At 72.1% G+C, this 56,633-nt stretch carries 46 protein-coding genes and 1 pseudogene; 25 read left to right on the top strand and 22 right to left on the bottom strand.

Annotation, left to right across the window (positions count from 1 at the left end; all coding sequences use genetic code 11):
- Positions 1-186: 186 nt before the first annotated feature.
- From ACZ7L7_RS35680 to ACZ7L7_RS35660, 5 genes are all read left to right on the top strand, one after another.
- Positions 187-1,365: an acyl-CoA dehydrogenase family protein gene (locus tag ACZ7L7_RS35680; RefSeq protein ID WP_285515360.1), complete on the top strand. Its 1,179-nt coding sequence runs from the start codon at positions 187-189 to the stop codon at positions 1,363-1,365.
- 9 nt (positions 1,366-1,374) lie between these two features.
- Positions 1,375-2,217, top strand: a complete 843-nt coding sequence (locus ACZ7L7_RS35675; protein ID WP_471432336.1) for an oxygenase MpaB family protein — start codon at positions 1,375-1,377, stop codon at positions 2,215-2,217.
- A gap of 62 nt (positions 2,218-2,279) precedes the next feature.
- Positions 2,280-4,517 carry a serine/threonine-protein kinase gene (locus ACZ7L7_RS35670; protein ID WP_471592276.1) on the top strand — a complete coding sequence of 746 codons (2,238 nt, stop codon included), beginning with the start codon at positions 2,280-2,282 and terminating at the stop codon, positions 4,515-4,517.
- Between the two features lie 73 nt (positions 4,518-4,590).
- The gene (locus tag ACZ7L7_RS35665; RefSeq protein ID WP_285515357.1) at positions 4,591-6,168 is read left to right on the top strand and encodes a phytoene desaturase family protein; all 1,578 of its coding nucleotides are present in this window, start codon (positions 4,591-4,593) and stop codon (positions 6,166-6,168) included.
- A 69-nt stretch (positions 6,169-6,237) separates the two neighbouring features.
- On the top strand, positions 6,238-6,453 hold the full coding sequence (locus ACZ7L7_RS35660; protein ID WP_285515356.1) for a hypothetical protein: 216 nt from the start codon (positions 6,238-6,240) through the stop codon (positions 6,451-6,453).
- A gap of 257 nt (positions 6,454-6,710) precedes the next feature.
- On the opposite strand, the gene ACZ7L7_RS35655 is transcribed toward ACZ7L7_RS35660, so the two are convergent.
- Complete coding sequence (locus ACZ7L7_RS35655) at positions 6,711-8,480, bottom strand: serine hydrolase domain-containing protein (RefSeq protein ID WP_472077929.1); 1,770 nt, start codon at positions 8,478-8,480, stop codon at positions 6,711-6,713.
- Between the two features lie 171 nt (positions 8,481-8,651).
- Between ACZ7L7_RS35655 and ACZ7L7_RS35650 the strand changes: the two genes are divergently transcribed.
- Complete coding sequence (locus ACZ7L7_RS35650) at positions 8,652-9,761, top strand: nitronate monooxygenase (RefSeq protein WP_472077928.1); 1,110 nt, start codon at positions 8,652-8,654, stop codon at positions 9,759-9,761.
- On the top strand, positions 9,758-11,311 hold the full coding sequence (locus tag ACZ7L7_RS35645; protein WP_472077927.1) for an acyl-CoA synthetase: 1,554 nt from the start codon (positions 9,758-9,760) through the stop codon (positions 11,309-11,311). Before ACZ7L7_RS35650 ends, ACZ7L7_RS35645 begins: the two co-directional genes overlap by 4 nt.
- A gap of 6 nt (positions 11,312-11,317) precedes the next feature.
- Here the strand turns inward: ACZ7L7_RS35645 and ACZ7L7_RS35640 are convergent, their stop codons facing one another.
- Positions 11,318-13,729 carry a penicillin acylase family protein gene (locus ACZ7L7_RS35640; protein ID WP_472077926.1) on the bottom strand — a complete coding sequence of 804 codons (2,412 nt, stop codon included), beginning with the start codon at positions 13,727-13,729 and terminating at the stop codon, positions 11,318-11,320.
- 122 nt (positions 13,730-13,851) lie between these two features.
- Here ACZ7L7_RS35640 and ACZ7L7_RS35635 point away from each other — a divergent pair, with 122 nt between their 5' ends.
- Both ACZ7L7_RS35635 and ACZ7L7_RS35630 read left to right on the top strand, forming a co-directional pair.
- Positions 13,852-15,402, top strand: coding sequence for an acyl-CoA synthetase (locus ACZ7L7_RS35635; RefSeq protein WP_453602985.1), 1,551 nt, complete (start codon positions 13,852-13,854; stop codon positions 15,400-15,402).
- 10 nt (positions 15,403-15,412) lie between these two features.
- A complete protein-coding gene (locus tag ACZ7L7_RS35630) occupies positions 15,413-16,255 on the top strand; it encodes an alpha/beta fold hydrolase (protein WP_285515350.1) in 843 nt (280 codons plus the stop codon).
- A gap of 54 nt (positions 16,256-16,309) precedes the next feature.
- On the opposite strand, the gene ACZ7L7_RS35625 is transcribed toward ACZ7L7_RS35630, so the two are convergent.
- The 4 genes from ACZ7L7_RS35625 to ACZ7L7_RS35610 all read right to left on the bottom strand — a co-directional run bounded on the left by ACZ7L7_RS35625 (position 16,310) and on the right by ACZ7L7_RS35610 (position 19,818).
- Positions 16,310-18,043 carry an alkaline phosphatase family protein gene (locus tag ACZ7L7_RS35625; RefSeq protein ID WP_472077925.1) on the bottom strand — a complete coding sequence of 578 codons (1,734 nt, stop codon included), beginning with the start codon at positions 18,041-18,043 and terminating at the stop codon, positions 16,310-16,312.
- A 134-nt stretch (positions 18,044-18,177) separates the two neighbouring features.
- On the bottom strand, positions 18,178-18,591 hold the full coding sequence (locus tag ACZ7L7_RS35620) for a DUF7144 family membrane protein (protein WP_285515349.1): 414 nt from the start codon (positions 18,589-18,591) through the stop codon (positions 18,178-18,180).
- 32 nt (positions 18,592-18,623) lie between these two features.
- Complete coding sequence (locus ACZ7L7_RS35615) at positions 18,624-19,091, bottom strand: SHOCT domain-containing protein (RefSeq protein WP_285515348.1); 468 nt, start codon at positions 19,089-19,091, stop codon at positions 18,624-18,626.
- A gap of 103 nt (positions 19,092-19,194) precedes the next feature.
- Positions 19,195-19,818, bottom strand: a complete 624-nt coding sequence (locus ACZ7L7_RS35610) for an HdeD family acid-resistance protein (protein ID WP_285515347.1) — start codon at positions 19,816-19,818, stop codon at positions 19,195-19,197.
- A 194-nt stretch (positions 19,819-20,012) separates the two neighbouring features.
- Here ACZ7L7_RS35610 and ACZ7L7_RS35605 point away from each other — a divergent pair, with 194 nt between their 5' ends.
- Positions 20,013-21,419: a DUF2252 domain-containing protein gene (locus ACZ7L7_RS35605; protein WP_285515346.1), complete on the top strand. Its 1,407-nt coding sequence runs from the start codon at positions 20,013-20,015 to the stop codon at positions 21,417-21,419.
- A 13-nt stretch (positions 21,420-21,432) separates the two neighbouring features.
- Here the strand turns inward: ACZ7L7_RS35605 and ACZ7L7_RS35600 are convergent, their stop codons facing one another.
- The 5 genes from ACZ7L7_RS35600 to ACZ7L7_RS35580 form a co-directional block, all read right to left on the bottom strand.
- On the bottom strand, positions 21,433-21,630 hold the full coding sequence (locus ACZ7L7_RS35600; protein ID WP_093720780.1) for a hypothetical protein: 198 nt from the start codon (positions 21,628-21,630) through the stop codon (positions 21,433-21,435).
- A gap of 146 nt (positions 21,631-21,776) precedes the next feature.
- Positions 21,777-22,298: a hypothetical protein gene (locus ACZ7L7_RS35595; RefSeq protein WP_285515345.1), complete on the bottom strand. Its 522-nt coding sequence runs from the start codon at positions 22,296-22,298 to the stop codon at positions 21,777-21,779.
- Positions 22,295-23,887 carry an MFS transporter gene (locus ACZ7L7_RS35590; protein ID WP_453602979.1) on the bottom strand — a complete coding sequence of 531 codons (1,593 nt, stop codon included), beginning with the start codon at positions 23,885-23,887 and terminating at the stop codon, positions 22,295-22,297. Before ACZ7L7_RS35590 ends, ACZ7L7_RS35595 begins: the two co-directional genes overlap by 4 nt.
- A gap of 15 nt (positions 23,888-23,902) precedes the next feature.
- Positions 23,903-26,548, bottom strand: coding sequence for a winged helix-turn-helix domain-containing protein (locus tag ACZ7L7_RS35585; protein WP_472077924.1), 2,646 nt, complete (start codon positions 26,546-26,548; stop codon positions 23,903-23,905).
- 99 nt (positions 26,549-26,647) lie between these two features.
- Positions 26,648-28,249 carry an acyl-CoA synthetase gene (locus ACZ7L7_RS35580; RefSeq protein ID WP_471592284.1) on the bottom strand — a complete coding sequence of 534 codons (1,602 nt, stop codon included), beginning with the start codon at positions 28,247-28,249 and terminating at the stop codon, positions 26,648-26,650.
- 165 nt (positions 28,250-28,414) lie between these two features.
- Here ACZ7L7_RS35580 and ACZ7L7_RS35575 point away from each other — a divergent pair, with 165 nt between their 5' ends.
- From ACZ7L7_RS35575 to ACZ7L7_RS35545, 7 genes are all read left to right on the top strand, one after another.
- A complete protein-coding gene (locus ACZ7L7_RS35575) occupies positions 28,415-29,215 on the top strand; it encodes a crotonase/enoyl-CoA hydratase family protein (RefSeq protein ID WP_472077923.1) in 801 nt (266 codons plus the stop codon).
- Positions 29,216-29,226: 11 nt separating this feature from the next.
- A complete protein-coding gene (locus tag ACZ7L7_RS35570; RefSeq protein ID WP_472077922.1) occupies positions 29,227-30,168 on the top strand; it encodes a Zn-ribbon domain-containing OB-fold protein in 942 nt (313 codons plus the stop codon).
- A complete protein-coding gene (locus tag ACZ7L7_RS35565) occupies positions 30,165-31,208 on the top strand; it encodes a thiolase domain-containing protein (RefSeq protein ID WP_472077921.1) in 1,044 nt (347 codons plus the stop codon). Before ACZ7L7_RS35570 ends, ACZ7L7_RS35565 begins: the two co-directional genes overlap by 4 nt.
- Entirely contained in the window at positions 31,205-32,371 is a 1,167-nt protein-coding gene (locus tag ACZ7L7_RS35560; protein WP_285515338.1) for a thiolase domain-containing protein, read from the top strand. Before ACZ7L7_RS35565 ends, ACZ7L7_RS35560 begins: the two co-directional genes overlap by 4 nt.
- Before the next feature lie 94 nt (positions 32,372-32,465).
- Positions 32,466-32,708: a DUF397 domain-containing protein gene (locus tag ACZ7L7_RS35555; RefSeq protein ID WP_093720772.1), complete on the top strand. Its 243-nt coding sequence runs from the start codon at positions 32,466-32,468 to the stop codon at positions 32,706-32,708.
- Between the two features lie 161 nt (positions 32,709-32,869).
- On the top strand, positions 32,870-33,775 hold the full coding sequence (locus tag ACZ7L7_RS35550) for a universal stress protein (protein ID WP_471432313.1): 906 nt from the start codon (positions 32,870-32,872) through the stop codon (positions 33,773-33,775).
- 226 nt (positions 33,776-34,001) lie between these two features.
- Positions 34,002-34,499: a hypothetical protein gene (locus tag ACZ7L7_RS35545; RefSeq protein WP_285429525.1), complete on the top strand. Its 498-nt coding sequence runs from the start codon at positions 34,002-34,004 to the stop codon at positions 34,497-34,499.
- A 7-nt stretch (positions 34,500-34,506) separates the two neighbouring features.
- Here ACZ7L7_RS35545 and ACZ7L7_RS35540 read toward each other — a convergent pair whose 3' ends face one another.
- The gene (locus ACZ7L7_RS35540; protein WP_472077920.1) at positions 34,507-36,495 is read right to left on the bottom strand and encodes an N-acetylmuramoyl-L-alanine amidase; all 1,989 of its coding nucleotides are present in this window, start codon (positions 36,493-36,495) and stop codon (positions 34,507-34,509) included.
- Between the two features lie 172 nt (positions 36,496-36,667).
- A complete protein-coding gene (locus ACZ7L7_RS35535) occupies positions 36,668-37,807 on the bottom strand; it encodes an aminoglycoside phosphotransferase family protein (RefSeq protein WP_285515335.1) in 1,140 nt (379 codons plus the stop codon).
- Here ACZ7L7_RS35535 and ACZ7L7_RS35530 point away from each other — a divergent pair.
- Positions 37,806-38,003: a hypothetical protein gene (locus ACZ7L7_RS35530; RefSeq protein WP_285515334.1), complete on the top strand. Its 198-nt coding sequence runs from the start codon at positions 37,806-37,808 to the stop codon at positions 38,001-38,003. The two genes, ACZ7L7_RS35535 and ACZ7L7_RS35530, sit on opposite strands and share 2 nt — an antisense overlap.
- A gap of 58 nt (positions 38,004-38,061) precedes the next feature.
- A complete protein-coding gene (locus ACZ7L7_RS35525) occupies positions 38,062-39,552 on the top strand; it encodes a DNA-binding protein NsdB (protein WP_285515333.1) in 1,491 nt (496 codons plus the stop codon).
- Between the two features lie 57 nt (positions 39,553-39,609).
- Here ACZ7L7_RS35525 and ACZ7L7_RS35520 read toward each other — a convergent pair whose 3' ends face one another.
- Positions 39,610-41,037 carry a PP2C family protein-serine/threonine phosphatase gene (locus ACZ7L7_RS35520; protein WP_285515332.1) on the bottom strand — a complete coding sequence of 476 codons (1,428 nt, stop codon included), beginning with the start codon at positions 41,035-41,037 and terminating at the stop codon, positions 39,610-39,612.
- A 456-nt stretch (positions 41,038-41,493) separates the two neighbouring features.
- On the opposite strand from ACZ7L7_RS35520, the gene ACZ7L7_RS35515 reads away from it, so the two are divergent.
- Positions 41,494-41,907, top strand: a complete 414-nt coding sequence (locus tag ACZ7L7_RS35515) for an SsgA family sporulation/cell division regulator (RefSeq protein ID WP_285515331.1) — start codon at positions 41,494-41,496, stop codon at positions 41,905-41,907.
- A gap of 22 nt (positions 41,908-41,929) precedes the next feature.
- On the opposite strand, the gene ACZ7L7_RS35510 is transcribed toward ACZ7L7_RS35515, so the two are convergent.
- Complete coding sequence (locus tag ACZ7L7_RS35510) at positions 41,930-43,024, bottom strand: baeRF3 domain-containing protein (RefSeq protein WP_285515330.1); 1,095 nt, start codon at positions 43,022-43,024, stop codon at positions 41,930-41,932.
- A 151-nt stretch (positions 43,025-43,175) separates the two neighbouring features.
- Between ACZ7L7_RS35510 and ACZ7L7_RS35505 the strand changes: the two genes are divergently transcribed.
- Both ACZ7L7_RS35505 and ACZ7L7_RS35500 read left to right on the top strand, forming a co-directional pair.
- Entirely contained in the window at positions 43,176-44,603 is a 1,428-nt protein-coding gene (locus ACZ7L7_RS35505) for a basic amino acid/polyamine antiporter (RefSeq protein WP_285515329.1), read from the top strand.
- 19 nt (positions 44,604-44,622) lie between these two features.
- Positions 44,623-45,879, top strand: coding sequence for an arginine deiminase (locus tag ACZ7L7_RS35500; RefSeq protein WP_285515328.1), 1,257 nt, complete (start codon positions 44,623-44,625; stop codon positions 45,877-45,879).
- 10 nt (positions 45,880-45,889) lie between these two features.
- Here ACZ7L7_RS35500 and ACZ7L7_RS35495 read toward each other — a convergent pair whose 3' ends face one another.
- Positions 45,890-46,312, bottom strand: a complete 423-nt coding sequence (locus ACZ7L7_RS35495; protein ID WP_285515327.1) for a PaaI family thioesterase — start codon at positions 46,310-46,312, stop codon at positions 45,890-45,892.
- A 65-nt stretch (positions 46,313-46,377) separates the two neighbouring features.
- On the opposite strand from ACZ7L7_RS35495, the gene ACZ7L7_RS35490 reads away from it, so the two are divergent.
- Positions 46,378-46,803 carry a MarR family winged helix-turn-helix transcriptional regulator gene (locus ACZ7L7_RS35490; RefSeq protein WP_472077919.1) on the top strand — a complete coding sequence of 142 codons (426 nt, stop codon included), beginning with the start codon at positions 46,378-46,380 and terminating at the stop codon, positions 46,801-46,803.
- A gap of 6 nt (positions 46,804-46,809) precedes the next feature.
- Here ACZ7L7_RS35490 and ACZ7L7_RS35485 read toward each other — a convergent pair whose 3' ends face one another.
- A complete protein-coding gene (locus ACZ7L7_RS35485; RefSeq protein WP_472077918.1) occupies positions 46,810-48,384 on the bottom strand; it encodes an alpha/beta hydrolase in 1,575 nt (524 codons plus the stop codon).
- Between the two features lie 268 nt (positions 48,385-48,652).
- On the opposite strand from ACZ7L7_RS35485, the gene ACZ7L7_RS35480 reads away from it, so the two are divergent.
- A complete protein-coding gene (locus ACZ7L7_RS35480) occupies positions 48,653-49,318 on the top strand; it encodes a chaplin (protein ID WP_472077917.1) in 666 nt (221 codons plus the stop codon).
- A gap of 89 nt (positions 49,319-49,407) precedes the next feature.
- On the opposite strand, the gene ACZ7L7_RS35475 is transcribed toward ACZ7L7_RS35480, so the two are convergent.
- The 3 genes from ACZ7L7_RS35475 to ACZ7L7_RS35465 form a co-directional block, all read right to left on the bottom strand.
- Positions 49,408-50,136 (bottom strand): class I SAM-dependent methyltransferase, encoded by a 729-nt coding sequence (locus tag ACZ7L7_RS35475; protein WP_285515323.1) that lies wholly within the window; start codon positions 50,134-50,136, stop codon positions 49,408-49,410.
- Entirely contained in the window at positions 50,133-54,485 is a 4,353-nt protein-coding gene (locus ACZ7L7_RS35470; RefSeq protein ID WP_285515322.1) for an aminotransferase class I/II-fold pyridoxal phosphate-dependent enzyme, read from the bottom strand. Before ACZ7L7_RS35470 ends, ACZ7L7_RS35475 begins: the two co-directional genes overlap by 4 nt.
- A gap of 78 nt (positions 54,486-54,563) precedes the next feature.
- Positions 54,564-55,046, bottom strand: coding sequence for a nucleoside deaminase (locus ACZ7L7_RS35465; RefSeq protein WP_472077916.1), 483 nt, complete (start codon positions 55,044-55,046; stop codon positions 54,564-54,566).
- Between the two features lie 88 nt (positions 55,047-55,134).
- Here ACZ7L7_RS35465 and ACZ7L7_RS35460 point away from each other — a divergent pair, with 88 nt between their 5' ends.
- Complete coding sequence (locus ACZ7L7_RS35460; protein ID WP_285515320.1) at positions 55,135-55,851, top strand: phosphotransferase; 717 nt, start codon at positions 55,135-55,137, stop codon at positions 55,849-55,851.
- Positions 55,852-55,942: 91 nt separating this feature from the next.
- On the opposite strand, the gene ACZ7L7_RS35455 is transcribed toward ACZ7L7_RS35460, so the two are convergent.
- Together ACZ7L7_RS35455 and ACZ7L7_RS35450 are read right to left on the bottom strand one after the other, a co-directional pair.
- A complete protein-coding gene (locus ACZ7L7_RS35455; RefSeq protein WP_285515319.1) occupies positions 55,943-56,383 on the bottom strand; it encodes an SPW repeat protein in 441 nt (146 codons plus the stop codon).
- A 133-nt stretch (positions 56,384-56,516) separates the two neighbouring features.
- Positions 56,517-56,633, bottom strand: a pseudogene (locus ACZ7L7_RS35450) (ABC transporter permease); the annotation flags it as partial.

Raw genomic sequence — 56,633 nt, 5'->3', positions numbered from 1 at the left:
CGCATCCTCATCAAGTCACTCCACACACCGCACACCGGGCGCGACGCCACCCACAGCGACCTCGCCGAAGCCGCTTGACATCCATAGGAGCATCCTCGGGTACGGACGCCCACGGGCATTCCCTATTACTGAAACACGTTCTACCGTGTGCGCCGACAGGACCGGCCGAACGGAACTGGAGGCGCCGTGCATCTGGACCAGACGCCCGAGCAGCAGCGGCTGCGCACCGAACTGCGCGCCTACTTCGCCGAGTTGGTGCCCGACGACGCCCGCGCCCGGCACACCGAACCGGCCGCGCAGAAGCGGTTCTACCGGGAGACGATCCGGCGCCTGGGCGAGGACCGCTGGCTGGGAGTGGGCTGGGCCAAGGAGTACGGCGGGCGCGGCCTGAGCGCCATGGAACAGTTCATCTTCTTCGACGAGGCCGCCCAGGCGGGCGTGCCGCTGCCGCTGATGGCACTGAACACCGTCGGCCCGACGATCATGCAGTTCGGCACCGAGGAGCAGAAGGAGTACTTCCTGCCCCGGATCCTGTCCGGCGAGATCGACTTCGCCATCGGCTACAGCGAGCCCGACGCCGGCACCGACCTCGCCGCGCTGCGCACCCGCGCGGTGCGCGACGGCGACGAATACGTCGTCAACGGGCAGAAGATCTGGACCACCAACGGCGACACCGCCGACTGGGTCTGGCTCGCCGTGCGCACCGACCCGGCCGCCCCCGCCCACAAGGGCATCACCATGCTGCTGGTCCCGACCAGCGATCCCGGCTACTCCTGCACCCTGATCAACACCCTCGCCGGCCACGACACCACGGCCAGCTACTACGAGAACGTCCGCGTCCCCGTCTCCCGCCGCGTCGGCGCCGAGAACCAGGGCTGGCGGCTGATCACCAACCAGCTCAACCACGAGCGCGTCACCCTCGCCGCCCACGGCACCATGGCGATCCGCGCCCTGCACGACGTACAGCGCTGGGCGGCGGAGACCAAGCTCGCCGACGGCCGCCGCGTCATCGACCTGCCCTGGGTCCGCCGCCTGCTGGCCCGCACCCACGTCCGCCTCGACGCCCTGAAACTCCTCAACTGGCAGATGGTGCAGGCCGTCCAGGACGGCACCCTCACCCCGCAGGACGCCTCCGCCGTGAAGGTCTACGGATCCGAGGTCCGCCGGGACGCCTACGCCGCGCTCATGGAGATCGTCGCCGCGCCCGGCGCGCTCAAGGAGGGCTCCGCGGGCGCGGTCCTGCACGGAGAGCTGGAGCGCGGCTACCGCTCCGCCGTCATCTTCACCTTCGGCGGCGGCAACAACGAGATCCAGCGGGAAATCATCTCCTGGATCGGTCTGGGGATGCCGCGCGTCCGGCGTTAGCCTGCCCCCATGGGAGATCCCGGGCTCTTCACACCGAACTCCGTCACCTGGCAGATGCACGGCGATCCCATGATGTGGATCGCCGGCGTCCGTGCCCTCTACCTCCAGGCCCTGCACCCGCGGGCAGTGCGCGGCGTCCTGCAGAACTCCGACTTCCGCAACGACGCCTGGGGCCGCCTGCTGCGCACCGCGAACTTCGTCGGCACCATCTCCTACGGCACCACCGAGGCCGCCGAGAAGGCCGGCGCCCGCGTGCGGAAGATCCACTCCAGGCTGACCGCCACCGACCCCGACACCGGCGAGGAGTACCCCGTCGACGAACCCGCGCTGCTGCTGTGGGTGCACTGCGCCGAGATCGACTCCTACCTCAGCGTCGCGCGCCGCTCGGGGCTCCGGCTCACCGACGCCCAGGCCGACCGGTACATCCGCGAGCACCTCGTCAGCGCACGCCTGGTGGGCCTCGACCCCGACACCGTCCCCGCGAACCAGGCCGACATGGCGGCCTACTTCGAGAAGGTACGTCCCGAACTCGCCGCCGGACCCGAGGCACGCGAGGTCGACGACTTCCTGCGCCGCCCGCCCACACCCCGCCTCCTGGTCCCGGCACGCGAACTGGTGTGGCGGCGCGTGGCCGGGCTGGCGTACGCCGCACTGCCCCCGTACGCCCACGAGCTGTACGGCAGACCGGCCCCCGAACCGGCCGTCGTGGACCGGCGATTGCGGGCCGCGGGCCGTCTTCTGCGAGCCGTTCCCGACCGGCTGCGCTGGCAACTGCCGCCCAAACACATCATCCGGGCGATGGAACGGCTCGGACCCGGCTCGCGTCCCGCACGGTACAAACTCGGACGATAGCTCGCCATACTGGACGAGCCAGGGCATGGCGGGGGAGGACCACGGCGACGGGGGCGACGCGGGTGGGGGAGAGCAGGCTGATCCAGGGCCGGTACCGGCTGCTGGACCTGATCGGGCGCGGCGGCATGGGCGAGGTGTGGCGGTCCCGCGACGAATCGCTCGGCCGGCACGTCGCCGTGAAATGTCTCAAGCCGCTCAACCCGGGCCACGACCACTCCTTCACCCGGGTCCTGAGGGAACGGTTCCGCCGCGAGGCCCGCGTCGCCGCCGCGCTCCAGCACCGCGGCATCACCGTCGTGCACGACTTCGGCGAGTCCGACGGCGTCCTCTACCTGGTCATGGAACTGCTGGAGGGCCGCAACCTCAGCCGGCTGCTGGAGGAAAACCGGCACCACCCGCTGCCCGTGCCCGCGGTCCTCGACATCGCCGACCAGGTCGCCGCCGCCCTCGCCTACACCCACCAACAGGGCATCGTGCACCGCGACCTGAAGCCCGCGAACATCGTGCGGCTGACCGACGGCACCGTGAAGATCTGCGACTTCGGCATCGCCCGCCTCGGCGCCGACATCGGCTTCACCTCCCGCCTCACCGGCACCGGCATCGCCCTGGGCACCCCGCACTACATGTCCCCCGAGCAGATCGGCGGCGACGAGGTCGACCAGCGCAGCGACCTGTACTCACTGGGCTGTGTGCTCTACGAACTCGCCACCGGCGTACCGCCCTTCGACCTCGACGACGCCTGGGCGGTGCTCGTCGGCCACCGCGACACCCCGCCGCGCCCGCCCCGCGAACACCGCGCCGAACTCCCCGAGTTCCTGGAGCGGATCATCCTGCACCTGCTCGCCAAACGCCCCGAGGACCGCCCGTACGACGCCCGCGAGGTGGGCCGCCGCATCGCCCTCGGCCGCGGCACACCGACGTACGTACCGACCGTCCTCACCCCCCGCCCCGACCCGGTCCGGCCGGACCCGGCCGGACGCGAGGCCCGGCTGCCGTCCTGGACCCGGGGCATGACCACCGGCCACAAGGCCACCGGCGCCGGACTGCGCAGCACACCCCCGGACGCCGGGGCCGGACTGACCGGGGAGTGGATCCCGCGCCCGGCCGTCGGACGCCCCGAGGAGCCCGTCGCCGCGGCCCCGCCCGCCCCCGACCCGGCGGCCCTGGCGGCTCTGGCCGGCCGCCACAACGCCGGGCTGAGCCTCGGCAGGCTCGGCCGCTGGGCGGAGGCCGGAGAGGTCCACCGCGCGGTCGCCGCCGAACGCGAGCACCTACTGGGCCCCGACCACCCCGACACCCTCGCCAGCCGCTACGAGGTCGCCTTCACCCTGTCCCGCACCGGCCGCGCCGCCGACGCCCTGCGCGAGTACAAGCACGTGGCCCGCGCCCGCAGCCTCGCCCTCGGCCCCGACCACCCCGACACCCTCGCCGCCCGCCAGGAAATGGCCTACGTCCTCGGCCAGTTGGGCCGCCACTTCGACGCCCACCAGGTGTATCTGTCGGTCCTCGCCGCCCGCGAGCGCACCATGGGCCCCGATCACCCCGACACCCTGCGCTGCCGCCACAACCTGGCCTTCAACCTGAGCAGGCTCGGCCGCCTGGCGGACTCCTACCGCATGGCCTGCGAGGTCGCCGCCGCCCGCACGAGGGTGCTCGGCCCCGACCACCCGGAAACCCTCGTCACCCGCTACGAAGTGGCGTACGCGCTCGGCCAGTTGGGCCGCTGGTCGGAGGCCCTGCACACCTACCGGGAAGTCGCCGAGGCCCGCGCCCGCGCCCTCGGCCCCGAGCACGCCGACACCCTCGCCGCCCGCTACGAGGTCGGCATCAGCCTCGGCCGCCTCGGCCGCAGCACGGATGCGCTGCGGGTGTACCGCGCGCTCATCGAGGACCGCACCCGGGCACACGGCCCCACCCACCCCGAGACCCTGCGCGCCCGCCACGGACTCGGCGTCAACCTCGGCCGCCTCGGCCGCTGGGAGGAGGCCCTCGCCGAGTCCCGCGACGTCTGCGCGATCCGCGAACGCGTCCTGGGCCCCGACCACGCCGACACCCTCGTCAGCCGCCGCGAGGTGGCCGTCGCCCTCGGCTGGCTGGGCCGCTGGCCCGACGCCCTCACCGAGTACCGCAGGGTCGCCACCGCCCGCGAACGCGTCCTCGGCCCCGCCCACCCCGACACCCTCGCCAGCCGCAACGACGAGGCCCACTGCCTGGAACAACTCGGCCGCGCGGCGGAGGCGGTCGAGCTGTACCGAAGGGTCGCGGTGCTGCGGCAGCAGGGGACGACGGGCGGACGCTGAGCATGCCGTGCCGCCGGAGCCTGATCGCCGCGCAGCCCTGGCCGACCTAGATCATCCCGTGTTACCAAGAGGCATGGCTGCACACGAGGGACACCCGGGACATCGCGCGTACGACGCCGTCATCGTCGGAGGCGGCCACAACGGCCTGGTCGCCGCCGCCTATCTGGCGCGGGCCGGACGGTCGGTCCTCGTGCTGGAGCGGCTGGACCGGACCGGCGGCGCCGCGATCTCCACCCGGCCCTTCGAGGGCGTCGACGCCCGGCTGTCGCGGTACTCCTACCTGGTCAGCCTGCTGCCCAAGAAGATCGTGCGGGACCTGGGCCTGACCTTCCGGGTCCGCGCCCGCACCATCTCCTCGTACACCCCCGTCGAACGGGACGGACAGGCCACCGGGCTGCTGGTGGGCGGCGGCGAGCGACGCACCCGGGAGGCGTTCGCGAGGCTGACCGGCTCGGAGCGCGAGTACGCGGCCTGGCAGCGCTTCTACGGGCTGACCCGTCAGGTCGCCCAGCGGGTCTTCCCGACGCTCATCGAACCGCTGCCCGGCCGCGAGGAGCTGCGGCGCCGCGTCGACGACGAGGAGGCCTGGCGGCTGCTGTTCGAGGAGCCGATCGGCGTCGCCATCGAGGACCGCTTCACGGACGACACCGTACGGGGCGTCGTCCTCACCGACGCGCTCATCGGCACCTTCGCCGACGCCCACGACCCGTCCCTGAAGCAGAACCGCTGCTTCCTCTACCACGTCATCGGCGGCGGTACCGGCGACTGGGACGTGCCCGTCGGCGGCATGGGCGCCCTCACCGACGCCCTCGCCGCGGCGGCCCGCGCGGCGGGCGCCGAGATCGCCACCGGCCACGAGGCGGTCCGGATCGCCACCGACGGCACCACCGCCGAGGTCACCTACCGCACCGCCGACGGCGAGGGCATCGCCGCCGCCCGGCACGTCCTGGTCAACGCCTCCCCGCAGGAACTGGCCGCCCTGACCGGCGGCGCCGCGCCGGACCCCGCCGAGGGCGCCCAGCTCAAGGTGAACATGCTCCTCAAGCGGCTGCCCAGGCTCCGCGACAGCTCGGTCGACCCGCGCGAGGCGTTCTCCGGGACCTTCCACATCGCCGAGGGCTACCAGCAGCTCGCCACCGCCCACGCCCAGGCCGCCGCGGGCCAGCTGCCCACCGCGCCGCCCTCGGAGATCTACTGCCACTCCCTCACCGACCCGACGATCCTCGGCCCCGGCCTCGTCGAGCGCGGCTACCAGACCCTCACCCTCTTCGGCCTGCACACCCCCGCACGGCTCTTCGACCGGGACAACGACGCCGTACGCGAGGAACTCCTGAAGTCCACACTCGCCCAGCTCGACGCCCATCTGGCCGAACCCCTCGCGGACTGTCTGGCCACGGACGCCGAGGGCCGCCCGTGCATCGAGGCGAAGACCCCGCTCGACCTGGAGCGCGACCTGCGCCTGCCCGGCGGCAACATCTTCCACCGCGACCTGTCCTGGCCCCACACCCAGGAGGGCACCGGCCGCTGGGGCGTGGAGACGGAACACGCCAACGTCCTGCTGTGCGGCGCGGGCGCGGTACGTGGCGGCGGAGTCAGCGGCGTCCCCGGCCACAACGCGGCGATGGCCGTACTGGAGCGGGGCGAGGCCTGAGCGGCAGGGACGCCTACGACCGGAGCACCACCTCGTGCGCCCCGCCCGCGCCAGGGGCAGGCTGGGCGCATGGCCACCGATCGCCCCGTCACCGTCCTCCCGCCCGCCCCGGACGGCGGCCGACGCGTCCGGATCGGCGGCCGCTACGTCGGTATCGCCTACCGGCCGCTCGATGTCGTGGCCTTCGTGCAGGAGGCGGGGCTGCAGGACTGGGACGAGATGGATGTCGTGCAGTCGGCGCTGATCGACTGGCAGGGCGGCGGCCCGGACACGTGGGAGGCCTGACGCGCACAGGCACAGCCGCCCCCGGCTTCTCCAGCCGGGGGCGGCTCTCCTGCCAAGGTGTTCAGAGATCGAGGACGGCGGCGGCGAACTGTAAGGCGTCCTGGGCCGCTGGACGACACCGGCGTGCGCGCCGGCGGCGGGATTCGAACCCGCGTTACCCGCTTGAGAGGCGAAGTAGCCGCAACCTGCGCACCTGAACAACGGCAACCGTAGCCGGGGTCGCGTCCGGCGGCACCTGAATTAGGGCCGGGCGCCGGTCAGTCGGCCGACGCCGTCCACCCCGACGCCGTGATCCGGGCTGCGTCCTTCGGGCGGGCCTCGTCGAACAGGACCCGGCGCTGGGTCGTGACGCGCAGGCCGTCCACGTAGGCACCCCGGCCCACGTAGAGGCGGTCCGTGGCGTACCGCCAGCGCAGGACGACACTCCGGGCGGGTGGCAGGTCGGCCGTCACCCGGTGCCAGACCCGGCCCGACCAGCCGGTGACCGTGCCCCCGGGGCGTTCCTGCGCAGGTTCGCCGGGGCGGTCGGTAGTAAACGGCACCGGCTGCCAGGTCGTCCCGTCGTCCGCGGACGCCTCCAGGGCGAGCACGTCGGCCTGCGGCTCGGTGTCCCACCACAGCGAGCAGCGCAGCCGGGCACCGCCCGCCGAGGTGTCCAGCGCGGGCAGCGCGAGGGTGGCCGCCGTGGAGCCCGCCATGCCGGAGAACCAGGCCGTACGGCGATGGCGGGGGCGGACCGGTACGGCTCGGGCCAGCTGGTTGGCGGCGGCCACCCGGGGAGCCGAGCCGGAACGCCAACTGCGCACCGGATGCACCGAGTTGCCGAGCACCACCAGGAAGGAGTCGGTCGTCGGGTCGAGGACCAGTGAGGTGCCGGTGAACCCGGTGTGACCCGCCGTGCGCGGGGTCGCCATCGCGCCCATGTACCAGTGCTGGTAGAGCTCGAAGCCCAGACCGTGCTCGTCGCCGGGGAAGTCGGTGTTGAAGTCGGTGAACATCAGCTCCACCGAGCCCGGTTCGAGGATCCGCGTCCTGCCGTACGCGCCGCCGTTGAGCAGGGCCCGGCCGAGCACCGCGAGATCCCAGGCGCAGGAGAAGACGCCCGCGTGTCCGGCGACGCCGCCGAGACCGAAGGCGTTCTCGTCGTGCACCTCGCCCCACACCAGACCCCGGTCCAGCCCGGACCAGGGTTTGCGGGCGTCCTCGGTGGCCGCGATCCGGGGCTTCCAGGACGCGGGCGGGTTGTAGCGGGTGCGGTCCATGCCGAGCGGGCCGGTGATCTCCTCGTGGAGCAGGGCGTCCAGCGGGCGGCCGGTGACCTTCTCCAGGACCAGTTGGAGCGAGATCAGGTTGAGGTCGGAGTAGAGGTAGCGGCTGCCCGGCGGGTTCAGCGGGGCTTCGTTCCAGATGAGCTGGAGCTTCTCCTCGTGGGTGGGCGCGTTGTAGAGCGGGATCCAGGCGCGGAACCCGGAGGTGTGGGTGAGCAGTTGACGGACAGTCATGTCCTGTTTGCCCGCCGCGCCGAACTCCGGCAGATACGAGGCGACCGTCGCCTCCAGCCCCAGCGCTCCCCGCTCGATCTGCTGCACGGCGAGGATCGAGGTGAACAGCTTGGACACCGACGCCAGGTCGAACACGGTGTCCCTGGCCATCGGGATCTGCCGGTCGGCCGGGAACTCGACGCCCGTGTCGGTCCTCTCGTCGTACGCCGAGTAGCGCACCGCCATGCCGATGGGCTCGTGCAGTGCCACGGTGCCGCCCCGCCCGGCGAGCAGCACGGCGCCCGCGTACCAGGGGTGGGCGGGGGAGGGGCCGAGGAACGCCTCCGCGTCGGTGACGAGTTGCCGCAGGTGCGCCGGGAGGAGTCCGGCACGCTCCGGGGAGCCGTACCGCAGGGTGCGGCGGCCGTCGGAGGGCGCTGCCGCGGCCGGGCCCGCCGGGAAGGGGGCGACGGCCAGGGCGCCGCCGAGGGCCAGTGCTCTTCGGGTCAGTTGACGCCGGGTCAGGCCGCGTCTGTCGTCGGTCATCGAGGTTCCTCCCGCGGGTCCGTCTGAAAGTATCTTTCCGGGATCACCTTGCGCGCTGAAACTTTCCTGTCAGGCGGGAGGTGTGTCAACCACCGGGATCGGACCGAACGAATCTGACGGACCATCAAGAAACCTCTTCCGTCCTCCGCAGGAGTCCGGCATCCTGCGCCCATGCAGACGGAGCTGAGCAAGCAACTGGGAGTCGAGCACGCCGTCTTCGGCTTCACGCCGTTCCCCGCCGTCGCCGCGGCCATCAGCCGGGCGGGCGGCTTCGGGGTGCTCGGCGCGGTCCGCTACACCGCCCCCGACGACCTCAAACGCGACCTCGACTGGATCGAGGCCCATGTCGACGGCCGCCCCTACGGCCTGGACGTCGTCATGCCCGCGAAGAAGGTGGAGGGCGTCACCGAGGACGACGTGGAGGCGATGATCCCGGAGGGGCACCGCGCGTTCGTACGGGACACCCTCGCCAAGTACGGCGTGCCCGAACTCGCCGAGGGGGAGGCCTCCGGCTGGCGGATCACCGGCTGGATGGAGCAGGTCGCCCGTACTCAGCTCGACGTCGCCTTCGACTACCCGATCCGCCTCCTCGCCAACGCCCTCGGCTCACCGCCCGCCGACGTCGTGGACCGCGCCCACGACCAGGACATCCTGGTCGCCGCCCTGGCCGGCAGCGCCCGCCACGCCCGCAAGCACCAGGAGGCGGGCATCGACATCGTCGTCGCCCAGGGCTACGAGGCGGGCGGCCACACCGGCGAGATCGCCTCCATGGTGCTCACCCCGGAGGTCGTGGACGCCGTGGCCCCGCTGCCCGTCCTGGCGGCCGGCGGCATCGGCAGCGGCCGACAGGTCGCGGCGGCCCTCGCGCTCGGCGCCCAGGGCGTGTGGCTCGGCTCGATCTGGCTCACCACCACCGAGGCCGACCTGCACTCCCCGGCCCTGACCCGCAAACTCCTCGCCGCCGGATCCGGCGACACCGTCCGCTCCCGCGCCCTGACCGGCAAGCCCGCCCGCCAGTTGCGCACCGAGTGGACCGACGCCTGGGACGACCCGTCCGGCCCCGGCACCCTCCCGATGCCCCTCCAGGGCCTGCTCGTCGCCGAGGCCGTCTCCCGCATCCAGCGCTACGAGGTCGAGCCGCTGCTCGGCACCCCCGTCGGCCAGATCGTCGGCCGGATGACCAGCGAACGCAGCGTCCAGGCCGTCTTCGACGACCTCACCCGGGGCTTCGAGCAGGCCGTCGACCGCATCCACCGCATCGCCGGAAGGAGCGGCCGATGACCACCGCACCCCCCACGGGCTTCTGGGCCCAGGCGACCCGTGACCCCGGCCGCACCGTCCTGATCGCCCCCGACGGCGAGGAATGGACCGCGGGACGCCTCCACGCCGACGCCAACCGCCTCGTGCACGGCCTGCGCGCGGCCGGACTCGCCCGCGGGGACGCCTTCGCCGTGGTCCTCCCCAACGGCCCGGAGTTCTTCGCCGCCTATCTCGCCGCCAGCCAGGCCGGGTTCTACCTCGTCCCCGTCAACCACCACTTCGTCGCCCCGGAGATCGCCTGGATCGTCGCCGACTCCGGCGCCAAGGTGCTCATCGCCCACGACCGCTTCGCCGACACCGCACGCCAGGCGGCCGAGGAGGCAGGGCTCCCGGCGACCCACCGCTACTGCGTAGGCACGATCGCGGGCTTCCGCCCGTACGCCGAACTCCTCGCCGGACAGCCGCAGTCACCGCCTGCCGACCGCACCCTCGGCTGGGTCATGAACTACACCTCCGGCACCACCGGCCGCCCCCGCGGCATCCGCCGCCCGCTGCCCGGCAAGCCGCCCGAGGAGTCGTATCTCGGCGGATTCCTCGGCATCTTCGGCATCAAGCCGTACGACGACAACGTGCACCTGGTCTGCTCGCCGCTCTACCACACGGCGGTGCTCCAGTTCGCGGGCGCGTCCCTGCACATCGGCCACCGGCTGGTGCTCATGGACAAGTGGGCGCCCGAGGAGATGCTCCGCCTGATCGACTCCCACCGCTGCACCCATACCCACATGGTCCCGACCCAGTTCCACCGCCTGCTGGCCCTGCCGCAGGACGTACGGGACCGCTACGACGTCTCCAGCATGCGGCACGCCATCCACGGCGCCGCCCCCTGCCCCGACCATGTGAAACGGGCGATGATCGACTGGTGGGGCATGTGCGTGGAGGAGTACTACGCGGCCAGCGAGGGCGGCGGCGCCTTCGCCACCGCCCAGGACTGGCTCAAGAAGCCCGGCACGGTCGGCAAGGCGTGGCCCATCAGTGAGCTGGCGGTGTTCGACGACGACGGCAACCGGCTGCCACCCGGCCAACTCGGCACCGTCTACATGAAGATGGCCACCGGCGCCTTCAGCTACCACAAGGACGAGACCAAGACCCGCAGGAACCGCATCGGCGGCTTCTTCACCGTCGGCGACCTCGGCTACCTCGACGAGGACGGCTGTCTCTTCCTGCGCGACCGCAAGATCGACATGATCATCTCGGGCGGCGTCAACATCTACCCCGCCGAGATCGAGTCCGTCCTTCTCGCCCACCCCGCCGTCGCGGACGCCGCCGCCTTCGGCATCCCGCACGACGACTGGGGCGAGGAGGTCAAGGCCGTGGTGGAACCGGCCCCGGGGCACACCCCGGGCCCGGACCTGGCGGCCGACCTCCTCGCCCACTGCGCCGCACGACTCGCCGGGTTCAAGTGCCCGAAGAGCGTCGACTTCGTCACGGAGATGCCCCGCGACCCCAACGGCAAGCTCTACAAACGACGGCTGCGCGACCCGTACTGGCAGGGGCGCACCCGCCTCGTGTGAGCGAGGTCAGCGCCGCTCGCGCGCCACCACCACCTTCAGCGCCGGCGACCGGAAGATGTCCTTCTCGCAGAAGCGGGACGTCACCCACTTCTCACCGGAGAACAGCCGGGTCTGGTCGCTGTGGTGGCGCGAGGCGGGGTTGGAGGACTGGGAGTAGGTGAGCAGGGTGCGCGCCACCGGGCAGCGCGTGCCGTTCCAGCCGACGGCCTGGATGTAGCTGGAGCCCGTCGTCACCTCCGTGTAGGCGCCCTTGGCCGCGTCCCACACCGGCTCGATCTTGTTCCACACGCCCAGGCCCTCGGTGCCGCCCGGCACCGGGATACGGTCGCCGCCGCGCACCACGTACTGGTTGCGTCCGAGCGGCGCGTCCAGCGCGATGCCCGCCGCCCGCAGCTCGGCGACCGCGTCCGCGAGCGCCGTGGCGAAGCCCGGGGCGGACGTGTTGAGGGTGTTCGGCGTGGCCACCGGGTCCGCCGCCGAGAACGGCACTTGCCACAGTTGCGCCGCCGGAACCGTCGCCGTCAGCTTGCGCCAGAACCGGTCGAAGAGCAGCGCGCCCCGGCTGTCGGTGTCCATGGAGCGGTCCCAGGCGGCCAGTACCTTGCACGCGCCCGAGACATCGATCGACGCGCCGTTGCTGCCCGTCGCGGTGCCGCCCGGAAGCGCGGCACACGCCGTCGCCGCGTCCGTCGCGGCGAGGTCGGCCGCGGGGACCCGGTTGGCGAACTGCTGCGCCTCAAGGTCCCGTACGGTCAGCCGCCCGCGCTCCGCCATGGCGGACACGTCCTCGACGGCTCCGCGCGTGCGCAGCGAACGCTGCGTGCCGATCGTGCCGAAGACCCGCTCGTACCCGGTCAGCGGACGGTCCGCGTTGGCCAGCCAGGCACTGTCGTTGGAGTTCTCCGCGTACGGCGCGTCCGTCATCGTCGGCATCTTCGAGGGCCCGAAGATGCCCGGCTGCACGGCGTCGGGGTCGGAGCCGAGGGCGCAGGCGCCGCGCGAGCCGTCGAGGATCGCCAGCCCGGCGCTCGGGTAGGTGAACCGGCCCAGCGGAGTGGAGCAGGTCCGGTCCAGTTCGTCGGTGATCCGGGGGAGCACCTGGGACTGCGTGAACAGGGTGTGGCCGGTGGAGTCCGCGGCGATGGTGTTCACCCACGGCAGGCCCTGGGTGCGCTTCAGCGCGCGCAGCATGTCCGCGGTGCTGCGGGCCTTGCTGAAGTCGAGACCGGCGTCGGAGACGCGCAGGTTACGGGAGTTGGGGTCGTTGAGCGCGTAGGCCGTCGTGGCCGTCCACGGCAGCGGCAGCGCGGAGCCCAGCGAGGTGACGACCGGCCCGTACCGCGTCCACCACTGGGTGCGGGTGACCGGGGCGCCGTCCTTCACGGCCACGGTGACCGTGCGCCGCGTCATCCGCTCCGGCTTGCCGTCGACGACGTACACCGTCGGGTCGGCCGGGTCCAGCGTCAGCTGGTGCAGGTTCATGGGCACGCCGGTGGCGACGGTGTGGCTCCACGCCACATGGGAGTTGTGGCCTATGGAGATGGTGGGGCTGCCGAGCAGCGAGCCGCCCGCCGCGTTCAGCTCGCCGGGGATGGTCTGCTGCGACTGCCAGAAGCGGCGGCCGCCCTGCCAGGGGTAGTGCGGGTTGCCCAGCAGCAGACCGCGCCCGTTGGCCGTGGTGGCCCCGGAGAAGGCGACCGCGTTGGAGCCCATGTCGGCGGTGTCGGCGGCGAACAGCTCCCGCGCGGCACGGGCCGAGTCCTTCGCGTCGGGAGCCTTCGACGCCGTGCCCGCCGTAGGCGGCTGCGCGGCCGTGATGCCGTCCACGGCACGCCCCTGCCCGCCCAGCACCGACAGCGCGAACGCCCGCGTGGCCACGTCGAGTTCACTGACCGGACGCACCCAGGAGGCGCCCTTGCACGCCGGATCGGTGACCTTGTGCTGCTTCAGCCAGGCGTTGTACCCGGCCGTGAATCCACGCATCAGGTCCTTGACCTGGCGGCTCGGCCCGCGCGGGGCGGGCTCCGCCAGCAGCTTCTCCACCGTGCCCGACTCCCGCACCCCGCGGAAGTACAGATCGCTGGAGAGGTTCTTGCCCGCCGAGGACAGCGCGCTGTCGGACGGCGCGTCCGGCCCGAAGTACCGGGAGCGCTCCCCCCGCACGGTCACGAAACCGTCGGCGAGCGTGCACACCTGGTCGCTGGCCTGCGCCCAGCCGGTGCCGAAGCCGAGGTTCTTGTAGTCCTTGGCGAGGATGTGCGGAATGCCGTACTCGGTGTAGCGGATCACGGCCGACAGGCCGCCGTGCGAAGGGCGTTCACCGCGGTCCGCACGCTCGGCCGCGGAAGCCGGCAGTACGGCTGAGGCGGTGAGCAGGGCGACGGCCGCGGCGACGACCCGTCCGGGTCTGATGCGCATCGAGCCTCCCAACGTCATTGGGGGAAGGGGCGGTTGAGCGTACCAACCGGTATGTGCCAGGGGAACGTGTCGCTCGTACGGTCTCTTGACCTCCCCGGAACGGGCACCGAGGATCAACTCCCATGACGCCCGGACACGGCAGCACGGTTGACGGAGTACTGCGGCGCAGCGCCCGCCGCACCCCGGCCCGCGTCGCGGTCGAGTACCGCGACCGGACCTGGACGTACGAGGAGTTCGACGAGGCGGTCTCGCGCGCGGCGAGCGTCCTGCTCGGGCAGGGACTGCGGCCCGGTGACCGGGTCGGCGCCTACGGCCACAACTCCGACGCCTATGCGATCGGCTTCCTCGCCTGCGCCCGCGCGGGCCTGGTCCATGTGCCGGTCAACCAGAACCTCACCGGCGACGATCTGGCGTATCTCCTCGACCAGTCGGGCAGTTCCCTCGTCCTCACCGACCCGGACCTCGCGTCCCGGCTCCCGGACGGCACCCGGACCCTGCCGCTGCGCGACGCCGACGGCTCCCTGCTGGAACTGCTCGCCTCCGCCCCCGCGTACGACGGCCCGGAGCCGCGCGCCGAGGACCTGGTGCAACTGCTGTACACCTCCGGCACCACCGCCCTGCCCAAGGGCGCGATGATGACGCACCGGGCCCTGGTGCACGAGTACCTGAGCGCCATCACCGCCCTCGATCTGAGCGCCGGGGACCGGCCGGTGCACTCGCTGCCGCTGTACCACTCCGCGCAGATGCACGTCTTCCTGCTGCCCTACCTCGCGGTCGGCGCGACCAACATCGTCCTCGACGCCCCCGACGGCGACCGCCTCTTCGACCTGATCGAGGCCGGTCGTGTGGACAGCCTGTTCGCCCCGCCGACGGTGTGGATCGGCCTGGCCAACCGCCCCGACTTCGCCACCCGCGACCTGAGCGCCCTGCGCAAGGCCTACTACGGCGCCTCGATCATGCCGGTGCCCGTACTGGAGCGACTCCGCGAACGCCTGCCGGACCTGGGCTTCTACAACTGTTTCGGGCAGAGCGAGATCGGCCCGCTGGCCACCGTCCTCGCGCCGGACGAGCACAAGGGCCGCATGGACTCCTGCGGGCGGCCGGTGCTCTTCGTCGACGCCCGCGTGGTGGACGAGGACGGCAAGGACGTGCCCGACGGCACACCCGGCGAAATCGTCTACCGGTCCCCGCAGTTGTGCGAGGGCTACTGGGAGAAGCCGGAGGAGACCGCCGAGGCATTCCGCGACGGCTGGTTCCACTCCGGCGACCTCGCGGTCCGCGACGCCCACGGCTACTTCACGATCGTGGACCGGGTGAAGGACGTCATCAACTCCGGTGGCGTGCTGGTCGCCTCCCGCCAGGTCGAGGACGCCCTCTACACCCATGACGCGGTGGCCGAGGTCGCCGTGGTGGGCCTGCCCGACGAACGCTGGATCGAGGCGGTCACCGCCTTCGTCGTCCCGCGCGGCGAGGTCACCGAGGCCGAACTCATCGAGCGCGCCAAGGAGAAGCTGCCGCACTTCAAGGCACCCAAGCGGGTCGTCTTCGTGGACGCGCTGCCCCGCAACGCCAGCGGCAAGATCCTCAAGCGGGAACTGCGGGACCGGTTCGCGGAATCCCAGGCCGAGCCCGCAAGATCCCACCCGACGCCCGGCACGCCCTCAGCGACCTAGGATCGGCGCCATGCCGATCGTCACCGCTGCCGACGGAACCCGCCTCGCCTACCACGCCCAAGGGGAGGGAGACCCGCTGGTCGTCCTGCCCGGCGGGCCCATGCGCGCCTCCTCCTACCTCGGGAACCTGGGCGGACTGGACGCCGGGCAGAACCTGGTCCGGCTCGACCTGCGGGGCACCGGCGACTCCGCGACACCGGCCGACCCGGCGACGTACCGCTGCGACCGGATGGTGGCGGACGTGGAGGCGCTGAGGGTCCGTCTGGGGCTGGACCGGATGGACCTGCTCGGGCACTCCGCGGGCGGCAGCCTCGCCCTGCTGTACGCCGCCCGCCACCCGGAGCGGGTCCGCAGCCTCGTCCTGGTCACCGCCAACCCCTGGGCGCTCGGCACCACCGCGACCCCCGAGGACCGCCGCTCGGCCGCGCTGCTGCGCAAGGGCGAGCCCTGGTTCGAGGAGGCGTTCGCGGCACTGGAGTCCTGGCTCGACGGCACCGCCGACCCCGGCCCCGAGATGGCGCCCCTCTTCTACGGGCGCTGGGACGCGGCGGCCCGGGAGCACGAGGCCCGCGCGGACGAGGAGTTCAACGACGAGGCCGCCGAGGTGTACGGCTCCGAGGGCGCCTACGACCCGGACGCCACCCGCGCCGCCCTGTCCCGCCTCACCGCCCCCGTGCTCCTGCTGACCGGCGAACTCGACGGCGCCCCCAACCCGGAACTGGCCCGCCGCACGGCCGCCGTCTTCCCGCATGCCGAGGTCGCCGTCCAGCCGGGCGCGGGCCACTACCCCTGGCTGGACGACCCCGCCTGGTTCGCCGACCGCGTGAGCCGGTTCCTGGACGGGCGCCCGTGACGGTGGCAGGAGCCGGTGCCGTCACAGGCGCCCATGAGCACGGCGGCGTAGGGGCTACCGCCCCCCGTCCGGCCCGTACGCCGTCATGAACCGGTCCCGGAACGTGTTCATCGGCCACTGAGGGGCGTCCTCGGCCGGCTTGAGGCCCTCGGTCCAGCCCCAGTCCTCGACGCGCTCCAGCACCTTCGGGTCCTTGGCCACGATCGAGATCGGCACGTCCCTGCTCCGGCTGCCCTGGGTGACCGTCGGCACCGGCTGGTGGTCGCCGAGGAAGACCAGCACCGTGTCCTCGTCGCCGTAGCGCTCCATGTACTCCACGAGGCTGCGCAGCGAGTACTCGATGGCGTTCGCGTACTCGGCGCGGACCTTGTCGGAGTCCTTCCAGACCTCCTTCGGGTCCGTGCCCTCCTCCTTGATCTTGTGGAAGACGGAACCGTCGCCCAGGTCCTCCCAGTCGATCATCCGGGCGATCGGTGACCACGGGTTGTGGCTGGAGGCCAGGATGATCTCCGCCATGATCGGCTCACGGTCCTTCCTGCCGTGCTCCAGCCGCTCGAACGCCTCCAGGCTGAACTGGTCCGGCACCGGCGTCCAGCTGAAGTAGGGGCCGTGGTAGCCGAGGTGCTCGGAGTCGTAGATGCGGTCCAGCGCGAAGTACTTGCCCTCCGGCCAGGCCCGGCGCACCCCCGGCACGATGCCGACCGTGTTCCAGGCGCCGGTCTTGCGGAAGTAGCTGTTCAGGGTCGCCCGGTCGCTGGTGGTCAGACTCCGGTACCGCTGCTGGTTCTTGATCCACAGTCCGGACAGGAACGTGGAGTGGGCGAGCCAGCTGCCCGCGCCCGTCACCGGGGACGTCAGCCAGCCGCTGCGCGCGGCGAACCCGGCCTTCTCCAGCCGCTCGGTGCCCTCGGTGAGCACGGAGTCGGTCTGCTCGGCCATCGCCGGATCGTCGATCGCGACCCGGCCGTAGCTCTCGATGAAGGTGAACAGCACGTCCTTGCCGCGCAGTCCGGTCAGCAACTGGTCGGGCGGGGTCTTCGCGAAGGCGTCCACGGCGGCCTGCTTGCGGAAGATCTCCCCGTCCTTCAGCCCGGCCTGGACCTGGTCGACCCGCTTGTTGACATAGTCGGCGTTGATCTTGGAGGCGAGCGGGGCATCGGTGAACTGCACGCCCAGCGTGACGCAGGTGATCCACGCGGTGCCGAGGATCAGCGTGGTGCGGGCGGCCACCGGACGGTGACGCATCATCAGGTTCGTGACCCGCACGGTCGCCAGCGTGGTCGCCGCCACGACTACCGCCACCAGCAGCACCACCCCGATCACGGCCAGGACCTCGCTGGTCCGTCCGTACGTCTCACGCACGAACTCCGCCGCGTCGTCGAGCAGGATCCAGTCCAGGACCAGGTCGAAGGGGCGGGCCAGCACCTGGTAGAAGCCCATGTCCAGGAACTTCAGCACCGACAGCAGACCGAGCAGCACCCCGGTCACGACCGCGATGATCCGCCGGGTGCGCGCGGGCACCGACAGCAGCAGACCGGCGATCAGGACGCCCTCGGCGGGGATGCGGAAGAACGCGCCGAACGTGAGCCGTTCCACGCGGTTGGGCAGCACCAGCGCGCACAGGACAAGGACACCGGCGAGCACGGTGGTGGCCACGGTGACGCCCCGGGCCGTACGCGGGTACCGCACCCGCCATCGGAACAGCCCGGGGCGCTCGGCCACTTCCTCGGTACGGTCCTCCTCCTGGTCCTTCTCGGTGTCCGGCAGTTGGTCCGTGACTTGCGACACCCCTGGTCCCTTCCTTGCGTCCCGTCTTCATGCGTACGGTCGGCCGTCGGCCTGCGTTCAGCCTCCGGGCCTGTGCATACGCACGGTACGCGCGCCAGGGCGGGGTTACCGCCGGACACCGGGTCCGGATCGGTTCACTCGCGGGGGCGTTCCACGCACAACGCCCAGATGATCAGCGCGGAGATGGCGATCAGCACCACCGACCACACCGGGTAGTACGGCAGGGAGAGGAAGTTGCCGATGATCACGAGCGAGGCGACCGCCACGCCCGCCACCCGCGCCCACGTCGCCTCACTGAACAGGCCGAGCGAGACCAGGACGGCGGCTATGCCCAGGATCAGATGGATCCAGCCCCAGCTGGTCAGGTCGAACTCGAAGACGTAGTTCGGGGTGCGGACGAAGACGTCGTCCTCGGCGATCGCCATGATGCCGCGCGTGATGTCGAGGACACCGCCGATCATCAGCATCACACCGGCGAAGACGGTCAGACCGGTGGCCCAGCTCTGCTTCGCGGTGCCGTGCGGAGGTGCGCTGTGTGTCGCTGTCATGCCGCTGCCTCATCTCGTCTCGTGCGCCGGCCTCAGTGGCCGGCCGCCCCGGCGGACTGCGGTTCCTTGCGGGTGCCCGCGGTCCCGGAGCCGCTGAGGATCTGTGCCTTGGCCCGCTGGAACTCCTCCTCCGTGATGGCGCCGCTCTCCTTGAGCCGGGCCAGCTTGGTCAGCTCGTCGGCGCTGCTGGCGCGGCCACCGGCGGTGTCGCGGATGTAGGAGTCGAACGCCTCCTGCTGGGCGCGCGCCTGCGCGATCTCGCGATGGCCCATGTTCTTGCCGCGGGCGATGACGTACACGAGCACGCCGAGGAAGGGCAGCAGGATGACGAACAGGAGCCAGCCGGCCTTGCCCCAGCCGCTGAGCTGGTCGTCGCGGAAGATGTCCACGATGATCCGGAACAGCAGGACGAACCACATGATCCACAGGAAGAACCACAGCATCGTCCAGAACATGCTGAGGAGCGGGAAGTCGTACGCGAGGTATGTGGCTGTGCTCATGTTGTCGCCTCCGTCCGGGCGGTTGCCCGACTGTCGTTGTCCGTTCCGAGCGTGCACACGGCAAGGGGGGACCGGCCTCACCCAAAGGGGGTGACCCGCAGGTTCACGCGGTGATCCGGCGTACCGCCGACCGCCAGGCGAAGGCCACCGCGATCTCCATCAGGCCCAGCAGTACGAGCCACAGGCCCAGCAGCCGGGTCAGCGCCACCGCCGATTCGCTCGGCAGGGCCAGCACCACGATCCCCGCGACGATGCCGAGCAGCGCCGCGGCGAAGAGCACACCCCGGTGCGGCAGGTCCTTCGCGGCCACGGCCGTATAGGCGGTCAGCAGGCCCGACACCAGCCACACCACGCCGACGATCACCGACAGGGCGGCGATGGTCTGCAGGGGGTTGCGCATGCACAGCACCCCGGCCAGCACGAAGAGCACCGAGATCAGCAGCCCGGGAACCCGCTCGCCGCGCTCCTGGCCGAACACGGCCACGAACCGGAACGCGCCCGTGACCAGCAGATACAGGCCGAAGAGCACCGCGACGACCTGAAGGGTGGCGTCCGGCCACACCAGGAGCAGGATGCCCGGCACCAAGGTGGCCAGGGCGGACCCCAGCATCCAGGTCCACGACCCGCCCAGCCGGCCCAGGACGTCCTCGGGATCCTCCCGCAGCGGCCTGCCGGAGAACGGGTCGGTCCCGGACGACGGCCCGGCCGTGCCCTGCGATTCGGTCATCGCTCCTCCTCGCCCCGAGGGGAAGCGCCGCCGCCGGGAGCCGGCGGGGCGGTGCGGGGAGATCCCACCGGGCCAGCGTCCCGCCGGACCGCCCGACCCCGGATCACCCGCCAAGGGTGATCCCCTGCCGCCGGACGACGGCGAGGGTGGAGCCGCGCAGCCCCGGTGGCGGGCTACCGACGAGGAGGCGGGCGATGATCGCACGGAGTGCGTACTCCTTCGACCTGACCCCGGGCGAGCGGGCGGCCCTCGGCAGGCAGGCCCGGCGCCGGGTGCCCCGCGCCGACCAGGCGCGTTTCGAGGCCGGACCGGAGCGCTTCGACCCCGTCGACGTGATCGAGGCCCAGTCGGCGACCCGGCTGCAGGAGCTGGTGCCCATCCGCTACGGACGGATGCTGGAGTCGCCGTTCCGCTTCTACCGCGGCGCCGCCGCCATCATGGCGGCCGATCTGGGCGCCCACCCGGACACCGGGCTCACCGTCCGGCTCTGCGGGGACGCCCACCTGCTGAACTTCCGGCTGCTGGCCTCCCCGGAACGGCACCTCGTCTTCGACATCAACGACTTCGACGAAACCCTCGCCGGCCCCTTCGAATGGGACGTCAAGCGCCTGGCCGCCAGCTTCGTCATCGCCGCCCGCGCCAACGGCTTCACCACCCGCGAGCAGGACACCGCGGCACGGGAGTGCGTACGGGCCTACCGGCTGCGCATCCGGCAGCTCGCCGGGATGCGCACCCTGGACGTCTGGTACGCCCAGGACGACGCCGACCGCATGCGCGAACTCATGGCCTCGTCCATGGACAAGCGGGCCCGGCGCCGCACCGCGCAGGCCACCGCCAAGGCCCGCACCCGCACCCACCTCCAGGCGTTCGCCCGGCTCACCACCGACACGCCCGAGGGACGCCGGATCGCGGCAGACCCCCCGCTGATCACCCCGCTCGCCGACCTGACCGGACCCGACGACGCGGCCACGGAGAAGGAGCTGGCGACGGTCCTCGACCAGTACACGGCCAGCCTGTCCGCCGAGCGCCGCCACCTGCTGCGCCACTTCCGGCTGGTCGACATCGCCCGCAAGGTCGTGGGCGTCGGCAGCGTCGGCACCCGCTGCTGGATCCTGCTCCTGCTCGGCCGGGACGACGACGATCCCCTGCTGCTCCAGGCCAAGGAGGCCCAGCAGTCGGTGCTCGCCGCGCACACCGGCGGCGACGACTACGACAACCAGGGCCGCCGCGTGGTCGAGGGCCAGCGGCTCATCCAGACCACCAGCGACATCCTGCTGGGCTGGACCCGCGTGGTGGGCCTGGACGGCCGTGGCCGGGACTTCTACGTACGGCAGCTGCGGGACTGGAAGGGCATCGTGCGCCCCGAGACGATGGACCCCCGGCTGCTGAACCTGTTCGCCCAGCTGTGCGGGGCCTCCCTGGCCCGCGCGCACGCCCGCTCCGGCGACCCCGTAGCCATCGACTCCTACCTCGGCGGCAGCGACCGCTTCGACCGGGCGCTCGTCGCGTTCGCGCAGGTGTACGCGGACCGCAACGAGCGGGACTTCGAGGCACTGGGCGCGGCGGCGCGCTCCGGCCGGGTCACCGCCCGCGCGGCGTGAGGGCGGCCCTGGCCTACTCGGGCCTCCTGCGCATCTCCACGATGCGCAGTCCCAGGGACTGGCAGCGGGCCACGAGCCCGTAGATATGGGCCTCGTCGACCACCGGGCCGAACAGGATCGTCTGTCCGGCCATCACGACATGGCTCAGCTCCGGGAAGGACTTGGCGAGCGTTTCCGACATCTGGCCGTCGACACGGATCTCGTAGCGCATGGCGGTTCTCCCCGCGAAAGGGGTGCGCGGGCTGAAGACAGGGTCGTCGCGAGGGCCTTGGGCACCCCGCCCTACGATCGTGCGGCACCGGCCGCCGCGGGGCCTCACCCGGTACAGGTGAAACGGGATGCGGCGATCGCCGCGGTTCAGTGCTTCACCCACAGCTTGAAGGCGACGATCACCAGTCCCAGCAACAGGTTCACCGCCGCGCTGATGAGCACCAGACGCCAGGACGCCCCCACCCTGACCGCCGCCCGCACCGACCAGCCCACCTGGCCCACCACGGCCACGACGAGGGCCAGCCAGATGCCGCCCTGCACATCCAGGCCCAGCAGCGGACTGACCGCCACGGCGAGCGCCGGGGGCAGCGAGGCCCGCAGGATGGGCCACTCCTCGCGGCACACCGCCAGCACCGTGCGCCGGTCCAGGGCGTGCTGCCCGAGCCGCTCCCCGAACAGCTTGGCGTGCACGTGCGCCAGCCAGAACACCACGCCGGTCAGCACCAGCAGCACCACCAGCTCCACCCGCGGGAAGTTCCCGAGCGAGCCCGCGCCGAGCACCACGGAGGCCGCGAGCAGCGAGCCGTAGACACCACCGGTGAAGTCGGCGTGCGCCCGCCGCTCGGCCCGCCGCTCCCTGCGGGCCTCCCGGGCTTCCGGTGACCTCATGACCCGGTCCCGTGCTCGGCCTTGGCGCGCCCCGGCAGCCGGGCCGTCACCAGGAAGGTCGCCAGGGTGATCCCGCCCGTCGCGAGGACGGCCGCCTTGAGGCCCTTCAACTGGGCCGCCGCGTAGTCCTCGGTGACGGCGTCCACCTCGGCGGGCGGCAGCCCGGCCCGCTCGGCCCCGGCCCGCACCTGGTCGGTGGAGACGAAGGACACCCCGGCCTCCAGGGCGATCCCGGTCTGTTCCCGGGCCTCGGCCGACAGCCGGGGATCGTCCTCGACATGGGCGGTGAAGGACTGCGCGAGCGCGCCGATCAGCAGCGAGCCGATCAGCGCGGTGCCCAGCGCCGAGCCCAGGTTCTGGGCGGTGTACTGCAGACCACCGGCCTCGCTGCGCTCCTCCTCGGTGGCGCTGGACTGCACCACGTTGCCCAGTTGCGATACGAGCAGTCCCATGCCGAGGCCCAGCAGCGCCATGGCACCGGCGAACTGGGAGTCGTCGATCTTCGGGTCGATGGTGGCCAGCAGCCAGACGACGGCCGCCGCGAGGGTCAGCAGGGAGACCCTGACGAGGGTGCGCGGCGGCACCTTGCGGGCGAACCGGGAGGCGCCGAGGGAGGCGAGGAGCATCGTCACGGAGACCGGCAGCAGCCGCAGTCCCGTCTCGAACGCGTCGAAGCCCTGGACCACCTGGAGATAGAGCGGCACGGCGAAGAACAGGCCCAGCAGGATCAGGTTCTGGCTGAGCATGGTCAGCAGCCCGGCGCGCAGCGCGGGCCGCTCCAGCAGGGTCAGGTGCACCAGCGGGTCGGCGTGCCGGGCCGTCCGGCGGCGTTCCCAGGCCACGAAGGCGTACAGCACCAGGGCCGATCCGGCCACGAAGAACAGCGTCGGGGCGAACCCCAGGACCGTGAAGGGCGGGTTGCGCGGCTGCACCCAGCCCCAGGACCCGCTCTGCAGGACCCCGAGCACTCCGAGTCCGAGCCCCGCCGCGGACAGGGTGGCGCCGACGACGTCCATCCGGGGCCGTGGGCCGGTCCTGGGGACCTCCGTGATCACCCGGTGGCACACCAGCATGGCGACGACGACCACGACCTCCCCGGCGAAGACCAGCCGCCAGGTGAGATACGTCGTCACCCAGCCGCCGAGCAGCGGCCCCACCGCGATGCCCGCACCGGCCAGCCCGCCGATAACCCCGTACGCCACGGCACGGTCCGGGCCCCGGTAGGTCTCCGCGACCAGGGCGGCCATGGCAGGCAGCACCATGGCCGCGCCCAGCCCCTCGATCACCGACCAGCCGACCGCCAGGACCCCGACCGTCGGCGCCAGCGCGGTGAGCCCCGAGCCGACGCCGTAGACCACCAGACCGATGAGGAACAGCCGCCGGCGGCCCAGGATGTCGCCGAGTTTGGCGCCGACGGCCATGAAGGCGGCCATCATCAGCGCGTACAGGGTGATGACGGCCTGGATGGCGGTCACCTCGGTGTCGAAGTCCTCGACGAGTTGGCTGATCGACACGTTCATCACGGAGGTGTCCAGCACCATCAGGAACTGGGCCGCCCCGAGCACGATCAGAGCCCGCCAGTGCGCCATGCCCACCTCACTTGGTCACAACAGGCCGAGTTCGCGGGCCCGGCGTACGGCGTCGGTGCGGCGGTTCACGGCCAGCTTGCGGAAGACGCCCTTGAGGTGCGTCTTGACGGTGTTGACGGAGACGTACAGGTCGGCGGCGATCTCCTCGGTGGACATCATCCGGGCCAGCCGGACCAGTACGTCGTGCTCGCGCTCGCTGAGGTCCTCCACGACGAGCGGGGCGGATCCGCCGGGGCCGGTGTCCCCCGTCAGCCACTTCTCGGTGGGGTCGTGGGCGAGCATGCGGTGCAGCCAGGGGCCGGTCTCCAGGAACGGTCTGCGCAGGTGTTCCCGGCGGGCTTCCAGCAGGGCGCGGCTGAAGACGCGGCGGGCGGCGGCCGGGTCACCCGCCAGGCTGTGCGCCTGTGCGCGGGCGAGCAGGGCGGGCACGGTGACGGCGGGGCCGGCGCCGGTTCCCGGCGGGGCGGCGTCGAGCAGTTCGATCGCGGCATCGGGGTGGCCGGTGGCGAGGAGGGTGCGGGCGCCCTGGACCGCGCAGGGCGTCTGGCCGTCCGGGGCGCCGAGCAGCGCCCGCGCGGCGGTCTCCGGGCGGCCCTCGGCGAGGTGCGCGGCGCTGGCGAGGGCGGCGGCCCGGCCCCGCTCCCAGGGGGAGACCGTCTCGGCCGTGCAGGCCGGCTCGGTCGCGGCCAGCGCGGCGGGGATGTCCCCCTGCGCCAGGCGCAGCCGCGCCGTGGCCAGCGCGCGGCCCGCCGCCGTCACCGGATCGTCCGCTCCGCCCGGCCCGAACCCGGCCGCCTCGCCGAGGAGGCGTTCGGCCAGGTCGAGTTCGTCGCGCTCGACGGCCACGACGGCGCGGACCAGATGCCCCACGCTCGACCCCGAGGACGGCGGCAGCCCGTACCGCTCGGCCTCGGCCAGCGCGGCGAGCGCCTTGCGTTCGGCCCGGTCCAGCCAGCCCTCCAGGTAGTCGATGAGCGCGAGATGGCTCAGGCACTCCTGGCGGGGCAGCGCCGTCGCGGCTCCTACGGGGGAGACGACGACGGTGCCGAGGGCGTCCCGCGCCTCGTCGAACCGTCCGGCCCACAGCTGGGCCGCGCCCAGATGGGTCAGCAGCAGGGCGTCCAGCTCGGGATGCCGCTCCAGGCGCTCGTCCCGGACCTCCTCCCTCAGTCCCTGGGCCGACCGCGCCGCTTTCTCCGCCCGGCCCGGGGCGCCGGTCAGCCGGGCCGCGTGGGCCTCCAGGAGCGCGCAGCTGAGCTGGGCGGCCGTGGGGTCGGTGGCCTCGGTGGCCAGGGTCTGTTCGGCGCGGTGCAGATGGGCGAGGCCGCGGGTGACGTCGCGGTGGTCCAGGGCGCGGGCGGCGCGGATCAGCTCGGCGGCGGGGGTGGTGGTGCGCGGGGTCATGCCGGAGAAGAGCCCGGCGAGGCCCCCGGCGTGCAGTCCGGTGAAGAGCTGCCCGATGGCCAGGTCGTCGACCAGGGCGGCGGCGGTGAACTCCCAGTCGCCCGCGGCGGCGGCGTGCGCGAGGGACTCGGGGAGGTCACCCGAATGGTGCAGCCACTGCGCCGCCAGCCGGTGCAGGCGCCGGCGCAGGCCGGGCCGGGTGACCTCCAGGTGGGAGCGCAGGATCTCCCGGAGCAGGGGGTGCAGCCGGTAGTGGGAGTGCCCGAGCGACTCCACGAAGGCGTTGCGGCGGCGCAGCCCCTCCAGGATCCGCTCCGCGTCGTCCCGGCCGGTGAGCGCGTCGGCGAGACCCGGGGTGAACCGGTCCAGGATGCTGACGCGCAGCAGCAGGTCCTGGGTCTCGGGCGACTGCAGGGTGAGCACCTCGCCGAGGAGATAGTCGGCGACGGTGCTCTGTCCGGCCTCGAACTCCTTGAGGTAGGTCTCGGCGTCGTCGGCGTCCTGCGCGGCCAGGGCGCACAGCCTGAGGCCCGCGGCCCAGCCCTCGGTCCGCTCCACCAGACACCGGCAGGCGGCCAGCGACAGCTCCAGACCGTGCAGCCGCAGCAGCCCCCTCGTCTCCTCGGGCGTGAAGGCCAGCTCGGCGTTGCGGATCTCGGTGAGGGTCCCGGCCGCGCGGTAGCGGTGCAGCGGCAGCAGGGGCTCGGTGCGGGTGACGAGCACCAGGTGCAGTGCGGGCCCGGCGTGCCGCAGGACGAAGTCGAGCTGCTCACCGACGCCCGGGTCGGTGACCCGGTGGAATTCGTCGAGCACGACCACGACGGGCCCCTGACGGCCGGCGAGCCCCACCGCGAGACGGGCCAGCAACTTGCGGTCCACATGGTCCGCGTCCGCCGGGAACCCGACCTCACCATGAGTGAGCAGTCCCTGCCCGTGCAGGGACTGCATCAGATGGGCCCAGAACAGCCCGGGCGCCGGATCGGCGTCGGCGGTGAGCCAGCACACCGGCAGGTCCAGGCCGTCGGCCCAGTCGGCGACCAGCAGTGTCTTGCCCGCACCCGCGGCCCCGTTGACCATGGTCAGCGGCGTGGTCAGGGCCTCGTCGAGATGGTCGTGCAGCCGCCTGCGACGCAGAAACGTGGGGGGCCGGGCCGGTACGGTGAAACGCCCCGGAAGATAAGGGGCGCCCAGTGGATCAACCTCCGTGGCAGCCGTGCCCGGCCCGCTCGGTTCGACCGTGACCACTCCGCTCACCACCGTCGTCCGCCGGGTCCCGGTGACCCTGCTGCCTCCAGAATCCCAGCTTCCCCGCGAGACGGCCCGTCGGACGGGTCCGGGCCCGCTACGGCGCCCGGTCTACCGCGCCCCCACGGCCACCTCCCGTGCCCACCGGTAGTCCGCCTTGCCGCTCGGCGACCGACGCACCGCGTCCGTCAGCACCAGCTGGCGCGGGATCTTGTACCCGGCGAGATGTGTACGGCAGTGCGCCTGGAGGTCCTCCAGGGAGAGCCGACCGGCGCCCTCGCGGAGCTGGACGACGGCGGCCACATGGTGGCCCCACTTCGCGTCCGGCACCCCGGCGACCAGCGCGTCGTACACGTCGGGGTGGGACTTCAGAGCCTGCTCGACCTCCTCCGGGTACACCTTCTCGCCGCCCGTGTTGATGCACTGCGAACCGCGGCCGAGGACGGTCACCACGCCCTCCTCGTCGACGGTGGCCATGTCACCGAGGAGCACCCAGCGCTGCCCGTCCTTCTCGAAGAACGTCTCGGCGGTTTTCACCGGGTCGTTGTAGTAGCCGAGCGGGACGTGCCCGCACTGCGCGACCCGCCCGACCTCGCCCGGCGCGACCGGCTCATGGGTGACCGGATCGACCACCCGCGTACGGGAGTTGACCCGGATCCGGAACCCGCGCCGGGGACCGGAGTCCTCCGTGGCCGTGCCGTTGAAACCGGACTCGGAGGACCCGAAGTTGTTCAGCAGCATGACGTTCGGGACCAGTTCGAGGAACTGCCGCCGCACCGTCTCCGACATGATCGCGCCGGACGAGGAGACGGAGAACATCGACGAGCAGTCGGTGCCCTTCATGGGCCCGTTGAGGGCGTCGATGAGCGGCCGCAGCATCGCGTCGCCCACCAGCGACATGCTGGAGACCTTCTCCTTCTCGACGGTGCGCAGCACTTCCTCGGGCACGAACTTGCGGTGCAGCACGATCCGCTGGCCGAAGTGGAAGCCGATGAACGCGGTGAGGGTGGAGGTGCCGTGCATCAGCGGGGGAGCGGGGAAGAAGGTGATCCCGGACCCGCCCGCCGCGACCCGCTCGGCCAGTTCCTCGGGCGACTTCACCGGCTCACCCGTCGGCGCCCCGCCGCCCAGCCCGGCGAAGAACAGATCCTCCTGACGCCACATCACACCCTTGGGCATCCCCGTCGTCCCACCGGTGTAGATGATGAACTGGTCGTCCCCCGACCGCTTTGGGAAGCCCCGCGACGGCGAACCGGCCGCCTCCGCCTCGGCGAACGGCACTCCCAGCGAACCGCCCCCGCCCACGCGCACGAGATGCCGCAGCTTCTCCGCACGCGGCCGCGCCGCCGCCACCCGGTCCGCGAACTCGGCGTCGAAGACCACCGCCACCAGATCCGCGTCCCGGTAGAGGTAGACCAACTCCTCTTCCACGTAGCGGTAGTTGACGTTCACCGGCACGATCCGCGCCTTGAGGCAGCCGAGCACCGTCTGCAAGTACTCGACCCCGTTGTACAGATGCAGCCCGAGGTGCTCACCGGGCCCGATCCCGCTGTCCAGCAGGTAGTGCCCGATGCGGTTCGCGGCCGCGTCCAGCTCGGCGTAGGTCAGCCTGCGCTCCGCGCCCGTGCCGGGGTGGTCGAGATACACCAGCGCCTCGCGGTCCGGCACGACGTCCACGACCGACTCGAACAGGTCGGCAAGGTTGTACTCCACCGCTCCTCCTGACCTCGCTGCCCCTCGGTTGCCGGTCATCAGAGCAAAGGGCGGCCCGGCTGTGAAGACTCCGCGCACAACAAATCTGACTGAGTGTCAGAAAACTATTGAAGTGCTCGGGCGCCTCCTGCAACCTGTTCTCGTTCTCAAGAGGGGAGACGGGCGATGGGCGGAACCGAACACCTCACCGTGCGCCGCGAGGGCGCCACACTCGTGCTCACACTCGACCGGCCGGAAGCGAAGAACGCGCTCTCGCTGCCGATGCTCGTCGGCCTGTACGACGGCTGGATCGAGGCGGACGAGGACGACTCGGTCCGCTCCATCGTGCTGACCGGCGCGGGTGGTTCCTTCTGCGCCGGGATGGACCTCAAGGCACTGGCGGGCAAGGGCATGGCGGGCGAGCAGTACCGCGACCGGCTCACCGCCGACCCCGACCTGCACTGGAAGGCGATGCTGCGCCACCACCGCCCCCGCAAACCCGTCATCGCCGCCGTCGAGGGCTACTGCGTCGCGGGCGGCACCGAGATCCTCCAGGGCACCGACATCCGCGTGGCCGGGGAGTCCGCCACCTTCGGCCTCTTCGAGGTCCGCCGCGGACTGTTCCCGATCGGCGGCTCCACCGTCCGCCTGCCCCGCCAGATCCCGCGCACCCACGCGCTGGAAATGCTCCTCACCGGCCGCCCCTACAGCGCCCGGGAGGCCGCGGACATCGGTCTGATCGGCCATGTCGTCCCCGACGGCACCGCCCTCGACAAGGCCCTGGAGATCGCCGAACGCGTCAACGCCTGCGGCCCCCTGGCCGTCGAGGCCGTCAAAGCGTCCGTGTACGCGACCGCCGAGATGACCGAGACCGAGGGGCTCGCCGTCGAACTGGAGCGCGGCTGGCCGGTCTTCGACACCGACGATGCCAAGGAAGGCGCCCGCGCCTTCACGGAGAAGCGCCCGCCCGACTTCCGCCGCCACTGAAGGAGCCCCCGATGCCCGAAGTCCTGCGCGCGCCCCTCGTCGTCGAGTTCCCCTTCACCCGCTCCCTCGGCCCCGTCCAGAGCATCTTCCTCACCGGACTGCGCGAACAGGTCGTCCTCGGCGTCCGCACCACCGACGGCCGTGTCCTCGTCCCGCCCGTCGAGTACGACCCGGTCACCGCCGAGGAACTGCGCGACCTCGTCGCAGTCGCCCCCACCGGCACCGTCACCACCTGGGCCTGGAATCCCCACCCCCGCCCCGGCCAGCCCCTCGCCACCCCCTTCGCCTGGGTCCTGGTCCGCCTCGACGGCGCCGACACCGCCCTCCTGCACGCCCTCGACGCCCCCGGCCCCGACGCCGTTCGCACCGGCATGCGCGTCCGCGTCCGCTGGGCCGCGACCCGCACCGGCGCCATCACCGACATCGCCTGCTTCGACCCGTACGACGGAGAACCCACCCAAGTCACAGGCCACACCGGGCAGTTCGCCGACCCGGTCACCGGCATCGTCACCCCCGCCCGCCTCGACTACACCTACACCCCAGGCCGCGCCCAGTCCGCCTACCTCGACGCCCTCGCCGACCGGCGCACGGTCGGCGAACGCTGCCCGGACTGCCGCAAGGTGTACGTCCCGCCCCGCGGCGCCTGCCCCACCTGCGGCGTCGCCACCACCGAACAGGTCGAGGTCGGCCCCCGCGGCACCGTCACCACCTTCTGCATCGTCAACATCAAGGCCCGGAACCTCGACATCGAAGTCCCCTACGTCTACGCCCACATCGCCCTCGACGGCGCCGGACTCGCCCTGCACGGCCGGATCGCGGGCATCCCCTACGACCAGGTCCGCATGGGCCTGCGGGTGGAACCGGTGTGGACCGAGGGCGCCCGCCACCCCGACCACTACCGGCCCACCGGCGAGCCGGACGCGGACTACGACACCTACCGGGAGCTGCTGTGACCCGAGAGATCGCCGTCGTCGCCTTCGCCCAGACCGACCACCGCCGCAGCAGCGACGACCTCTCCGAGGTCGAGATGCTGATGCCGGTCCTGCACCAGGTCCTCGACCGCACCGGACTGCGCACCGCCGACATCGGCTTCACCTGCTCCGGCTCCAGCGACTACCTGGCGGGCCGCGCCTTCTCCTTCACCCTCGCCCTCGACGGCGTCGGCGCCTGGCCCCCCATCTCCGAGTCGCACGTCGAGATGGACGGCGCCTGGGCCCTGTACGAGGCCTGGACCAAACTCCTCACCGGCGACGCCGACACCGCCCTGGTCTACGCCTACGGCAAGTCCTCCCCGGGCTCCCTGCGCGACGTCCTCACCCGCCAGCTCGACCCGTACTACGTGGCGCCCCTGTGGCCCGACTCCGTCGCCCTCGCCGCCCTCCAGGCACAGGCCCTCATCGACGCCCACGAGACGGACGAACCGCAGCTCGCGGCCATCGCCGCCCGCAGCCGCGCCACCGACAACCCGCACGCCCAGCTCCGCGGCCCCGTCCCGCACGGCGACTACGTCGTACGCCCCCTGCGCACCGGCGACTGCCCGCCGATCAGCGACGGCGCCGCCGCCGTGATCCTCGCCGCCGGCGACCGGGCCCGCGCACTGTGCGAGCGGCCCGCCTGGATCCGCGGCATCGACCACCGCATCGAGCCCCACTCCCTCGGCGTCCGCGACCTCACCGACTCGCCCTCCACCCGTCTCGCCGCCGAAAAGGCGGGCGCCTTCGACCGGCCCGTCGACACGGCCGAACTGCACGCCCCCTTCACCGCGCAGGAGATCGTCCTGCGCAAGGCGCTGCGCCTCGACGACACCGTGCGCGTCAACCCCTCCGGCGGCGCGCTCGCCGCCAACCCCGTCATGGCCGCCGGACTGATCCGCCTCGGCGAGGCGGCGGCCGCGATCCACCGGGGCGAGTCGGACCGCGCCCTCGCCCACGCCACCTCCGGCCCCTGTCTGCAGCAGAACCTGGTCGCCGTACTGGAAGGGGACCCGCGATGAGCAAGGAACCCGTGGCCGTCGTCGGGATCGGCCAGACCAAGCACGTCGCGGCCCGCCGGGACGTGTCCATCGCCGGACTGGTCCGCGAGGCCGCCCGCCGCGCCCTCGACGACGCGGAGCTGACCTGGGCCGACATCGACGCCGTCGTCATCGGCAAGGCGCCCGACTTCTTCGAGGGCGTGATGATGCCCGAGCTGTACCTCGCCGACGCGCTCGGCGCGGTCGGCAAACCCCTGCTGCGCGTCCACACGGCCGGCTCCGTCGGCGGCTCCACCGCCCTCGTCGCCGCCGGACTCATCGCCTCCCGCGTCCACGGCACCGTGCTGACCTGCGCCTTCGAGAAACAGTCCGAGTCCAACGCGATGTGGGGCCTGTCCCTGCCCATCCCCTTCCAGCAGCCCCTGCTCGCCGGGGCGGGCGGCTTCTTCGCCCCGCACGTGCGCGCCTACATGCGGCGCAGCGGCGCCCCCGACACCGTCGGCTCCCTCGTCGCCTACAAGGACCGGCGCAACGCCCTGAAGAACCCCTGTGCCCACCTCCACGAGCACGACATCACCCTGGAGAAGGTCCAGTCCTCGCCCATGCTCTGGGACCCCATCCGCTACTCCGAGACCTGCCCCTCCTCCGACGGCGCCTGCGCCATGGTCCTCACCGGCCGCGCCGGAGCCGCCCGCGCGCCCCGCCCGCCCGCCTGGATGCACGGCGGCGCCATGCGCAGCGAACCCACCCTGTTCGCGGGGAAGGACGCGGTCTCGCCGCGGGCAGGCAAGGACTGCGCCGCCGACGTCTACCGGCAGGCCGGGATCACCGACCCGCGCCGCGAGATCGACGCCGTCGAGATGTACGTGCCGTTCTCCTGGTACGAGCCGATGTGGCTGGAGAACCTCGGCTTCGCCGACGAGGGCGAGGGCTGGAAACTCACCGAGGCCGGAGTGACCGAGCTGGACGGCGACCTGCCGGTGAACATGTCCGGCGGGGTGCTCTCCTCCAACCCCATCGGCGCCTCCGGCATGATCCGGTTCGCCGAGGCCGCCCTCCAGGTGCGCGGCCAGGCCGGGGAACACCAGGTCGAGGGCGCGCGCCGGGCCCTGGGGCACGCCTACGGCGGCGGATCGCAGTTCTTCGCCATGTGGCTCGTCGGTGCCGAACCGCCCCCGTCCTGAGAGCGCTCCGCAAAGGTCCCCCTCACGTGGCCTGTCGGGTCCCGGAACCGGTCGCTAGGCTGGCCGCGGACGACGAACCGGGAGGAGCACGGACGTGGCCGAGAGCACCATCCAGCAGCAGCCGTTCACGGGTTGGGACAAGCCGGAGCTGGACCTCAGCAACGCCGAGTGGCATTCGAGCAGCCGGGGTCTGGGAGACGTCCAGATCGCCTTTGTCGAGGGTTTCATCGCGATGCGCAACAGCGGCCGCCCGGAGAGCCCTTCCCTGATCTTCACACCCGCCGAATGGGGCGCCTTCGTGTCGGGGGCGCGCGAGGGAGAGTTCGACCTGACCTGAGCCGACGTGCGTCGGACCCGCCGGATCCGTCCGGCGGGCCGAACCGGGGGTGTTCCGACCGTATTTCCGGACACGCGACCGCCAGCACCCTCCTGGAACCGGCCCCTGCGCCAGGCTGATCCGGGAGGGGGGACGGACGTACTCGGGAAGCGAGGCACCCCATGAGCACCCTGCCGGTCATCGCGGCCGTCGACGGTTCGGACGACAGCCTGCGGGCCCTGGACTGGGCCCTTGCCGAGGCACGCCTGCGCGAGGCACCCCTGCGGGTCGTGCACGTACGGCAGTACGCCCCCTGGATGCAGCCCGACGTCCTGACAGCGGGCCCGCCGGACGGCGCCGCCGACCCGGTGCTCGACCGGGCCCGCGCCCACCTCGACGCGATCCCGGACCGGCCGGAGGCGGAGTACGTCCCGCTGGACGGCTCCCCGACCGTCGTACTCCCCGAACTGGCCTCCACGGCCCAGCTGTTGGTACTCGGCTCACGCGGCCGGGGCGGCTTCGCGAGCCTCCTGCTGGGCTCCACCGGCCTGGCCGCCGCCCGGGACGCCGAATGCCCCGTCGTCGTGGTCCCCCGTCCGGGACGCGAGATCCACGACGCTCCGCCCGCCGAGCCGGGCCCCCGAGTCGTGGTCGGCCTCCAGGTCGACAGCCCCGACGACGCCACCCTCGAGTTCGCCTTCACCGAAGCGGCCCGCCGCGGCGCCCGCCTCCAGGTCATCGCCGCCTACGCCTGGCCGGTCCAGGTCTGGACGGCGTCCCCGGTCCCGGCGTTCCCGCCACCGGTCAAACAGGAACCGATCGAGCACGAGACCCGGGCCCTGGCGGACGGCTTCCTGGCCCCCCACCGCACCCGCCACCCCGACGTACGCACGGACCCGCAGATCCTCCCGGGCGACGCGGCGGGCCACCTGGTGGCGGCCTCGAAGAACGCCGACCTGTTGGTAGTGGGCCGCTACCGCCGCCGCCTGCTGGCCCCCACCAGAATGCTCGGCTCGGTGAGCCACGCGGTCCTCCTCCACGCGGCCTGCCCCATCGCAGTGGTCCCCCCAACGGCAACCGACGAGTAGGGGGCACTCAGGGGCGCGGGGCTGTACCGATGTGCGGCTCCGCCGTGTGGGCGCGCCCGGCCACCGACAACCGGGACCCGCCGGACGGCACAAGCCGGGCACCCCGCCGGGCGCGGCGCGACGTTCCCGCACGCGCCGGACGGCGCCCGGCCACGGACAACCCCCAACGGCCGGACGGCACAGGGTGGCACCGCGGTTGTGCGCACGGCCAAGTAGCATGGGCGACATGTCGTTCCTCCGCCGCCGCAGCGCCACCCCCGCCGGGCCCGACTTCGACGTACTGGCCATGGATCCGGGCGACTGGCCCGGAAATCTGGGCGCCGGCCTGCTGCCCGCGCCCGACGGCAGCTGCCAGGGGGTCTTCCTGCGCTACGACCTCTTCGGCGGCCGCGGCCCCGCGATGATCATCGGCAATCTGCCCGAGGGCTCCCCGGCCAGGGACGTCGCCGAGGGCGAGATCCCCTTCGAGGTGGCCCAGCTGCTGCTCGCGCTGGAGAACGACGAGGAGATCACCGTCGTCGGCACCGAGGACGTCCCCGTGATGCAGGGCGACAACCTCCTGATCGTCCGGCGCCTGAAGCTCTCCGAGAGCCGGATCTCCTGCGTGCAGTTCGACCGCAGCGACAACGTCCTGGTGACCATCGCCGCCTGGGACCGCCCCATCACCGACGACCTGTACGCCCTGCTGAAGCCGCTCCCGGCGGAGCTGTTCCAGCAGGGCTGAGTCCCGGCTACCGGGTCGCGGACACGAGCCGCACGTCCGCGGCCCGGACGAACGCCACCCGGTGGCCGTACTGGATCTCGTAGTACTGGTCCTCGCCCGTCACCACCCGGTGCGAGGCCGTATCGAAGGTCACCGCGTAGTAGTACTGCCCGGGCACCTTGTCCCCGACCACGTACTTCTGCCCCGCGGGCAGCCGGTACGGCAGCGGTGACACCGGCTGCGCGGGCACCCCCTCCGGATAGGCGGACGCCTCCGGGTAGGCCCTCCCGTACACCGGGACGCTCTCCAGACCGTCCCTCGGTGTCACCACCAGCCCTTTGGCGTTCACGGCCGTCGGCTTCTTCGCCGGGTTGTGGAACCACGCCTTCTGCCCCAGGTACCAGATCGCCGTCCAGTCCCCGTCCCGCCCGGCGACCGCGAACTGCTGCCCGGTGGAGACCCGCGAGGACAGATCGTTCACCCCGATGCTCGGCGTCGTCCCCAGCCCGATGTCCTTGATCAGCGGGTACGACGTCCCCGGCCCGGAGTACAGCCGTACCGCGCTCGACCCGTGCGCCGGGCACGGGCTGCCCGGCGCCGCGCAGCCGGTGTACTCCGGCTTGTGCTCGTCGTAGTCGGGGCGGATGGTCACCATCCCGCCCTTCTTCCCGGCGGTGGCGTGGAACGGCTTGCCGAGCAGCAGGAAGTAGTGGCTCCAGTCCCAGTACGGACCCGGGTCGGTGTGCATGCCCTTGACCGTCGCCGTGGTCGGCCCCGGCACCGTGTCATGGCCGAGGATGTGCTGGCGGTCCAGCGGAATGCCGTATGTGCGTGCCAGGTACTTCACCAGCCGCGCCGAGGACCGGTACATCGCCTCCGTGTACCAGGCGTCCGGGTTCGCCAGGAACCCCTCGTGCTCCAGACCGATCGACTTGGCGTTGACGTACCAGTTCCCCGCGTGCCAGCCGACATCCTTGGCCTTCAGGTGCTGGGCGATGTGGCCGTCGGTGGAGCGCAGCGAGTAGTTCCAGGACACGTAGGTCGGGTCCTGGACCATCTCCAGCACACCCTCCCAGGCGCCCTCCGTGTCGTGCACGACGATGTACTCGATGCTCTGCGACTCGGGCCGGTCGCCGAGATCGTGGTTGCCGTAGTCGCCGTCCCCGAACTCCTCGTAGGGCGCCGGGATCCACTCGCAGGACACCGACGCGGGGCACTCCGTGTCACCCGCGGCCGGGGCGCGCAGCCCGGCCCGGTCCAGGGTCCCGGTGTCGGGCCGTACGTTCGGCTGCGCCGCCAGGACCATCCGCTGCCCGGAGTCCGTGATCCGGTCACCGCCGGCGCGGATCACGTCGTAGACCTCGTTCGCGTACGTCGCCGCCGTGGCGCGGTCGTCGGCGCCGGAGAACAGGGCTACCGCCCCGTACCAGTCCGCCGGATCCGCGCTGAGCGGCGCCCCCAGCTCCTTCTGGGCCGCGGCGAGCAGGGCGGCGCCGCCCGCCACATTGGCGGCGGGGTCGCTGCGCAGCCGCTCCGGGCTCAGCCCGGTGAGCTCCGCGGCCCTCGGCAGGGTCTTCAGCCGGGCGGGCAGCTCGCGGACCGACGGGATCCGTTCCTCGGGCACGAGCGGCCTGCGGGCCTGGTCGCCGCGCGCGTCCTCCCGGCCCTCGCTGTGGTGGATGGCCGTGGCGAGCGCGGTGCGGGCGTCGGTGAGGTGCATCGGTCCGTAGCCGCCGGTCACACTCGGCGCCCCGGCGTGCGTGTCCCAGCGGGACTGGAGGTAGGAGACGCCCAGCAGCACGCTGCGCGGGACGCCGTACTCGGTGGCGGCCGAGGAGAACGCCGCCTGGAGCACCCGTGCGGGCGACACGGCGGACGGCTGAGCGGACGACTGTGCTGCGGACGACTGTGCTTCGGAAGGGGCCGCGCCGAGCAGGGGGAGGAGAAGCGCGGCGGAGGCCACCGGACCGGCGGCTCTCTTCGCGGCGCCCTCCAGGGCAGTGACGGATCGTCGCAAAACAGCCTCCTGGGACGGTCGGGTGCGATGAGCCGTTCGGGGCCGGGCAATGCGTCCGTGGTACCGGCCTGCCGACGATCCGTCAATCATGCCCAGGGGCAGGGGAGGAGCCGCGCATACGGAGGTCCGCGGTGCGCCGCTGTCGAGGGCGCGCCGCGGACCTCCGTCCCCGTCAGCGAGTACCGACCGCGGCGCGCACGGCCCGGCGGGCCAGCTGGCAGTCGTCGTGCAGCCGCCTGAGCAGCAGGCGCTGTTCCTCGCCGGACGGCGCAGCACCCGGGTGGGCCGGACCCGGTGCCGCCGGGGCAGTGTCGTGCATCGAACGCTGCACGGCCGTCTCGTAGGTGCGGATCTCACGGGTGAGGACGAGCATCAGGTTCACCAGGAAGGCGTCCCGGGACGCCGGGCCCGCCGCCTGGGCGATCTGGCTGATCTGCCGCCGCGCGACCGGCGCGTCCCCGAGGATCGACCACAGGGTGGCCAGGTCGTAGCCCGGCAGGTACCAGCCCGCGTGCTCCCAGTCCACCAGCACTGGACCGGCCGGTGACACAAGGATGTTCGAGAGCAGTGCCTCGCCGTGGCAGAACTGGCCCATGCCCTGCCGGCCCGCCGCGTGGGCGATGCCGTGCAGCAGCTTCTGCAGGTCGCCCATGTCGCGGTCGGTGAGCAGCCCCAGCTCGTGGTAACGGGCGATGCGCGCCGGATAGTCCAGCGGGGCGTCGAAGGTGCCCGCCGGCGGCCGCCAGGCGTTGAGCCGGCAGACCGCCGCCAGCGCCGCTCTGATGTCCGCCCGCGGCGGCGCCTCGGACGGGTGCCGTTGAAGAGCCGCCACGCGCCCCGGCATCCGCTCGATCACCAGCGTGCAGTTGTCCGGATCCGCCGCGATCAACCGGGGCACCCGCACGGGCGGGCGGTGCCGGACGAACGAGCGGTAAGCAGCTATTTCGTGCCGGATCCGCTCCGCCCAGACGGGGGAGTGGTCCAGTAAGCACTTGGCGACGGCCGTGCTGCGTCCCGTCGTCCCCACGAGGAGCACGGACCGTCCGCTGCGCCGCAGCACCTGGACCGGAGTGAACTCCGGGCAGATCCGGTGCACGGACGCGATGGCCGTACGCAGCTGGGCCCCCTGAGGGCCGGACAAGTCGAGTCTCCCGCTGAGCGGTTGGGTGCCGATCCCCGGCGCGCGCCGTGGCCGGCCCGCTCCGAGGACGGGGGCCGCCGACCGCGCGGGGTCGAGGTAGGGGCCGCTGCCCGCCGGGCGGGGGTGCAGCGTCCGGGGCGGGGCGGACACGGAGGACGATGCTGCGTACATGGGCGAAACAGATCCCTTCGTGTGCCTGCTGTGCCTGCTGAAGCGCAAACGCCTGCCCGGCCCGGCCGCACGGGTGCACCCTGGGGAATGCGCCCTTTTGGAGAGCGGCGACCGGGCCGGGATGGCGCTTTCCTACCTGACACCCGATGGCCAGTGGCACACCATCTGGCGCACCCTGGCGAACCCTGGCGAATAGTCGCCCGGCAACTCTCACCGGGCTACTGTCAACTCAGCCGAGAACCTGGGGGCTTGACGTGAACGGACAACCCAACACCCGCCTCGCGGACCTGTTCGGCCTGGCCGGCTGGTCCAAGGGCGAGCTCGCGAGGCTGGTCAACCGGCAGGCGGCGGCCATGGGCCACGCCCAGCTGTCGACCGACACCTCGCGGGTGCGGCGTTGGATCGACATGGGAGAGATCCCGCGCGATCCGGTGCCGCGGGTGCTGGCGGCTCTGTTCACCGAGCGACTCGGCCGTGTCGTGACCATTGAGGATCTCGGTCTGGTCCGGCACGGGCGTGTGGGGAAACGGCAGGGCGGCGGGAGTCTGGAGCATCCCGACGGCGTGCCGTGGGCGCCCGAACGGACCGCCGCGGTCCTCACCGAATTCACGGGAATGGACCTCATGCTCAACCGACGCGGCTTGGTGGGCGCGGGCGCCGCGCTCGCCGCGGGATCCGCACTCAGCAGCGCCATGCACGACTGGCTGCAAACCGACCCGACTCTGAAGGCCGACGCACCCCGACTCGACGATCCCCTGCACGCCGACCCCGCTGGGTTCGACCGCTACGAGGCCGCCCCCATCGGGTCGCAGGAGATCGAGGAACTGGAACGCTCGGTGGAGGTGTTCCGCGCCTGGGACGCGGCCCGCGGTGGCGGGCTGCAGCGCAAGGCGGTCGTGGGACAGCTCAACGAGGTGGGCGGCATGCTCGCCTACCGGCATCCCGAACATCTCCAGCGGCGCCTGTGGGGCGTCGCCGCCAATCTCGCCGTCCTCGCGGGCTGGATGTCGCACGACGTCGGCCTGGAGCCCACGGCACAGAAGTACTTCGTCATCGCCGCCCACGCGGCCCGTGAGGGCGGCGACCGGCCCCGCGCCGGGGAGGCGCTCTCCCGGGCGGCTCGCCAGATGGTGCACCTGGGCCGGCCCGACGACGCGCTGGACCTGATGAAGCTCGCCCAGTCCGGCTCCGGAGCCGAAGTGCTGCCCCGGACCAAGGCGATGCTCTACACCATCGAGGCCTGGGCACAGGCGTCCATGGGCAAGGGCCAGGCGATGCGCCGCACCCTCGGGCAGGCCGAGGACCTGTTCGTCTCCGACAAGGGCGATGTACCGCCCCCGAGCTGGATGCAGACCTTCAAGGAGGAGGACCTGTACGGCATGCAGGCCCTGGCCTACCGCACGCTGGCGGAGTTCGAGCCCCAAGCGGCCGCGCACGCCCAGCACTACGCGGAGAAGGCCCTGGCACTGCGTGTCGACGGGCGGCAGCGGTCGAAGATCTTCGACTTCCTGTCCATGGCCTCCGCCTGCTTCATCGCCGACGACCCCGAACAGGCCGACCGCTACGCGCGACTGGCGCTGGTGTCGATGGGATCCAACTCCTCCCACCGCACCTGGGACCGGCTCCGCCAGATGTACCGGCTGACCGCCGAGTACGCCAGCTATCCGAAGATCCAGGACCTGCGGGAGGAGATCAAGCTGGCTCTTCCGAGGCCGGCGAAGGGCGGGGAGACCGCACAGGCCTGAGAGAGCGGGAACGCCGCACGGGTATAGGGGGCCCGTGCGCCCAGTCCCGCACCGGGATCAGGCCGTCACCCTGGCGATCAGCACACAGGCGTCGGTCGCACGCTCCGTCGCGTCCAACTCCTCCACGACCGTCCGTACGCAGTCCTGTGCGGTGGCCGCCGCGTCGAAGCGCGGTGCCAGGCCGAGGAGGCGGTCCACCGGGTCGGCACTGTCGTGTCCGGCCGACAGTCCGTCGGTGTGCAGCAGGAGCAGGTCTCCGCTCTCCAGGGTCACTTCGGCCTGGTCGTAGGCGGCACCGCGGGTCGCGCCCAGCAGCACGCCGTTCGGTGACCGCAGACGGCGCCCCGTCCCGCCGCGGAACAGCAGCGGGGCGGGGTGTCCCGCCTGTGCCCAGACGAGGGTGCGGGTCTCGGGCCGGTAGCGGCAGCAGACGGCGCTGCCGAGGGCCGGCCGGACGGTGGTGTCGAGTAACTGGTTGAGCCAGGACATCAGTTGGCCCGGCTCGGTGCCGGCCATCGCCATGCCGCGTACCGCGCCCAGCAGGGTCGCCATGGCGGAGGCCACCGAGACGCCGTGTCCGGTGAGGTCGCCGACGCTCAGCAGGGTGTCGCCGCCGGGCAGTTCGAGGGCGTCGTACCAGTCGCCGCCGATCGGGGAGCCGGTCGCCGCGGGGAGGTGGTGGGCGGCCAGGTCCAGGGTCTGCGGGCCCTGGTGCGTCAGCCGCAGGGGGCCGCGCCACGACGGCAGCACGGCCTCCTGCAGCTCGACCGCCAGCCGGTGCTCGGTCTGCTCCCGCTGCCGCTGGCGCTGGAGCGAGTCACGGGTCTCGCTCACCGCGCGCTGGCTGCGGCGCAGTTCGCTGACGTCCCGCAGCACGGCCCACATCGAGGCGGTGCTGCCGTCGCCGCCGAGCACCGGTTCGCCCATCATGTGCACGGTCCGCACCTCGCCGCCCGGGCGCACGATCCGGAACTCCCCGTCGATCGGCTTGGCGTCGACGAGGCAGTCGGTGACCATCGAGGTCAGCCTCGGGCGGTCCTCGTCGAGCACGAGGGACGGCAGTTCGTCGAGGGTGAGGGGGGCGGTGGCGGGGTCCCGGCCCAGGATCTGGTACAACTCGCCGGACCAACTGGCCTCGTCGGTGAGGAGGTTCCACTCCGCGCTGCCGACCCGGCTGAGCAGGGAGCCGCCGCGCGGGGCGGCGGGCGCGGGCTCGGCGGCGGGCGGCGCCGGGGCCTCCCGTACCGGTGGGGGGCCCTCCCGCAGCTGGGCCAAGTGGGCGTCGAGGTCGTCGAGTTGGGTCAGGGCCAGATCGCACAGGGCGCGCTGCCAGCGCTCCTGCGGGTCGGCGCCGTCACTGGGCGTGTCCCGTCGCACGGCGTCCACCTCGCCCTTGAGCCTGCGAGCCTGCGATATCAGCGCGTCGACCGAGCCGCGTCCGGGCGGCTGGGCGGCCGGGCGGCCCGCGGAGAGATGGGACGGCATGACGGACTCCGGTGAAGGGGACGGTACGACCTGGATGACGGAGGGACCGTTACGACTGTTGCACAGCCCGCGACGCGCTGTAAGGGATTTGGCAACACACGATCCGGTGGTGCTTCTGGCATATGCCACAGTCCCCGCGGAGAGGTCGCATCGGGTGAATGACGTAGACCGAGGGCGCGGTGAAGTCGTAGAAATCGTACGTGAGTTGATGGTGTGCCGAGGCGGCGTTCGGGGGGTGGTGGCGGTGTTCGACGGCCGTGTGTTCGACCTGCGTTCCCGCTCTTCACGGGGGCTTCGCGATGGTTCGCTCGGGTAGGGCGCGAATGCGTCCTCTTTGTGTGACGCAGCTCACGCCGGAGAATCGGGCTCCGGCGTAATGCGAGTCGCGTGTGCGAGGTCCTAAAGACATGCCGGCCCTGTACCGGGCCGGCCTCGTCGACCACGGGGGAGATCGATATGGACATCACTCTGGAACAGCCCGCCCGCGCCCATCTGATCACCGCCGACGAGCAGGAGCTGCCCGCCACCGCCACGCTGCGTTACAGCTCGGCCGATCCGCTCGCCGTGCACATCGACTTCCCGCCCGAGATCGCGCTCGACGGCGAGAGCGTCACCTGGACCTTCGCCCGCTCGCTGCTGGCGGAGGGCCTGCGCGGCCCGGCCGGGGAGGGCGATGTGCACATCTGGCCGTGCGGCGGGGCCCGTACGGTGCTGGAGTTCCACTCGCCGTACGGGCTCGCCCTGCTGCGGTTCGACAGCGCCGTCCTGCGCCGCTTCCTGATGCGCACCCATGCCGTCGTGGCGGTCGGTCAGGAGGACCTCGGCTCGGTGGTGGACGAGGGCCTGAGCGCGCTCTTCGGCAGCGTCTGAGGGTGCGAGCGGGGAGCGGGCCTCAGTAGCGCAGCACGCCCGCGACGCCGGTGGCGTCGCCGAGCGTCCCGTCCGGTACGAAGCGGACCTCGGCGCCGGTCTCCAGGCACTGCTCGACGATCTCGTCCACGATGTCCTCGCGGGCGTCGAGATCGCCGCTCTCGGCCGGGACCAGGTGGTCGCCGCCGTCTCGGACGGTCGCCCGGAAGTTCTCCTCGACCGCCAGCAGCCCGACCCGGCCCTCGCGGGCGCTTCGCCAGACCTCGTCCAGACCGGCCGCGTACGCCTTGCGGCCCCGGGCGGCCTCCAGTTCCCGGGCCACCTGGTCGGCGACCCGGCGGCTGTCCGCCGCGATCACCGGGTGCACCGCCTGCCAGACGGTCTCCGGCGTGGCGTCCGCGAGGCCGCCGTGCCGGATGTGCACGGCGTCGCGGCAGACGCTGCCCACCTCGTCCAGCAGGGACAGGGCGGCGGTCTCGCCGGTGACGTAGAGCGGGCGCGGATCCGCGCGCAGGACCTTGCCGATCGCGGTGTCGGCGTCCCGCAGGAAGTGCCGGGTGCTCTCGTCCCGGAAGGTGCTCGGCAGGTCGCCGATCCGCTCCTGACGCTCGGCGTCGAAGTTGTCCATGCTGCGGGTGAACGGGAAGCCGCCGGCGTGCTCCTGCACGACCCGGTCGCCGCCGCCGTTCCACAGCGTCACGCGGTCGGCGGAGACCGACAGCGCCCAGAAGGGGCGCTCGGCGGCCTGGGCCGAGACCAGGTTGCGGGTGAGGAAGGTGTCGGAGAGCACCACCCGTTCGGGCACCGGGCGGGCCAGGGACCACACCTGGTGCTCGCCCGGGGCGGCGAAGATGACGAGACCGTCCTCGGCGTGCGTGAGGTCGACCTCGGTGAGCGCCTCCTCCAACTGCTTCACGACATCGATCCGCCGGTCCCGGCTGACCGCGGGATCCGCCTCCAGTTGCTTCTTGGCGTCGGCCACGACATTGCGCAGCCGGACGGGGTCCTGGGCGTTCTCGGGCTCCCTGCGGTGGGTCGGAGTCAGGACGGACACCGCGGGATAGGGGCGCGGGCGGCGCAGCTCGGCGAGTGTGGCGGGACTCAGTGCATGCTCCATGACAGCACGATAGGACTGATTCGCCGATGGGGCATCGGGGGATGAATCGGGCGGGCAAGTGCGACATTTCGCTGTTAATGTCACTCGCAATCGCCGGATGCCGTCTCCGCATCGCCTACCTGCGGCGGTGCCCGAACCGCCGAGGACGCGCATGGCCGAGGCCGAGATCACGACCCAGGAGTCCCGCGCCGCCAAGCTCAGCCTGCCGACGCTCGCCATGATGGTCGTCGGCTCGATGGTCGGCGCCGGAGTGTTCTCCCTGCCGCGCCGGTTCGCGCAGGAGACCGGAGTCGCCGGTGCCCTGATCGCCTGGGCGGTGGCCGGTACCGGCATGCTGATGCTCGCCTTCGTCTTCCAGACGCTCGCGGTGCGCCGCCCCGAACTCGACGCCGGTGTCTACGCCTACGCCAAGGCCGGCTTCGGCGAGTACCTGGGCTTCTTCTCCGCCTTCGGCTACTGGGCCAGCGCCTGCGTCGGCAATGTGACGTACTGGGTGCTGATCATGTCGACGATCGGCGCGATCGCGCCCGCGCTCGGCGACGGCGACACCGTGCTCGCGGTGGTGCTCTCCTCGGTGGGGCTGTGGCTGTTCTTCTGGCTGATCAGCCGAGGGGTGAAGGAGGCGGCGGCGATCAACCGGATCGTCACCGTCGCCAAAGTGGTGCCGATCATCGTCTTCGTCATCATCGCGCTCTTCTACTTCGAGCCCGGTGTCTTCGCCGACAACTTCGCCGGCGCCGACTACGCCGGTTCCCTCTTCCAGCAGGTCAAGGGCACCATGCTGGCCACGGTCTTCGTCTTCCTGGGCGTCGAGGGCGCCAGCGTCTACTCCCGGCACGCCCGGCGCCGCGAGGATGTCGGCAGGGCGACCGTGCTGGGCTTCCTCAGCGTCTTCGCGATCTTCGCCTCGGTCACCATCGTGTCGTACGGCCTGATGCCGATGGACGAGATCGCCGAGCTGCGCCAGCCGTCCATGGCCGGGGTGCTGGAACACGCGGTCGGCGACTGGGGGCAGGTCTTCGTCAGCGTCGGCCTGATCGTCTCCGTCCTCGGCGCCTACCTCGCCTGGACGCTGATGGCGGCCGAGGTGCTGTTCGTGGCCGCCAAGGACGACGACATGCCGCGCTTCCTCAAGCGCTCCACACCCGCCGACGTGCCCATGCCCGCGCTGGTGATGAGCACGGCGCTCAGTCAGATCGTCCTGGTCGTCACGCTCTTCTCCGACGACGCCTTCGACTTCGCCCTCAACCTGACCAGCGCCCTGACCCTGATCCCGTTCCTGCTGGCCGCGGCCTTCGCGCTGAAGATCGCCGCCGCGGGGGACCGGCAGCGCACCGCCGAACTGGTGATCGCCGCGCTCGCGACGGTCTACACCGCGTTCCTCATCTACGCGGCCGGGCTGAAGTACCTCCTTGTCTCCCTGATCGTCTACGCGCCCGCCACGGTGCTGTTCGTGATGGCCCGCCGGGAACAGGGCCGACGCCTGTTCGCACCCCGAGAACTGGTCGTCCTGGCCGTCTCGGTGGCCGGAGCGGTGATCGGCGTGGTGGCGCTGGCGGTCGGCTGGATCAGCCTCTGAACCCCCCGGAAGGTGCACCGTGACCAGTCAGCAGAACCCTCCCGAGTACGGCGTCCACTCCGAGGTCGGACGGCTGCGCAAGGTGCTGGTCTGCGCACCCGGACTGGCGCACCGCAGGCTCACCCCGACCAACTCCGACGACCTGCTCTTCGACGACGTGATGTGGGTCGAGAACGCCCAGCGCGACCATCTGGACTTCGTCAACAAGCTGCGCGAGCGCGGTGTCGACGTGGTCGAGCTGCACGATCTGCTGGCCCGCACGATGGAGGTCCCGGGCGCCCGGGACTGGCTGCTGGACCGCAAGATCGTGCCCAACGAGGTCGGCCTCGGCCTCGTCGACGGCACCCGCGCCTACCTGGAGACCCTCGAACCGGCCCAACTGGCCAAGTACTTGATCGGCGGTCTGGCCGTCGGCGACCTGCCCGAGGACTACCGCTCCGGCTATCTGGCGCTGGCCCGTGAGTCGACCGGCGTGCGCGAGTACCTGATGCCGCCGCTGCCCAACACCCTCTACACCCGCGACACCACGTGCTGGCTCTACAACGGCCTCACTCTCAACCCGCTGTACTGGCCCGCCCGGCACGACGAAACGCTGCTGATGAAGGCGGTGTACCGCTTCCATCCCGACTACGCGGGCTCCACCGTGTGGTGGGGCGACCCCGAACGGGACTGGGGGCAGGCCACGTTCGAGGGCGGCGACATCATGCCGGTGGGCAACGGCGTCGTCCTGATGGGCATGAGCGAGCGCACCTCGCGCCAGGCCATCACCCAGGTCGCCAAGGCGCTGTTCGAGGGCGGCGCCGCCCAGCACGTCGTCGTCGCCGGGATGCCCCGGCTGCGCTCGGCCATGCACCTGGACACGGTGTTCACCTTCGCCGACCGCGACCTGGTCACCCTGTACCCGGCCATCATGGACGGCGTCCACACCTTCTCCCTGCGGCCCAGCGACAAGCCCCCGGGCCTGGAGATCGTCGACGAGGCCCCGGCGTCCTTCACCGATGTCGTCGCGAGGGCGCTCGGTCTGCCGAAGCTGCGGGTCGTGGAGACCGGCGGCGACATCTACGCCTCCGAGCGCCAGCAGTGGGACAGCGGCAACAACGCCGTCGCTCTGGAACCCGGTGTGGTGTTCACCTACGACCGCAACACCCAGACCAACACCCTGCTGCGCAAGGCGGGCGTCGAAGTGATCACCATCGTCGGCGCCGAGCTGGGCCGTGGCCGGGGCGGCGGCCACTGCATGACCTGCCCGATCGTCCGGGACCCGGTGGACTTCTGAGCGGCCGCGGTCAGGCCGCCGCCGGTACGGAGATCGTCCCCTGCGCCACCGCGCACAGCGACGGCTCGCCGTCGCCGGTCACGGTCACCAGGTCGCAGCGCACGACCACCCGGGTGCGGCCCGCGCGGACGACCTGCGCGTGGGCGCGCAGCACATCCCCCTTGGCGGGGCGCAGATAGTCGATGGTGAAACCGGCGGTCAGCAGCCGCGGGCCGGCCACGGTACCCGCGGCGAAGGTCAGGGCGTTGTCGGCGGCGTAGCCGAGCACTCCGCCGTGCACATGGCCGTTCTGCTGGAGCAGCTCCTCGCGGATGTCGAGTTCCAGTACCGCCTCGCCGCCGCCGAAGGCGGTCAGCCGGGTGCCGAGCAGCACGCTGAAGGGCTGCGCCGCGAGGACCCGCCGGGCCAGGTCCAGTTCCGCCGTCTCGTTCACGTCGACCTCACTTCACTAGTGAACTGAGGGTGGCGCGGCCCCGGCGCCTCTGTCAAGATCGGCCCATGTCCGAGCCCGACCGGCGCCTGTACTTCCTGCTCCAGCGCGCGGCGCACCATCTGCGCACCGCCGCCGACCGGCGCTGTCTGGCCGCCGCCGGCATCACCACCGCCCAACTCGGCGCGCTGTTCGCCGTAGAGGACCGCCCCGGCCTCACCCAGCAGCAGCTCGCCCGCACCCTCGGCCTGCGGGAGTCCGCCGTCACCGGCCTGGTGACCCGGCTGACCGTCGCCGGACTGCTCACCAAGACCGCGCACCCCACCGAACACCGCGCCGTCGTCCTGGAACTGACCGAGGCCGGGTCCGCCGCCCTGGACGCGGCCCGCCCCGAGATCGACCGCTTCAACACGGAATTGCGCGCCCTGCTCGGCGACGACGGCGTCGAGCGGACCGCCGCCGCCCTGCACCGCCTCGTGCACGGCGAGGACTGAGCCGGTTCAGCGCGCCTCGTCCTCGTCCTGGCCGCAGGAACTGCCGTTCGGGGGCAGAGACCCGTACAGCAGGAAGTCGTCCACCTTGCGCTGCACACAGGTCGAGGAGGCGTACCCGGTGTGGCCGCCGTCGCGGTTGTCCAGGACCACCGCGGCGGAGCCCAGCCGCTCGGCCGTCTGGACCGTCCAGCGGTACGGCGTCGCCGGGTCGCCCCGGGTGCCGACCAGGAGCATCTTCGGCGTGTCCAGGTCCTTGACCTGCTCGCGGATGAAATCGGTGCCCTTGGGACGGCCGTAGCACATCAGCACCTCCGTGAGCCGGTACGGGCCGAAGACCGGGGAGGCCCGCTCGTACTCGGCCCGCCACCGGTCGAGGTTGCGGGTGATGCTCTCGGCGGTCGGGCGGTCGGGGTCGTCCGCGCAGTTGATCGCCATCAGCGCCGCCGGGAGGTTGTCCAGCGGGATGTCCTCCGGGTCGGCCAGATCGCCGTGGCCGTCGCGGGCGGGCACGGCGAGACCTCCGGTGGCCAGGCTCTGCACGGCGCGGGTGTCGCCGTCCTCGACCAGGGAGGCCAGGGCGCGTTCCAGCGTCGGCCACATCTCCTCGCTGTACAGCGCCTGCCCGATCGCGCTCACCAGGTCCTGCCCGGTGAACACGCCCCCGAAGTCCGTCGGCACGGGATCCTCGTCCAGCGACTCCACCAGCCGTACGACCTCCTCGCGGGCGGTGCGCGCGTCCTGGCCGAAGGGGCAGGCGATGTCCTCGGTGCACCAGTCGATGAACTCGTCCAGCGCCGCCTGCTGCCCCTTCGCGCCCGCCACGCCCTGCTCGGTGAGCGGCTCGGTCAGGGTGTCCACGCCGTCCAGCACCATCCGGCCCACCCGGTCCGGGAACTGCTTGGCGTAGACCGCGCCGAGCCGGGTGCCGTAGGAGAAGCCGAGGTAGTTGAGCTCGTCGTCGCCGAGGGCCGCGCGCATCACGTCCATGTCCCGGGAGGCGTACACCGTGCCGATGTACGGCAGCACCGGCCCGGAGTGCTTCGCGCACGCCTTGGCGGTCCGGCGGATCTCCTCCAGCACCGCCCGCGGATCGGCGCCGAGTTCACTGCTGTCGTCCGCGGCGTCGGGGATGTCCTCCACGCCGTCGCCGCAGCTGACCGGGGAGGAGCGGCCGACCCCGCGCGGGTCGAAGGACACCACGTCGTAGCCGTCGGTCAGGGCCATGAACTCCTTGCCGCCGTAGGCGAGCTGGTCCACGCCCGCGCCGCCCGGCCCGCCGAAGTTGAGCAGCACCGAGCCGCGGGAGTCACCGGTGGCCCGGTAGCGGGCGAGCGCCAGGTCGAGCGTCCCGGCCTTCGGGTCGGCGTAGTCGAGCGGGACCGTCACCTTGCCGCACTGGAGGTCCTTGGGCGCGTCGATGGTCTCGCACTTCCCCCACTTCACCTTCTGCCGGTAGAACCGCTCCAGACCCGGGTCGTCCTCCTGGGCCGTCGGCAGACCGAGGCCCAGCAGCGTCACCACCGCCGCCGCGAGGACCGCGCAGCCCCGCAGTGCGGGCCGCTTCGACAGCTTCACCGGCATGAAAGCCTCCACGGGCGCCCGTCGGCGAACCGGGTTCCGGCGCCCCCCGATCACGATAGGCGGCCCCCGGACGGCCCGCCTCCGGGGCGCGCTGCCCGCATGCGCATACGCACCCCTGTATTCCCATACGGCCGGTTTTGCCCCGTGTTCGATAGCTGTGCCGCCCGATGGGGTGAAAGTTCGACCGGCCATAACTCGCATGGTTCGCCCGCGTTTTATCCGGTGCGGGCGAGTGCCCGTATATCCATGTGTGGAAGGCAGGGAACCTATGAGAAGGGTTACCCGAAACGGTGTGATCGCCGTCGCCGCGGCCTCGGGAGCGATGGCCGTGGCCATGCCCGCGTACGCGGACTCCGGCGCGAACGGCACCGCGGTGGGCTCGCCCGGGGGGATCTCCGGCAACACCATTCAGCTCCCGGTCCATGTGCCGGTCAACGCGTGCGGGAACACCGTCAACGTGGTCGGGCTGCTCAACCCGGCCATGGGCAACACCTGCGCGAGCAAGGGCGCGGGTGAGAACAAGGGCCGCCCCAGCGGGGCGAGTGCCGAGGGCGACGCGAAGGGCTCGCCCGGCCTGGTCTCCGGCAACGGCCTGAAGCTGCCCGTCGACCTGCCGGTCAACGTCAGCGGCAACAGCGTCAACGTGGTCGGCGTCGGCAACCCCGTCTTCGGCAACCAGTCGGTCAACTCCCCGGAGGGCCGCCCGGTCGTCCCGGAGCGCCCGCAGACCCCCGAGCGCCCCGAGAAGCCGACCCCGGAACCGCCCAAGGAGAACACCCCGCACAAGCCCCCGGCGCACGAGCCGCACGGCCGCGGGCCCGTGCTCGCCCACACCGGTGCGGACCACACCGTCCCCGCGGTCGCCGCGAGCGCGGCCCTCGTCCTCGGCGGCGCCCTGCTCTACCGGCGCTCCCGCCCCGGCGCCATGCGCTGACCCAGACGGAAGGCCCCACCGGGCGCACCACCGGTGGGGCCTCCGCCTTCGCCGGACTCGGTTTCTTGCCGGACCCGGCTTCGCCGGACTCAGCGCGCCCGGCCGGTCAGCAGCACCATCCCGGAGTCGCCGTAGTCCGGGAGCGTCGGATCCTCGTCGATATGGCTGACCGACAGCTCCCGGGTGAGCGGGGTGAACACCTCCTTGACCCGGTCCGGGTCGATCGGACAGCCCGGCCAGCGCGAGGCCGGTCCGATCCGGTAGGTCGGCATGTTCTCCATGAACGCCGCCACCAGATGACCGCCCGGCTCCACACACCGCACAAAGGCCCGGCAGAACGCGGTGAACTCCGCGAAGTCCTCCGTGGCGCCCTCCGCCACGAAGTGCATCGAGGCCAGCTGGTAGGAGCCCGGCGGCAGATCCCGCACGTCGGCGTGCACCACGTACACCCGGGCCAGCGCCTGCGCCGGGGTCGGCGGGACCGCGGGGTTGAGCCGCCGGCACAGTTCGTGAAAGGGCAGCCAGCTCGCCTCGGGCCCGCACAGGATCTGCCGCTCCAGATAGGCCACGTTCCCGGCGCCCGCCTCCACCGCCTCGATCCGCTCGCTCACCGCAGCGGCCAGCATCAGCGGATACAGGTTCGGGCCCGCCCCGAACTCCACCGAGCGGGCCACCGAACCGGGGGCCAGCCCCCGGTAGTACGCCGAGTGGTGCGCGATCACCGCCGCGTCCGAGGGGTGCACCTCCCGGTAGTTCTCGGCGAGGTAGTCCGCGATCGGCCAGCGGTCCCAGTCGACGTCGTCGTTGTGCGTCGTCACGAGCGGCTCACCCCTCCCGACCCGGCCACGGCGCCCTGCCGTCCGCCGCGCCGCAGCGGGAACCGGGCCGCCAGCCGGGTCAGCGTGTCGTTCAGCCGGTCGATGTCCTCGTCCGAGTTGAGCGCCGTCAGCTGCACCCGGAACCCCACCCGGTCGCGCGGCACCAGCGGGTACGCGGCGAGCGTGACATAGATGCCCTCGTCCCACAGCAAACGCGCGACCGCGTCCAGATCGTCCGGATCGGCCAGCGGGATCTCGATGATCGGCAGCTCGTCCCGGTTCAACGTGTACACGTCCAGCTCGGCCAGATGCCGCAGCACCTTCGTCGTCTTGCGGTACAGGTCGGCGCGCACCTCGTCACCGCGCCGGTCGTTGACGTCGAGCCCGGACATCGCCGTGGCCAGCGACGCCGTGGGCGAGGGCCCGGAGTACAGATAGGGCGCCGCCGCGGTCTTCAGCCGGTTCTTCAGATCGGTCGGCAGCGCCAGGAAGGCCAGCAGGGAGGAGTACGCCTTGGAGAACCCGGCCGCCATCACGATCCCGTCGTACGACTCGCCCGTGTGCCGCACCAGGCTGTTGCCGCGCGAGCCGTACCGGCACAGCTCGTTCGGGGAGCGTTCCCCGATCACACCGAAGCCGTGCGCGTCGTCGACGTACAGCAGGGCACCCCGCTCACGGCACACCGCGGCCAGCGCGGGCAGGTCGGGAATGTTCCCGCTCATGCTGTTCACGCCGTCCAGGCACACCAGCCGGGGCACACCGACGGGCGCCGAGGCCAGCAGCCCGTCCAGTTCGTCGGGCCGCTCGGCGTGGAAGCGGCGCAGGGTCGCGCCCTGGCTGCGGGCCACCAGACAGCCGTCGTACACCGTGCGGTGGGCGGTGGCCTCGACGAAGACATGGCCCTGGTCGGCGAGGACGGGGATGACCGAGGCGTGGATGAGGGTGAGCGTCGGCAGCAGCAGCGTGTCCGGCGCGCCCAGCAGGTCCGCGAGCCGCTCCTCGATCTCGGGGTACAGCCGCGGACTGCCCAGCAGCCGGGACCAGCTCGGATGGGTGCCCCAGCGCTGTACGGCGGGATCGATCCCGGCCATGATCTCCGGATCCCAGTCGAAGCCGAGGTAGTTGCAGGAGGCGAAGTCGATCAGCCAGTGGTCGCCGGACCGGATGTGCCGGCCGCGCACCTCGTCCAGCACCGCGTCGCTCATGGGGTTGGTACGGCGCAGCCGGTCCAGCTCCGCCGCCCGGCCGAGCCGGTCGGTGGGGGTGCCGCGGGTGACCAGCGGCCGGGGACGCTGCGGCGGCCTGCGGCTGCCGCTGTTGCGCCGCCGCAGCACCCGCTCGGTCTGGTCGACCGTCATCGGCCGGGCGAACAGGTACCCCTGGCCCAGCCGGCACCCCATGCCCGCCAGCAGATCCCGCTGTGCCGGGTCCTCGATCCCCTCGGCGATCACCTGCAGGCCCAGCGTCTCCGCGAGCCGCACAATGCCCTCGACCAGCGCGACCTGCTGGGGGTCACGGGTGATGTCGTCGATGAACGACTTGTCGATCTTCAGCACGTCGATGGGGAAGTCCCGCAGGTAGCGCAGCGAGGAGAACCCGGTACCGAAGTCGTCCACCGCGATCCGCACGTCCAGGTCCTTGAGCGCGTGCAGCACCGACTGGATCTGGGCGTCCCGGCGCAGCAGCACCGTCTCGGTCAGCTCCAGCTGGAGCGAGCCCGGCGCCAGCCCCGGGGTGCGCAGCGCCCGGCCGACCTGGTCCAGGAAGGTACTGTCCCGGAACTGCCGCGCGGAGACGTTGACGCTGATGAACGGCGCCCCGTCCCGCTTGTGGGCGAGCGGCTGCAGCCCCGCGAAGTCCTGCACCGCTTTCTTCAGCACCCACGCCCCGAGCGCACCGATGTGCCCGGTCTCCTCGGCCAGGCCGATGAACTGCTCCGGCAGGATCGGCGGACGAGGCGCACCCGGCCAGCGCACCAGCGCCTCGAAGCCGACGACCTGGCCGACGCTGATGTCCACCACCGGCTGGTAGCGCAGGGTGAACTCCTCCTCGGCCACGGCGCGGGCGAGCCTGCTCTGCAGATCGTGCCGCTCGACCATGCGCGTGTGCAGCAACTGCCTGAAGCGCCGCCACTGCCGCTTCCCCGCCGCCTTCGCCGCGTACAGCGCGAGGTCGGCATGGCGCAGCAGCTCCTCCGCGTCGGTGCTGTCCCGCGCGGTGGCCACCCCGACACTCGCCGACACCGTCACCGTCCCCTCGCTCAGCAGGAACGGCCGGGACAGCGCCTGGATCACCTGCGCCGCGAGGAGTTCCGCGTCCAGCGGCTCCCGGGCGTCCTCCATCAGTACGGCGAACTCGTCGCCGCCGAGCCGGGCCGCGGTGTCGCTGCGGCGCAGCGTACGCGACAGACGCGAGCCCACGGCCTCCAGCAGCCGGTCGCCCGCGGAGTGCCCGAGGGTGTCGTTGACCTGCTTGAAGTCGTCCAGGTCGATGAAGAGCAGACAGGTCAGCGCCGACTCGCGCTGGCCGCGCAGCAGGGCGCGCTCGATCCGCTCCAGCAGCAGGGTGCGGTTCGGCAGGCCGGTCAGGGAGTCATGGAAGGCGCGCTGGGTGAGCTCGTGCTGGAGCCGGCGCTGCTCGGTGACGTCCCGCAGGGTGACGACCAGCCCGCCGACGGTGGGCTCGGAGAGGAAGTTGGTGCACCGCACCTCCACCTCGACATGGCCGTCGCTGCGCCGCACCCACCAGTGGTCGTGCCCGGCGCGCGACTCGTCCTCGCGCACCGACGCCAGCGCCCGGGTGGCCCGCTCCGTGTCCCGGGGGTCCACCAGCGACGGGAGGGACTTCCCGGCCAGGTCCGCGGTGCCGAACACGGCACGCGCCGAAGGACTCGCGTACCGGATGGTGTTGTCCCGCTCCACGATCAGGATGACGTCGGAGGTGTTGCGCACCAGCGTGCGGAAGTACGCCTCGCTCTCCCGGCGCACCACCTCCCTACGCAGCATCACCCGCTCCATGGCCAGCCCCGCGTGCGAGGCGAGGATGTCCAGGGAGCCGCGGGTCTCGGCGAGCGGCCGGGCGGGGCCGGCCACCAGCAGCGCGCCCGCCACTCCGCCGGGCGGACGGTCGGGCTGCGTCATGGGACACACCAGCACGGACGGCATACCGGCGAACCGGGCGGCCATTTCGGGTCCCAGAGCGGCCGGTTCGACCACATGGGACTTGCGCAGGGCCGGGTCGGTGACCTCCTCTGCCGACAGCACCAGCGTCCGGTGCCGGACGGTCGGCCCCAGCAGGGTCTCCACGCCGTCCGCACAGGAGCGGGTCACGTCCGAGCTGCGGAACGCCGAGACCAGGGAGGCAGCCGCCCCGCGCAGCGCCAGCTCCCTGGCCACCGCCTTGCGGTGGGCCACCACCATCACCGACAGCCGCAGGATGACCAGCAGGAACAGCGCCGCCGAGAAGGCGGCGATGGCGGCGGCGTCGTGCATGGTGCCGCGCGCCGCCGCGTGCAGGAGCACCGCCGGGGCGATCAGGGTCGCCAGGGCGAGCATCAGCAGGCGGCGCGTGGGCGGCAGCAGGGAGGCGCGCGTGGGCACGGAGGCGGTCAGTTCGACCATGGCCGGATTCAGCGCGGCCAGACCCCAGGCCGTGTAGAAGACGACCCACCCGGTATCGAGGATCGTGCGGGTCTGCCACAGGTCGTTGAGCTGCAGGATGCCGTAGGCGATGTCGAAACAGAGCAGCGTCAGGGTGCCGACGACCAGCAACTGCACCGAGCGGTTGGGTCCCTCCAGCGGGTTGGGCGCGAGCAGGCGGACCAGGAGGGCCAGCACCAGGACGTCGCCGAGCGGATAGGCGATGCTGATCGCCCGCTGCTCCCAGGTCAGCCCCTCGATCTCGGTCAGCGGCTCCACCAGATAGACCCAGACCGGCAGCCCGAGCGCGGCGGTGAAGATCAGCGCGTCCAGCAGGCTCGGCAGGTCGTGGCCGGCCCAGCGGTAGCGCACCAGCCCGGACAGGCCGATCGCGAAGAGGACGTAACAGACGAGATAGAAGGCGTCGGCGGGGGAGGGGAACGGGTTGGAGGCGCCGAAGTACTCCTCCATCGCGTTGTAGTACGTGTCCCCGGTGATGAAGGCGAGCAGTCCGGCCGCGAGCACCCACCACGGCCAGCGATGGGCGGGGCGGTTGAGCCGGACCCCGACGAGGACGGCGCCGATCCCCATCAAGCCGATCAGCGCCCACATCGGGGTGTGGATCGCCGGTACCACCATGTAGACGACCGTGGCGACCGCGACCGATGTCACCAGGGCAACCGCGAGGCGCTGAGCGGGTTGCAAGAGCATCGCCTCCCCGGCCGGGGCCTTTTCCGATCCTAGGCAGCGCCGACCGGCCCCTGCATCTCGGCGGGAGGGGCGACGCGCTCAGCCCTGCCGCTGGTGGAAGCGGACGTGCAGCGCGCGTACCTCGTCGGTCAGTTCGGGTACCGGGCCCTCGACGACCACGCCGGGTGCGATGTCGTTGACCGGCAGTGGCCGCACCGGCGCGGCGGGCGCGCCCAGCTCGGTCAGCCACGCGGACAACTGGGCGGAGGAGGCCACGTACACGATGCGGCCGAGACCCACCCAGGCATGGGCGGCCGCGCACATCGGGCAGTGCTCGCCGGAGGTGTAGACGGTTGCCGCGGCCCGCTGCCCGGGCGTGAGATGCGCCGCCGACCAGCGCGCCAGCTCGAACTCCGGGTGCCGGGTGCGGTCGCCGGAGGCGACCCGGTTGTGGTCCTGGGCGAGGACGGCGCCCTCGGACACGAGCACCGACCCGAACTGCTCGTCCCCGGCCTCCAGCGCCTCCGTGGCCAGCTCCACACAGCGACGCAGATAGGGCAGCTCGGACTCCTGGACGGCCATGGCGGGTACGCCCCTTTCCGACTCGGGTGATCTTCCTCCGCACCCTACGCTCGGCGCCCCGCGCCGCGCGGCTGGAATACTCGGGCGGATGGCGGAGCACTTTCTGGACGGCGGAGCCGTCAACCAGGTCGTCCGCGTGGGCGCGACCGTACGACGCACCCCCTCGCCGCGAGCGCCGTACGTGCACAGCCTGCTGGCCCACTTCGAGCGGCACCGCTGGCCCGGCGCCCCGCGCTTCCTCGGCACCGACGACCAGGGGCGGGAGACGCTCGGCCACATCGAGGGGCGCGCGGCGCTGAGCGCCGGCGAGCGGGCCTCCGTCCGCACGGACGAGGCCCTGACCCGGACCGCCCGCATGGTGCGCGAGTTCCACGACCTGACCCACGGCACTCCGCTCGCGGGCGACGCGGACGTGGTCTGCCACAACGACCTCGCGCCCAAGAACACCGTGTACGACGACCACGGGTGGCCGAGGGCCTTCGTCGACTGGGACCTCGCCGCGCCGGGCGAGCGGGTGCACGACGTCGCCCACGTGTGCTGGCAGTACCTGGACCTCGGCCCGGGCGTCACCGACGTGCCCGGGGCGGCCCGGCGGATCGCGCTGGTCCGCGACGCGTACGGCGCGGCGGACCTCGACGGACTGGTCGACACCGTCCTGTGGTGGCAGGACCGCTGCTGGCGGGGGATCGCGGCCGGGGCCGAGCGGGGCGAGGCGGCCATGGTCGCGCTGCGGGACCGCGGCGTCGTGGAGGAGGTGCGGGCCGCGTACGAGTGGGTCGCCCGGCACCGCGGTCGGCTCGGGTGACCCCGGACAGCATGGAGCCGGCCGGTCCCGGGTGCCTGGGCCGGCCGGCGTCTCCTCCTTCTACCTCTCGTTTCCGATCACTTCGCGGCTCCTACGGCCTCGGGGCGCTCTTCGCCGCCGTACCGGCGCACATCAGCCCGAGGACCAGCGCCAGCGCACCGATGATGATGTTGTTCCACACCACGCCCGCGTCGGGGCTGTCGCCGACGATCCACGGCGACACGATCATCCAGACGCCCAGCGCGCACATGGCCCAGCTCAGGCCGTACATGCGCTCCGGAGCCCGGGTGAACCCCAGGGCGAGCAGGGCGATCGCGATGCCGATGACCAGGTTGTGCGGGACGAGGTCCGGCTGGCTGGTCGTGTAGTGGACGATCCACGGGGACACGGCGCAGTACAGACCGAGCAGGAACACCGGTCCGTCCACGAGCGCCACATCACGACCGCCGAGCATGCGGGCGTACCGTTCCCGCATTTCCATGGCATCCGGGTGACTCGATATGTCACCTCTGGTGGGCGAGACGTTGGCCATGACTCGTCTCCTTTGACTAGCAGGGCCTGACCGCGTCTGGTGCGGTTGTGCGGGTAAGCGCCGCTTACCAGCATTCTGCGCTTATTTGGTCCTTATGTGTAGAGGTCACAGCGCGAATCAGACCCATGCCGTCTCAGCTTTTGACCAGCAGGCCTCGGCTGCGCAGGACGCGGCGTTCGAGGGGGCTGAAGATGAGCAGGTCGATGGCGATGCCGACGAGGAGGATGAGGAGGATGGCGAGGAAGACCTG

Source organism: Streptomyces sp. NPDC110618, from assembly GCF_055657065.1.
The sequence above is the reverse complement of the archived record's forward strand: the minus strand, read 5'-3'. Positions and strand labels throughout refer to the sequence as shown.

What these genes read in the sequence shown, in the direction of transcription:
- ACZ7L7_RS35675 (WP_471432336.1), top strand. Translation starts at nt 1,375, where the DNA reads ATGGGAGATCCCGGGCTCTTCACACCGAACTCCGTCACCTGGCAGATG.
- ACZ7L7_RS35665 (WP_285515357.1), top strand. Translation starts at nt 4,591, where the DNA reads ATGGCTGCACACGAGGGACACCCGGGACATCGCGCGTACGACGCCGTC.
- ACZ7L7_RS35660 (WP_285515356.1), top strand. Translation starts at nt 6,238, where the DNA reads ATGGCCACCGATCGCCCCGTCACCGTCCTCCCGCCCGCCCCGGACGGC.
- ACZ7L7_RS35655 (WP_472077929.1), bottom strand. Translation starts at nt 8,480, where the DNA reads ATGACCGACGACAGACGCGGCCTGACCCGGCGTCAACTGACCCGAAGA.
- ACZ7L7_RS35650 (WP_472077928.1), top strand. Translation starts at nt 8,652, where the DNA reads ATGCAGACGGAGCTGAGCAAGCAACTGGGAGTCGAGCACGCCGTCTTC.
- ACZ7L7_RS35645 (WP_472077927.1), top strand. Translation starts at nt 9,758, where the DNA reads ATGACCACCGCACCCCCCACGGGCTTCTGGGCCCAGGCGACCCGTGAC.
- ACZ7L7_RS35640 (WP_472077926.1), bottom strand. Translation starts at nt 13,729, where the DNA reads ATGCGCATCAGACCCGGACGGGTCGTCGCCGCGGCCGTCGCCCTGCTC.
- ACZ7L7_RS35635 (WP_453602985.1), top strand. Translation starts at nt 13,852, where the DNA reads ATGACGCCCGGACACGGCAGCACGGTTGACGGAGTACTGCGGCGCAGC.
- ACZ7L7_RS35630 (WP_285515350.1), top strand. Translation starts at nt 15,413, where the DNA reads ATGCCGATCGTCACCGCTGCCGACGGAACCCGCCTCGCCTACCACGCC.
- ACZ7L7_RS35620 (WP_285515349.1), bottom strand. Translation starts at nt 18,591, where the DNA reads ATGACAGCGACACACAGCGCACCTCCGCACGGCACCGCGAAGCAGAGC.
- ACZ7L7_RS35615 (WP_285515348.1), bottom strand. Translation starts at nt 19,091, where the DNA reads ATGAGCACAGCCACATACCTCGCGTACGACTTCCCGCTCCTCAGCATG.
- ACZ7L7_RS35610 (WP_285515347.1), bottom strand. Translation starts at nt 19,818, where the DNA reads ATGACCGAATCGCAGGGCACGGCCGGGCCGTCGTCCGGGACCGACCCG.
- ACZ7L7_RS35605 (WP_285515346.1), top strand. Translation starts at nt 20,013, where the DNA reads ATGATCGCACGGAGTGCGTACTCCTTCGACCTGACCCCGGGCGAGCGG.
- ACZ7L7_RS35600 (WP_093720780.1), bottom strand. Translation starts at nt 21,630, where the DNA reads ATGCGCTACGAGATCCGTGTCGACGGCCAGATGTCGGAAACGCTCGCC.
- ACZ7L7_RS35595 (WP_285515345.1), bottom strand. Translation starts at nt 22,298, where the DNA reads ATGAGGTCACCGGAAGCCCGGGAGGCCCGCAGGGAGCGGCGGGCCGAG.
- ACZ7L7_RS35590 (WP_453602979.1), bottom strand. Translation starts at nt 23,887, where the DNA reads ATGGCGCACTGGCGGGCTCTGATCGTGCTCGGGGCGGCCCAGTTCCTG.
- ACZ7L7_RS35575 (WP_472077923.1), top strand. Translation starts at nt 28,415, where the DNA reads ATGGGCGGAACCGAACACCTCACCGTGCGCCGCGAGGGCGCCACACTC.
- ACZ7L7_RS35570 (WP_472077922.1), top strand. Translation starts at nt 29,227, where the DNA reads ATGCCCGAAGTCCTGCGCGCGCCCCTCGTCGTCGAGTTCCCCTTCACC.
- ACZ7L7_RS35560 (WP_285515338.1), top strand. Translation starts at nt 31,205, where the DNA reads ATGAGCAAGGAACCCGTGGCCGTCGTCGGGATCGGCCAGACCAAGCAC.
- ACZ7L7_RS35550 (WP_471432313.1), top strand. Translation starts at nt 32,870, where the DNA reads ATGAGCACCCTGCCGGTCATCGCGGCCGTCGACGGTTCGGACGACAGC.
- ACZ7L7_RS35545 (WP_285429525.1), top strand. Translation starts at nt 34,002, where the DNA reads ATGTCGTTCCTCCGCCGCCGCAGCGCCACCCCCGCCGGGCCCGACTTC.
- ACZ7L7_RS35530 (WP_285515334.1), top strand. Translation starts at nt 37,806, where the DNA reads ATGGGCGAAACAGATCCCTTCGTGTGCCTGCTGTGCCTGCTGAAGCGC.
- ACZ7L7_RS35535 (WP_285515335.1), bottom strand. Translation starts at nt 37,807, where the DNA reads ATGTACGCAGCATCGTCCTCCGTGTCCGCCCCGCCCCGGACGCTGCAC.
- ACZ7L7_RS35520 (WP_285515332.1), bottom strand. Translation starts at nt 41,037, where the DNA reads ATGCCGTCCCATCTCTCCGCGGGCCGCCCGGCCGCCCAGCCGCCCGGA.
- ACZ7L7_RS35515 (WP_285515331.1), top strand. Translation starts at nt 41,494, where the DNA reads ATGGACATCACTCTGGAACAGCCCGCCCGCGCCCATCTGATCACCGCC.
- ACZ7L7_RS35510 (WP_285515330.1), bottom strand. Translation starts at nt 43,024, where the DNA reads ATGGAGCATGCACTGAGTCCCGCCACACTCGCCGAGCTGCGCCGCCCG.
- ACZ7L7_RS35505 (WP_285515329.1), top strand. Translation starts at nt 43,176, where the DNA reads ATGGCCGAGGCCGAGATCACGACCCAGGAGTCCCGCGCCGCCAAGCTC.
- ACZ7L7_RS35490 (WP_472077919.1), top strand. Translation starts at nt 46,378, where the DNA reads ATGTCCGAGCCCGACCGGCGCCTGTACTTCCTGCTCCAGCGCGCGGCG.
- ACZ7L7_RS35485 (WP_472077918.1), bottom strand. Translation starts at nt 48,384, where the DNA reads ATGCCGGTGAAGCTGTCGAAGCGGCCCGCACTGCGGGGCTGCGCGGTC.
- ACZ7L7_RS35480 (WP_472077917.1), top strand. Translation starts at nt 48,653, where the DNA reads ATGAGAAGGGTTACCCGAAACGGTGTGATCGCCGTCGCCGCGGCCTCG.
- ACZ7L7_RS35470 (WP_285515322.1), bottom strand. Translation starts at nt 54,485, where the DNA reads ATGCTCTTGCAACCCGCTCAGCGCCTCGCGGTTGCCCTGGTGACATCG.
- ACZ7L7_RS35465 (WP_472077916.1), bottom strand. Translation starts at nt 55,046, where the DNA reads ATGGCCGTCCAGGAGTCCGAGCTGCCCTATCTGCGTCGCTGTGTGGAG.
- ACZ7L7_RS35460 (WP_285515320.1), top strand. Translation starts at nt 55,135, where the DNA reads ATGGCGGAGCACTTTCTGGACGGCGGAGCCGTCAACCAGGTCGTCCGC.
- ACZ7L7_RS35455 (WP_285515319.1), bottom strand. Translation starts at nt 56,383, where the DNA reads ATGGCCAACGTCTCGCCCACCAGAGGTGACATATCGAGTCACCCGGAT.